Raw genomic sequence first — 57,671 nt, forward strand, 5'->3', positions numbered from 1 at the left:
CCGTTGCCGGCGCGGTGCACCTCGATCTTGCGATGCGGCTCACGCTTGAAACCCTCGACCACGACAAGATCGACAGCGGAGAGCTTGCCGAGCAGTTCCGGCAGCCGCGGCTCCGCCGCCCCGCGCAACTCGTGCATAAGGGCCCAGCGGTTCGAGGAAGCGACCAGCACTTCCGCCGCGCCGGCCTCGCGATGGCGCCAGGAATCCTTGCCGGGCACGTCGACGTCAAACTGGTGATGGGCATGCTTGATCACGGAGATGCGCAAGCCTTGCGCATTGAAATGCGGGATCAGCCGCGTCAACAACGTGGTCTTGCCCGCACCGCTCCAGCCTGCAAGGCCGATGACTTTCATGCCCTTCGATCTCCGCCAATGGCTCGTCAGCTGATGGAACCCGCCGGCCTATCCCCGTCATTGCGGGCGGAGCGAAGCAATCCGGACTGTCGCCGCGGAAAGATTCTGGATTGCTTCGCTCCGCTCGCAATGACGAGCGGAGGCATTTTGCCCATTCCAGACCATGCTTATATCGGCTTGACCCGAATGTCATGCTAACGTCACGGCCATGATGAAGATCGACAAAGCCCCGGTGCCCCTGATCGTCCCCAACCCCGACGACCCGCGCCTGACCCAGAGTGTAACCGGGACCGACCAGACCGGCGCCAAGGTCGAGATCAAGGTCCCGATGGAGCGGCCACTGACGCTCTACCTGAATGCCCAGGAGATCGTCACCATGATGACGATCGGCGACTATCCCGAATATCTGGCGCTCGGCTATCTGCTGAACCAGAACATGCTGAAATTCAACGACGTGGTCACCGAGGTCGAATACGACGACGACCTCCAGGTGGTCGTGGTGCGCACCGCACATCACACCAATTTCGAGGCCAAGCTGAAGAAGCGCACGCAGACCTCGGGCTGCGCGCAAGGAACCGCCTTCGGCGATCTGCTGGAGGCCGTCGAGAGCGTCGCGCTGCCGAAGGCCGAGCTGCGCACCTCCTGGCTCTACCAGATGACGCAGACCATCAACACCATGCCCTCGCTCTATCTCGAGGCCGGCGCGATCCACGGCTGTGTGCTGTGCAAGGCGGGAGAGCCACTCTGCTACACCGAGGACGTCGGCCGCCACAACGCCGTCGACAAGATCGCGGGCTGGATGTACCGCCACGGCGTCGAGCCTGGCGACAAGATCCTCTACACCACCGGGCGTCTCACCTCGGAGATGGTGATCAAGACCGTCCGCATGGGCATTCCGATTCTGGTGTCGCGCTCCGGCTTCACCGCCTGGGGCGTCGATCTCGCAAGGCAGGTCGGGCTGACGCTGGTAGGACGCACCCGCGGAAAGCGCTTCATCGCGCTCGCAGGCGAGGAGCGCATCGTCTACGATCAGAATCTTGCTTATGTCGAGGAGGAATCGGCCAGGCACAAGCGCAAGGGTGAAGGTGGTGACGACTAGGATTCCGGCAACGAGCGTTCCATCGACTCTCGGCGTGCTGCTCGCCGGCGGCCTCGCACGGCGCATGGGCGGCGGCGACAAGCCGATGCGCACCATTGGCGGGCGTACCATCCTGGAGCGCGTGATCGCGCGCCTTTCGCCCCAGTGCAGCGGGCTGATCCTCAACGCGAACGGCGATCCCGCCCGCTTTGCTGCGTTCGGCCTGCACGTCGTCGCCGACGACGTGCCCGGCTTTCCCGGCCCTCTCGCCGGCATCCTTGCTGCGCTCGACTGGACCGCGACGAACCGGCCGGAGATCGAATGGGTGCTCAGCGCCGCCGGCGACTGCCCGTTCCTGCCGCGCGATCTCGTCGCACGGCTGCATGACGCACGCGCGCGCGAGAACGCGCAGCTTGCGGTCGCCGCGTCAGGCCGGCAGTCGCACCCGGTGATCGGCCTGTGGCGCGTCGCCTTGCGCAACGAGCTGCGCCACGCGCTGGTCGTCGAGGACCTCCGCAAGATCGACCGCTGGACCGCGCGCTATCCGCTCGCAACAGTGACGTGGCCGGCGGAGCCGCTCGATCCGTTCTTCAATGCCAATACGGTCGAGGACATCTCCGAAGCCGAGCGCCTGGCGGCGCTGGATGAGGCATCCTAGCAACTTCAAGATTTCGGAAACTCGTTGAGCAGCTGCGACCAGATGATTACGAACGCGATCAGGCCGCAGAGGCCGACGACGATGGTGAACCGCGGCAAGCGGCCGATCGCGATCAGTAGCCAGGCCGGGACGAAGAACAGCATGAAGATCATGCCCAGCGGAAACACCGCGAGCCATTGAAAGCCGGTGCCGTCCCCGGGCGGGACATGAGCGATGAAGTAGAAGGTGTAGAGCCAGAACAGCGTGCCGGCCGCTGCGACGAGTGCAGCAATCTTGCGGAAATTTGCGGATGTTGACGCGGTCATGATCTGGCTCACGTCCCTTGGTCGCTGCGGCGGCCGTCTGAGTTCATGGCCCTTGAGCAAACCGCTCCGCTCAGGCCGCCAGCGGCACCACCAGCCCCGTCACCATAGACCCTGCTCGCGTCGGTCCTTTCCTCCAGCCAGATGTTGGCGCGCGAGGTCTCCTGCAAGGTTGCTATGCAGGCCGAAATCCGGCTCGCTCGAGTGCCGCGCGCGCCTCGTCCGAGCCGAGTGCGTCGAGAAAAACCCGCACGGCCGGCCGGTCTTTGCGCGCCGTCACCAGTGCGAAGTCATAATGCTCTTCCGCCAGCGGAATGAAGCCGAGGCCGACCGCATGGGCGACCGGCGCGATGGTCATACCCCAGTCGGCGCGGTGCTGCGCCACGGCCGCCGCCACCGCATTGTGCGAACGCGGCTGGTTCCAGTAGCCTTCCGGACGCGCGCCGCCAAGCAGCCGGTCGATCAGGATGCGCGTACCGGCGCCCTGGTTGCGGTTGACCATGATGCAGGCGAGGTCGGCGAGCGCTGCGGCAACAGCGTCCTTTGCGCTCAGACCCTCGAAACGTTCGTCGCCCTTGCGGAAGACGATGCCCTGCATCCGCCGCCAGCCGGGGACGAGCTCGAGTCCTTCGACGAGATAGGGTGTGTTGTAGGTCTCGCTCCTGTCGTCGAACAGATGGATCGGCGCGAGATCGCATTCCCCGCGCCTGGCCGCCGCAAGCCCGCCGAGGCTGCCGATCGCGATTGAGCGCACCGTCAGGCCGGCATGCGCGAGCGGTGCGGTGACGAGATCGAGGCCGGTGCAATGGCTGCCGACGATGACGAGATCGGGCACGCGCACATGCGGCGTGAACAGCGTCACGTCGGCTGCAGTCCCGGCCGGCATCTGGTCCGCCAGCGCATCGATGCGCAAGAAACCGTCCGCCTGCGCAAATGACGTGATCGCGCCGGACCCCTTGCCGGAGGGATAGGCGATCAGGCCGTCCCTGCCCTGGACCAGCGAGACCATGATGAATTCGGTGCGGCCGAGTTCGGAGGCGATGCGCACCGGCACGGTCGCATTCACCTTGGCATCGGAGCGCGGCGGCAGACCGGCCATCTTGCGCAGCACCGGCATGATCATGTCGTGGAAGGTGAACATCGCCGAGGTCGGAAAGCCCGGCAGGATCACCACCGGCTTGCCGTCGCACACCGCAAGGCACAGCGGCTTGCCGGGCTTGAGCGCAACACCATGCGCGATGATGCCGGGTGCGCCGAGCCGGCCGATGATGCGATGGGAGAGATCGCCCGCGCCTTTCGACGTACCGCCCGACAGCACCAGCATGTCTGAGTCTGCAAGCGCGCGGCGCATGGCCGCTTCGAGCCTGGCTTCATCGTCGGGAATGGCGCCGAGGAAGACGGCCTCGCCACCATTCTCGTCGACCGCGGCCGCGACGATGGCGCCGTTGGTATCGTAGATTTCGGCAGGCGCGAGCGGCTGGCCGGGCTGCACCAATTCGTCGCCGGTGGAGATCACGGCAACCCGCGGCTTGCGCACGACACTCACCTCGGCAATGCCGCAGGCCCCCAGCATGCCGATCTCGCGCGAGCCGATGAGAGTGCCGGCGCGCAGCAGCGCCTCGCCGCGCGCGATGTCGGATCCGGCGTATGAGACGAATTGCCCCGGCGAGACGGCGCGACGGACGTCGATCGCATCGAGGCCCGCCGGCTGGGTGTGCTCGACCATGACCACGGCATCGGCGCCGCGCGGCAGCGGACCGCCGGTGGCAATCGGCGTCGCGGTGCCCGCCGCCACCTGCAGCGTCGGCGCGGTGCCGCAATGAATCGCCTCGCCATTCAGCGCGAGGCGCACGGGCGCGCCCTCACCGGCCGGCGCAAGGTCCGCGGCGCGCACGGCAAAGCCGTCGACATTGGACCGGTCGAACGGCGGCACGTCGATCGGCGCGGTGACGTCTTCGGCGAGTGCCGCACCGAGCGCGGCAGCGAGCTTGCGCGACTCGCTCGGAAGCGCGCGCGGGAACAAGGCCGCCTCGAAGCGCGCTAGGGCCTCCTCGCGCGAGAGGATATCGAGGAACTGCTCCTGCTCGAGCGCGCTGCGGTCCGGTGATTTCGGGATCATCGTCATGCCAGGACCCATATCACTCCCGCAACAGATGGGCATCGAACGCCGTACCTGCCGCAAATCCCTCGTGACCGGCGGGAATGAGCAGCCACGCGTCCGCACGGGCGATGGCCTGAAGCGGCCATTCGCCCACGGCAAGCGGCATCCAGGCGCGATGTTCCCCGGCCAGCAAAGCGATCTCGGCGATGCCGACGCCGGATGCGATTTTTCGCGCGAGCGGCAAGGTCACCCGTCGGCGCGGCCGACGTGCCGACAGACGATCGACCAGCGGCAGCACGAGTGCGAGCCAGGCCGCAAGTGCATGATCGGGCGAGCCGGGCAAGGCGACAACGGGAACCTGTCCGAGCCGACCGACGGCGGCAGTGCGTCCGGGCTGGAGCGCAAGGCCGTGCGCCGTCACTTCGCCGCGCCGGGCCAGGGCCGCGATGGCGGCGTCCTGGCGGCCAACGCCGCTGCCGCCGATCATCAGCAGAAGATCGCAGGAGGACGCATCGAGCACATCGGCAATCGATTCTTCGTCGCGTGCCCGCGCTTGACGCGTCTCGACGTCGAGTCCCGCCGCCCGCGCGAGCCCGGCGACCATATGCATCGTTGCCGTAGCGCCCGGAACATTGACAATGTGCAGCCGGGGCCGCCGCACGCCGAGTGTCTCCAGACCCGCAACGCGCGCCATCAAGAGATCAGCCGCACCGACCGGATGGCCCTCGGCGCCGGCAGGCGTGCTGTCCGCGATGTCGCTGCCGGCACGCCGGACCCCCTGTCCGGGCACGCCCTCCGCCAGCACCTGCACGAGCGAGCCCGACACCTCCACGGCATCGGCATCGAGCACACAGTCGGATCCTGCCGGCATCGCGTCGCCGGCCTCGACCCACACCGGCACGCCTGTCAAACGCAGCGGCGAATAAGAGGACGCGCCGACGAGATCGTTGGCGCAAAGCGCCCAGCCGTCCGCGGCGGCAATGTCGTGGGGCGGACGAGCCGCGAGCAGCGGCGTGCCCGCCGCGATGCAGCCGGCCGCTTCCGCCAGCGGCAGCTCGACCGCTGCACGCGGCTCAAGCCCGTTCAGCAACGCGGCGAGGGCGGTGTCGAGCGGCGTCAGCGAGGGCGGCAGGCGCTGGGTCATGCGCCATGATGGACCATGCATCGCCCGCTTTGGCAACCGCCGGCGATGCGGGCTTCAACCGCCCGACCTGTCGGAGTTGGGGAAGAACAGCTGCTGCCCGTCGACCTTGTAGCCGGCGATCGCCGTCTGCCCCTCCGGCGATGTCAGCCAGTCGATGAAGGTCTGCCCGAGGTCTTTCTTCACGTTCGGAAACTTCTCTGGGTTGACCAGCATCACGCCGTACTGGTTGAGCAGGCGCCTGTCGCCTTCGACGACGATGTCGAGATCGCCGCGATCCTTGAAGGCGATCCAGCTGCCGCGGTCCGCCAGCACATATGCATTCGCGGCGCGCGCTGCGTGGAGCGCCGAGGCCATGCCCTGCCCAGCCTCGCGATACCAGGCGCCCTTGGCGGCGGCGATGTCGATGCCGGCGACGATCCAGAGCGCGAGTTCCGCGGCGTGGGTGCCTGACCGATCGCCGCGCGTCACGAACGGCGCGCCCTTGGCTTCGATCGCCTTCAGCGCCGTTGCGATGTCCTTGCCCTTTACGCCCGCGGGATCGCTCTTCGGCCCTATCAGCACATAATCGTTGTACATCACGTCGTAGCGCTTCACGCCAAATCCGTCGGCGATGAACTTCTCCTCCTGAGGCCGCGCGTGCATCAGCACGACGTCGACCTCGCCCCGTCGTGCCCCGTCGAGCACTTCGTCGGCGCGCCGCGCGATCACGGTGACCTCGATGCCGGACTTGCCGCGGAAGATCGGCAGCAGATGATCGAGCAGGCCGGACTCCTGCGTCGCCGTGGTCGTGGCGAGGACGAGGCCGCGGTCCTCCGCGGATGACGCCGCAATGCCCGCGGCAAGGCCGCAGAGAAGCGCAAATACAACGGACAGGCGGCCCATGATCGGGGTTCCCTTGGCTATGACGAGATCATGATGATGAGCGATTGCGCCGCACTCGTGACGCGTTTTCGCGCGGCCCGGCCGGGAAGTTTCGGCAATGCCGCCGAGCGCACCGCGCGAGCAATTGATTCAGGATCGTTCACCAAAGCAGAAAACGCGCGTGCGGGATGTATTGCAAAGCGGCGAGATGATCGGGCATGGTTCCCGCCGACAAAAAATCTGAAATGCAGAATTCCACCTGCGTCGGGCGTCAAAAAGAAGCAATAATTTGCATAGGAATGCAGGATGGAATTCCTGACGACCAGCGAAGCCGCCGAATATCTTCGGCTCGGCGAACGCAAGCTTTACGAACTTGTCACGACCGGCGCGATCCCCTGCACCAAAGTGACGGGGAAATGGCTCTTCCCGCGGCACGAGCTCGACCTCTGGGTCCTGTCGGGACTGGCACGTCCGGCCGGCATGTTGATCGCGGAGCCGCCGCCGGTCGTCGGCGGCAGCCAGGACGAACTGTTGGATTGGAGCCTGCGCGAATCCGGCTCTGGCCTGGGATCGATGAGCGAGGGCAGCGCGCGCGGGCTGGAGCGCCTGCAGCGCAACGAGGTGATGGCTGCGGCGGTGCACTTCCACGCCCCGACCGCCTCGGACGATCTCGCCAGCGATGCCAGTATCGAAGCCCTGCGGGCGACGCCGGACCTGCATGATGTGGTGCTGGTCGCGTTCGTGCGCCGCGAAGAGGGTCTGGTGCTGCCGCACGGCAATCCCAAGCGGCTGCACGGCCTGACCGACGTGCTCGCAACCGGCGCCCGGATGGCGATGCGGCAACAGGGCACGGGCGCGCAGATGCTGCTCGACGTGCTCCTGAAGCGCGCGGGCGCCTCGACGCGCGATCTGCGCCGCATCGAAACCGCGGCCCTGACCGGGCCGGATCTCGCCGAACTGGTCCGCGCCGGCCAGGCCGATTGCGGCATCGCGACCCGCGCCGCGGCGCGCTCGGCCGGTCTCGATTTCGTGCCGCTGGTCTGGGAGAATCTCGACCTCGCGATGCGGCAGCGCAGCTATTTCCGCCCGGCGATGCAGGCCATGCTCCGCTTCCTGAACGAGCGGCGACTGCGCCAGCGCGCCGAGGAACTGACCGGCTACGATCCCTCGCCCGCAGGACAGATCCGCTTCGCAGCCTGACGTTGACGTCTGCCCCCGAATAGTTGCAAAAGAAACCAATTCAGCCGGGCCATACCCGGATGCAACATCGGCCAACGAGCCGGCTCAGGGGAGGACAAGCGTGAATCCAACCAGATTTGGACTGCCGGTCGCGGCTGCCTTGGTGACGGCATTGCTGCCGGGCGCCGCAATGGCGCAGGTCTCCGACGGCGTCGTCAAGATCGGCGTGCTCACCGACATGAACGGTCCCGCCTCCGCGCCGACCGGCCAGGGCTCGGTGACCGCGGCGCAGATGGCGATCGACGATTTCGGCGGCACTGTGCTCGGCAAGCCGATCAGCGTCGTGATCGGCGACCACCAGCTCAAGGCCGATATCGGCGCCTCGCTCGCGCGGCGCTGGTACGACGTCGAGCAGGTCGATCTGATCGTCGACGTGCCGGTCTCCGCGGTCGGGCTCGCGGTGCAGAACATCGCCAATGAGAAGAAGCGGCTGTTCATCACCCATTCCACCGGGACCGCGGATTTCCACGGCAAGTTCTGCTCGCCTTACGCGATCCAATGGGTGTTCGACACCCGCGCGCTCGCGGTCGGCACCGCGGACGCGGTGGTCAAGCGCGGCGGCGACAGCTGGTTCTTCATCACCGACGACTACGCCTTCGGCCACTCGCTGGAGCGCGATGCGTCCGCCGTCGTCACCGCCAATGGCGGCAAGGTGCTGGGCTCGGTGCGGCCGCCGCTGGCAACGCCCGACCTCTCCTCCTTCGTGCTGCAGGCCCAGGCCTCCAAGGCCAAGATCATCGGCATTGCCGCCGGTCCCCCCAACAACATGAACGAGATCAAGACCGGCGCCGAGTTCGGCGTGTTCAAGGGCGGCCAGCAGATGGCGGCGCTGCTGGCGCTGATCACCGACATCCACGGTCTCGGCCTGCAGGCGGCGCAGGGCCTGCTCCTGACCACCTCGTTCTACTGGGACATGGACGACAAGACCCGCGAATGGTCGAAGCGCTACTTCGCCAAGATGAACAAGATGCCGTCGATGTGGCAGGCCGGCGTCTATTCCAGCGTGATGCACTATCTCAACGCCATCAAGGAGACCGGCACCGACGATCCGCTCAAGGTCGCAGCCAAGATGCGCGAGAAGCCGATCGAGGACTTCTTCGCCCGCAACGGCAAACTGCGCGAGGACAATCTGATGGTGCACGATCTCTGGCTGGTGCAGGTGAAGACGCCGGAGGAAAGCAAATATCCGTGGGACTATTACAAGATCCTCACGACCATCTCCGGCGACAAGGCGTTCGGTCCGCCGGACCCGGCCTGTGCGATGGTGAAGAAGTGACGATCGCTTAAAGCGATCGTCATCCCGGGGCGGTGCAACGGGATCGCGCGAAGCGCGACCCAGGGCACCGAACCCGGGATCTCGAGATTCCGGGTTCGGTGCTGCGCACCGCCCCGGAATGACGGCCGCTTGGGCGGCCGTCACTTCACCACGCCAATCTCACGAAAATACTGCATCACGCCGGGATGGATCAGCTCCGGCTTCGGTGCGGCCGCGACCGTGTTCGCCGCATTGGTCTCGCAGGCCTGCGCGAGCTTCTTGCAGAACGTGGCCTCGACGCCATGCAGCGTCCTGGCGAGCCGATAGGCGACATCGTCCGGCAGATCCTCGCGCGTGAGGATGAAACTCCAGGAGCCGAGCGAGGCGATCGGCTCCGTCTGCTTCGGGTAGGAGCCCGCCAGCACGGTGAGCGGCTTCAGGAACGCATGCCTGGCGCGGATGCGCGTGATCTCTTCGGCACTGGGCGCGATGAAGCGTGCGCCTGCCGCGCTCGATGCCACCGCGGCAAAGCCGGGCCAGCCGATGCCGGCGCCCCACAGCGCGGCGACGCGGCCGTCCTCGACCATCGCGGGGCCATCGCCGGCGCGGTCGAGATAGACCGCCTTGAAATCCTCGTCCTGCTTCAGGCCGAGCCCGTCCAGCACATAGCGCGCCAGGATCGGCAGGCCCGAGCCCCTGGCGCCGAACGCGACGGGCTGGCCGACGAGATCGCGGATCGTCCTGTAGGGACTGTCCGCGCGCACCACGAACAGGCCGGGGTTGGAATAGATCGCGGTGAGGATCTTCAGCCGCACCGGCGCGCGGCCGATGCCCGCGAAGGCCTCATAGGCCGGCTCGCCCGCGACCAGCGCGAGATCGAGCTCGCCCTTCTCCAAAAGCGGGATGTTCTCGTTGCTGCCCCTGGTGTTGCGCGGCGCGATGGACATCTGCGGATCGGCCGCGTTCATCACCTCGGCAAAGGCGTTGCCATAGAGCGGAAAGCCGCCGCCGGGCGTCGCGGTGCCGAGGCTGATTGTCTGGCTGATCGTCGTGGTCGGAATGGCCGTGCCTCCGGTCTGGGCGGCAGCGGGACTTGCGAGCATCGCCGCACCGAGAAGGGTCATCGCGAATCTCATGGTCGCTCCCGGCGGACCTGCGTCAACACCGACTTGCGGCGATATAGGCAGCGACCCGATTTTGTGAAAGCATGCAGCCAACGACAATAAAGCAATGGGAGACGTCATGGTGCGAATTTTGCGTCACGGTTTGTTCGGGCTTGCAGTCCTGTTAGGTCTTTTCAGCACCACCCCTCCCGCCTCCGCCGCCTACCCCGACCGTCCCGTGCACTGGCTGATCGGCTTTTCCGCCGGCGGCCCGGTCGACATCGTGGCGCGGATCATGGCGCAGTGGCTGTCGGAGCGGCTCGGCCAGCAGGTCATCGTCGAGAACCGCACCGGCTCCGGCGGCAACATCGCCGCCGCCGCCGCGATCAACGCCCCGCCGGACGGCTACACCCTGCTGTTCGTCGCGCCCAACAACGCGATCTCGACCTCGCTCTACAAGAAGCTGCCGTTCGACTTCCTGCGCGACACCGTGCCGGTGGCGAGCATCATGCAGCTCACCAACATGCTGGTCGTCTCCAACGCGTTTCCACCGAAGACGGTTCAGGAGTTCATCGACTATTGCAAGGCCAATCCCGGCAAGATCTCGTTTGCCTCGTCCGGCAACGGCACCTCGGTGCACATGTCGGCCGAGCTGTTCAAGGTGATGACGAAGTGCGACATGGTGCACGTGCCCTATCGCGGCTCGGCCATCGCCTTCCCCGACATCATCTCCAACAAGGTGCAGCTGATCTTCGACAACCTGCCCTCGGCCATGGAGCAGGTGAAGGGCGGCAACGTCCGCGCGCTGGGCGTGACCTCGCCGCAGCGCTGGCCGAGCGTACCCGACGTGCCCGCGATCGCCGAGACCGTGCCGGGCTTCGAATCGGTCGGCTTCTACGGCATCTCCGCGCCGAAGGGCACGCCGCCCGAGGTGATCGAGGTCCTCAACAAGGCCGTCGGCGAAGCGCTGAAGGACCCGAAGCTGGTGGCCAAGCTCGCCGAGACCGGCGGCATCCCCAAGCCGATGACGCCGGCCGAGTTCGGCAAGCTGGTCGCGAACGAGACCGAGAAGTGGCGCAAGGTGGTCGAGTTCGCCGGGGTCTCGGTGGACTAGGCAGCCGCCGAGCTCGGCCGCACCATGTTTGAGGGGGCCAACAGGCCCCCTCAAACAAAGTTGCGAAAACAACCCCATGCACAGTAGACGAGTCCAGTCATTTCAATAGGTTACCGCCCACCCACCAAAATCCCTCGGAAAAGCGGTTTGCTTCGTCGGGCAAAACAGGGGTATACAGGCATCATCGTCAATTTCGGTTAATCAAAAATTACCCAGGACGGTATGACGGCGTTCCCATCCGCCAGAGCCAGCATTGCACCCCCGCCTCAGGCCCTGTAAACGAACCGCGCACCGTTGCCGGCCGCCCCTGACGCGGCCGCCTCGCGGCGGGGCCTGTAGCTCAATGGTTAGAGCCGGCCGCTCATAACGGTCTGGTTGCAGGTTCGAGTCCTGCCGGGCCCACCAATGAAATCAGTGACTTATCAAGGCCGGTTTCGTTTCATCGGAAGCACCGCACCAGATATCGCACCAGATACGTGCGCTTTTCGTTCGCTGACTGGGTAGCACTTAGCGATTCTGTCGACGGCATCGGACAAATCGTCGGGATTGTGATGGCCATACGTGTTGACAGCACCTCAAGCTACATCCCGAGATACCCCGCTGCCTGCCACGAATCCGCGCCTCGCTGCATGAGCCAAGTCGCTGCGATCTGTCGCAGCGTAGCACCGATGGATGCTCGTAACTGGACGCCGCGGTAATCGCTCCCTTCTCGAGGAGCGCTCGTCCAACGACAACGCAGGCATAAGGGAGGGACTGGGTCCCCCAACATGCCAACTCGAGCACGGATACCTCGGTCCGGTAGCTTTGGCCGACGCGACCCACGTTTCTGGTTTCAGCCTCCTCAAGGTTAGGAAGTCAATGCCATCGTTTGTCGTCCATGCGCGTTCTCAATCTTAGTCTCAACGTCGTGAGGTTGTGGTCGTTCAGCAGGTCGGTCTGACACAGGCCGAGAAGGCGGCCGCTGTCGACCCCGCGGAGCCGTCGTCATAGGCGCGGAAAAACTCGCCGCGGGCATCGCGTCGTTCGACATCGAAGGAGCGCCGAAGTCAGTTACAAGTGACGAACGTCGTTTTGATGGAAAGCAGACGCTGTCGTTTGATAAGTTAATGAGGAGACTTGTTGGGAAGGCAGAGGCTCGAGGGATTGGGATCTTTGGTATTGTGACGACGTTTGACTGCGATCAAACTTTCATCCTATTCGGGATCTAAAGCTGATCAATAGAGAGCAGGTTGTTGATTGGAAGATTGAACCACGCAAGAGCTTCAAAGGCGACTCATGGCTCGGTCCAAGCGGAAGAGTTTCGACTAACTTGGAGCAATGAAGAAAAGCCCGGCCTCGTGAGAGCCAGCGGCATCGGACAGCGCCAGTGAACCAAACTGGCCCCGCAGTAGGCACGCAGGCGGCCGGATCTCGTGCGGGAGCATCCGTGCTTAGGTGAGCCGACAACGAATGGCGCACGCGAACTTTTCATTGTGAAACACAATGCCGATTAAGCTCGATGCTGCGACGGCGTTGAGCCGCACTTCCCCAACCTGCGGGCGATGTCTGGAGGTTTATTGATTGTCCCGACCGGCTCTTAGCTGGAATAAAAACGTGCGCCCAAACTCCTCCCCTCTGATGGACGATATCTGGGTAGGCGCCATCGGATCGGTCCCGGGAAGCTGTTGGCAACGCTCAAAGCGCGCTCCTCGTCCGTCTCAAGAGCTATTTTTTGGGCGAGCATGACGGCGCCCTCGACCAAGCCACCCAGCGGGACGAAACACCAGCCCCTGTCGAGCCGCCCGTACTCGTCGATCTCGTTGACGTTCCCGGATGTTCCCCGCCGGATGCGATACCGCTTCCCACTGTCGCATCCTACCACATCGAAGTACCCCCTGGTATCGAACGCTGCCCTTTGCTCGGACGAAAGCCAAGAACGCAGCAGTCGTAGCGCACGCCCCTGAATCGTCTTCTCGGCCTTAGCTGCTTGATAAAGCCTGCTAACCGCGACGCTTCGATGGGGCCAAAAGCCGATGCGACGAAGCCTTCTCGTCACCTCGTGATCACCCGCCCACGAGCCGGGGGAAGAACAACGTTTCTTCCGCGATCGGATCGAACGCGGTGATCCTGCTCACCTCACCGGGCCCTTTCCGCACCGCCGCGGTATATCCTTTGAGAGCAAATTGCAGAAAACGCTTCTCCGCCTCTGCCAATGCTTCTGAATTTGAGTTGTCGAAGAAGTGTCGGCTATCGCCGCTATGATCCATCACGATTTGAATTGCCATGCTAAGGCTCCCGATTGCACTTCAGAAGGAATGTGAAAGCCGAGCTCTCGTTCCTAAGCTCGCAATTAACAGCTGTGGGACTTTCCACATTGCAGGTAATACGTTGCACTGGGTGCCGCTCGCTGGCCGGAAAAAAGGCCCCAGCACAACCCGCCGGAGCCGTTGGAGGCCTCGACAGTAATGGGGAGCCGCCGAGGCATGCTAATGTCTAGGAAGATTCGGCAATCGGGTATGTATAACCGGTGTCTCGATCGCTCTCTCTGAGTGAGCGACAGGCTTTGCTTTTCCACACCCACAAGAGGCTGTAGCTCGCGCGGGTTCGAGGCCACCATCGATCTATATTTTGCGAGGTACTTACGATGCCGCTTGAATGGGGGCATGCCTCGCCCAGTCCGACGCCCCAAGCCCACGCATGCTGACGGTCGACAGTTCAAGACCACCTTCGGCGGAGATGCGTGAGACGGGCTTGCGCGGCGTCCTAGTCTACTGCCATTGCGGACACCACGTTGAACTGAGCGCTGATCGCTAGGCTGATGACGTCCGGCTGTCAGATCTCGAGCCGCGGTTTGTCCGTCAGGGGTGCGGCTCTCGGGGAGCCGACGTTCGGCCCCGACTTCGAGCGCGGCGATGCACGACTTGCAATCGTAGACCATCCGGGCAGTGATCAATTCAGATCGAAGTCACAGGTGCAAACCGATAATAAACCGGATGACGAAGAATGAGCCAACGGCGACAACAGCCGTCGCACTGATCGCAAACAGGACTCTCCAAGTCTCGTCCAATCGACGCCTCGTACAGAAACGGTGCCCGTGGTGGCCCCAGCATCGGGCCGGGGGGCATGATGATGCTGGGGCCCCCGGACAGGCTCTTGCCTCCTGGGACAGAGGCCGTCACCCGCGAGACACAAGCACATTTCCGATCAGCTGTTTGTGCGCTTGCCGATTATTCCCGGATGTGTATCCAAATTCCCACAGCTATGCTGACAAAAGGGAAGGGCCGCAGGCGCCGCTCCTGGTAGACTCCTGCGGCCGGCGCCGCGACGTTCCGCAGGATCGGCGCGGGACTCTTGAGGGCTCTAAGATGTCGCTCGGATCGGATCAAGCCGCCTGGCGGTCCTGCGGGCGAACATACCGTTGCCAAATCAATGTCATTCGAAGGATTGCACCTTAGGACCGAACATGGCACGGCTTATTTTCTAGCCCCAGTGCTCCCGGCTGCCGATCCAATTGCGGGTCGGAGCGTAGCGGGCGAATGGCCCGAAAAGTTCCAAATTCGGAATTGGCGAAATGATTCGCGACTGGCGGCGTACATGTGTTAGGGAGCTTGCGCATATTCTACTTGTTCTACTTAGATCCTCTTTTACCCCGCAATGTTTTGACAAGTGGCCGCAGCAGGACGACTGCTGCGGCCTTTTGCTGACAGTCGCTCCGGCCGAGCGTTTTCCGTTCAATTGACAACTTTGTGGTTCGTTGCCATTGGAGACAATACCTATGCCTGAAGAAAATTGCCTGATTGTCCGTGCTGCCGGGAGGCAACTGGACCTTTTGCGCGACGAAGCCTTCCGTATCGCGAAAGATGCAAATGTTGGCTGGTGGACAGACCGCGCGCAGGTCGGCACTAAGTTCTGCTTTGAAGACGCCAAGGCAAAAGCGTCATTTGCGGCGGCCTGCAACAATCTCGGTATTCCATACAGAGAAAACTAGTCAACGAAAAACCCGCCGGCCTCGACAGCCAGCGGGTTCTCAATGCCCATGCGTACCGCGGTACTCGTCACCAATCCGCGATGATCTATCGTAAGCCGGTATCGGTTCATGCCTGGTTACCGCTCGACGTCGGTGGGCCATGAGGCGCTGCCAGTCTCGTTTTTTGGGTCCTCCGCCGCGGCAACGCGACACTTTGCCGGTCGACCCCGCGGTGAGGGTCTCTGCCACAGTGATTCTGGAGAGACATGCATGTGCGGCGCGTGATGGCCTGAGGATTGAAGCGGTAGCTGGCGAAAGAGCAATGCGAAGCGGTAAGGTTCAAACAATGGGCAACTGCGGGAAGAATTTCCCGCTTGTTCTGCTCGCTTGCCACCGCTGCCTCTGAAAGCGCTGGAGGCGAGCGTAAACCGACTGACGCGTCCGACCTAGCCGTACTCCGATTTCGTCGGCAATGGCTCCGTCGCCAAGAAGGGAGATTAATTGCCCCTCCTCTTCCGGTGACCAAGATCGGCGCAAGTTGCGGCTTTTCGTCAACGTGGCCTCGTCCGAGCTTATGGGCGCGGAGGCGCGGGCTGACGCGATTTGTCGAGAACTCGATTGGGTTGTTCAACCCGCGTCGGGTGCGGCGATCGACTCGGCTCAGATGCGCGGTTGAACCGCACCATCCAAGCGGCTAGACGGGCATAGCTCTGTCGAAGAGCGGTGCCAAACCCTGCAGGTACATCATCGTCGTCCATGCCACAAGAATAGCTCAGGACAGTTTAGAAGACGTTGCCGAAGGTCCGACGGTAGAGACATCATGAACATGCCACATCGCTGCATTCCGGCCGACAATTTGTGCTGACCGTTCAATCCTTTTGAGATCTGAATCCTATGATCTGCGTGTTTATGCACCTCGCTTTCGAGCATGTTGCTCAAGCTGCTGTTTCAGCAATTGCTGCAGTGGGCTCCAACAGATTTCGCATAGATCGCAGACTTCGTCCGGCATGACCTGCTGATCCCGATCGGCCCAATTGACATTGATATGAGCCCAACCAACATGATTATCCGCTTTCCGTAGGCAACAATCGCAGACGAACGTCGTCTCGGTGCTCATCACCCAACCTCCGGTTCGCTTAGCCGAACAACACAGGCCGGTAGCCTAGGTTCCCGCAGAGGCAAATGGGTTAATGCTCGCATCAGCGGTGCCGCAGACCGCCATGCACATTTGGAGCGCGGGGCTTCGTGCTTCCCGACCGCCGCTTCGACCTCCCCGCCATGGCAGACGGCTATGTCGTGGAAACCAAGCGCTGGACCTAAAGCGCGATGAGATCAGGATGAATCGTCATCGCGCTTTAGGTTATTGTTTGAGCATGATCTTTTCGAAAAACCGCTGCGCACTTTTCCGGATCATCCTCTAAAACGGCGGTCAAGTGGCCGATTAGCGGATCCGGAGTGTCTCGCAGCAACTCCGATCGAAACCATCTCATGGGATCCGGCAATTCTTAAAGTCCGGGACTTCGAGATGCGCCAGTGGCCGCCAGGCCTCAGACGAGCAACATTGTTCAGCATTAAACCGCCAGACAGCCCCGGCCGGGGAGGCGTTTGCGGGTGTAGGCCGGGCCGCTGTGGGGTCCGGGTTGCGCCAAGCAGACGCGAGCCTACCCACATGGCGAAAAGCACCCCTGTTCACTTTCGCACAGTTCCGTCGCCTATTTTTGCCGCTCGTACATTCGCCGGTGTTACACTCATAATGGCGTCGCGGTAGCCGGCGACTAAGAGCGTGTTTTGAGCAGGTCAACGTAGCGCGCGTGCAATGTTACAAAGCGCTTGGCTCCGTCGAGGAGCACTTTGACCTGAGTCGCCGTTGCCCCTTGGCCAACGATAATACCGATCCGACCACTCAGGCGCGGCCCGGCCGAAGCAGCAACAACAATCCTGCGCCCAGTCATCAGCTCTTCTTTGATAACAAATAGGTCTGCGGACTTCGGCAAGTTACGGTTTGTGCTCCGGGGCATGGCTTGTTCACCACCATCTATCGACGTTGAACCCGCGATTGACGGTGCACGCCTCGGTCGCGACCGCAAAGAGGCCGACAGGAGCGATCCCCAACATTAGGCGGTCCGCTACAGTTGTCCACCGCCCTAGTCGCGGGTAATCGGCGCGTATTGAATATGGGTGTCTTGACGACCCCGGTGCTACCAAGCCGCCCTCGGCATAATCCATGTTATTGATGCCGAACTCGCGATCTGATCCCACTTAAAAGAGAGGCGAATCACATGGGCGAGCAACAAGCCCCCTTTGAGATGAGTTATTGGCTGACGTCCCAGCTGCGAAGATTCGCACCAAGAGCTGCTAGCCGTCGTGCTTGATTTCGTAGACCCAATCCGGCTCTACCGGTGCGGTCTTGGCGACCGTGGCGATGCAGGGTCCAATGAAACTGGGAGCGGGGCGTACGCTGAAACTGGATCGCCATCGGTTGAGGCAAGTTCTATTTTTCCAGTCGCGGGAGCCGACCTTCCGGGGCTCCCGCTTCCGTTGTGTCCGGGTTGGCGACGATCCGGACGGCGTTGCCTTCCGAGACAGATGCATTCTATAGTCATTCTCATTCATGGAACTAAGCCGAAGGTTGAACGTTTTGATCGTTTTTATGGCCCTCGGAGGCAAGATGATTTCCGCCGCGCATTGCTTAGAGTTTGCACGTCAGTACAGAGCCCTCTCCCAGAACCCCAACACTTCCCCAGACCGCGCCTTCCTGACGAAGAACATAGCTCGGAGCCTTACCGGGTTGGCGGGTCAATTGGATCGGCTTGATGCGCTTACAAGGGAGGAGCAGCAAAGATGCCCCGCGCCGGGGGCTCCTTAGAAGTTAAAGCTGGAACTAATGTCTTTGTGCGCTACCTACCGCACCATCACCGGCCAAGGCTCTGCCCGTAGGCGTCAGTGGCTGGATTCGGACAACATCGGCGCAGATTCGCAAGGCGCTTGATAGTTCAAAGGTCTAAGTCCGAAATAACTTATGTTCCTGCGATGATCTGCACGCGGACGTACAATCAATACCCATCAGCAGAAGGAACATGCGATGGGATTGAAGCGACGGCGATTCAAGCAGACGGATTCTCTGGAAATGCGACTCGAGCAATTTGCACAGGATATGCGTGAGCGGGCAGATGGAAAGCCTCCCGGCAACGAGCGCAATGCCTTGCTCAAGCGAGCACGCAATGCAGATCAAGCAATCGACATTGAGCGGCAACTTCGTCAGGACCACTAGGAACGCCCAAGAGAGAAGCGGTTTAGCCTGGCTCCTCCTTCGGAAAACTCTTGCCCTCCCTGCTCCCTGGCAAATCGCCGCTTGATTGCCGATCCGGCCATGTTGAGAATCCAGCCCTCCAAGCGCGCCGATGGCCGCACATCGTCACTGGTGGCCGGAAGCCGCGTTGTTTTTGCTAAGCTCAAAAAACGGGAAGTAGGCGACGATCAGGAAGAAAGCGAACGTTCGAAGCTCCTTAGCGCGCAGCTCGGGGTGCCTACAACTGCCTTTCGTCGACGCTTAACTGAGATGCTGCGCAACGCGCGTAGGCCACCGCTTATATCCATTGCCTTTATGCACCATCGCGCTCGCGGGTGAGTCCTTCCAGGCGAGTCGGCATTGGTAACCAGAGACCTGGCGCCCATCTCGAGCGTCGCAAATGATCGATCTCAGGGCCATGACGATGTGGCAAAGCACGATGACCGCGCGCGGATGGGCCTGCAATGACTTCCTCCTTTCAGAAGCAAGCGTCGGAAAGCGCACCGCTTCGGCAACCGGCGCCGCAACAGACCATGTCATTCGGAGTCGCCCAACCCCAGGCCGTCAATCAGCGCTGACGAAGGGCGCGCGCAGATTCTTCTTTAGCTAGAAATTGTGTCCCGAAGTCTGTTCAAGCTGGACGCCTGCTGAGCCCTTTTCTCACTTGCAGCGGCTGATTCGCCTACGCTCATGGAGCCTGGGGGATGCTGCGAGCCGCCCAATACTTGCGCATGTCCTCCGATAACCAGCGCTACTCAACTGCAAATCAGCGGAATGCAATTGCCGAGTACGCGAGCCAGCACGGACACAAAATTGTGGCGTCATACATCGACGCCGGAAAAAGTGGACTGTCGCTAAGAGGCCGCGACGCACTCAAGAATCTGGTTAGCGATGCACTGGCGGTTCAGCGCAAATTCGAAGCGATCCTGGTTGTTGACGTCAAAGATGGGCCCGCTTTCAGAATCCCGACCAGGCCGCCCACTATGAGTTCCTTTGCAGGCAAGCTGGGGTACGCGTGATGCTACTGCGGCGAACCGTTCGGTGACGATGTGACTTCCATCACCACCATCATCAAACATCTGAAACGGGTGATGGCTGGAGAATATAGCCGCGAACTTTCCGAGAAAATGCCCCGTAAGCGCCAGCAGGCCCAATTAGATATCGACAGGGCGGCACGTTGATCTACGGCTTCCGTCGTCTGTTGGTCGATGCTGAGCAGAGTGCTCGGCAGGTCCTGCAACGTGGAGAAAGGAAGGCGCTCACCACCGACAAGGTCATGGTCATCCCAGGACCACCGGAATAACTTGAGGTGATTAGGCGACTTTTTTTCGGATGTACGTGCGCCAGAAGCTCTCGATTGCCGTCCCGGCGCCGGAAACCATCCTCAGCTACTTCGGTTCGCTCCGAAGGGCGTATGAGGCCATTGGATAGACTCCGCCGCCGATACCTCCGTTCGGTATGAATGCGCTGCATTGGAGCAAGAAGGAGATATTGGCCGGCTTGCGGAAGCTCTATGCTGAGCACGCGCAGATCACCACCGGTCTCATTGATGGCGCGCCCGACCTGCCGTCCAATAATCTCATTCGCCGTTACTTCGGCTCAAGGACAGCAGCAATGAAACAGGCCGGCTTTCCTGTTTTATCCCGCAGCAAAATTCAGCAGCGTCTGTGGAAGGGCAGGAAAAGACGCCAAGTGCGATGAATTCCATCATGGCGTTCGTTGGACGGAGGTGAGTCTACTACAGGCCTTGCGCCAGCTTGAGGAGCAGAACGGCTACATATCGGCGACGCTGCTCGACCAGAACGGTGTTACTCCGAGCGCCTACCATTTTACGAAGCGCTTCGGTACGAATGCAAGGACCTTGGCGGACTTGCCACCCCGGACGGCCTCCGACGTCATGAAGGCCGCCTTGAAGCGGAAGGAGGAAGGCAGGGCGATCATTGGACGTTAGCCCCGACTTCAAGGGCAGCGCGCCCGTCTATGGTATCGCTCAGAAGACATCCTGGTTGGACTGAAGCGGCTAGCGGAACAAAAGGGCCGGGTTTCAGCCCGACTTATCGATGAGGACTCTGACCTGCCTTCGTGTGGCACAGTGGTTCGTCACTCCGGCTCACTCACGGCCGCCTACGAATTGATCAGCCTGGTGCGTCTTGCGGGAAAGCCAGTGCGGTTTGGCTTGCCGCCGAAGGCGAAGCAGTCGTGGCTGTGCCCTAGGCTTACACGACGAGCTGCGAAGCAGCCCTTTGCTGCGGTTAACCCAGACCTGTGGCTCAAAAAGTTGGTAACAGTGTCGCTAAAACCCCTGAACTCGCTTGAAGCGCGCAAGTTGCCCACTTCGTCGCACACCAATGATAAATTGAGAGTCTGAGGGCCCCCGGGCTCACCAAAAAAGTCCGTAACTCATTCAGGCGCCATTTCGCCGGATCGGAATCACCGCACCAGATACGTGGGCTTTTCGTTCCCCAGCCGGATTTCGACTGGTGATTTTTTCCACGGCATCGGACAAAAAATCGGGGTGGTGATGACCATAGGTGTTGAGCAACACCTCTAGCGACATTCCAAGATAGCCAGCTGCCTGCCAAGGGTCCGTACCTCTCTGCATGAGCCAAGTCGCAGCTGTGTGCCGCAAAGTGTGAGGGGAGATTCGCGGGCCGAGGCCTGCGAGCCTGACTGCACTCTTGAATGCAGTCTTGACTGACGTCACAGCCTTCCCATTGTACTCCACGAAATGCTTCGCCTCTGGACTAGCTCGGTGCCAGCGCCGCAGGTGCGCGAGCAAGCGCAAGGGGACCGGCACGGTGGGTTGCCGTTTGTTGGTTTTCGCGCTGCCCTGCTTCAGGCGGTAGTAGCGGCCGCGCTCTAAGTCGACGTAAGAGCGACCAATCGCGGGAATGGGAGATGCAGCTGCGATAGCTCCAGCACGAGTTCCGCTGTAGATCCCCAACAAAATGAACCGTGCAAGATGGCGTAGCGGACGCTTGCTTGTCGGGACCTTCAGGTCGTCGGTCGGCCGACGCGAGCCCTTCTGCATTTCACGATAGCGCCAGCACGTCCAAATCAGTTTGGCCGCATCGCTGCGCGTCAGCCACTGGTCTCGAGGCTGGCCTCTCTCTGGTAGTGAGATCTTCACGATTTCCCGGTGAAATCCTTCGGCTGCATGGTGGCCAATCGCAGCTCGTAGGTCTTCAAGGTCTCGCCGAGCGCCTCCCTTTTTGCCGCGCCACTTGGTGTAGGAGCGACATGCCTCCCCATTGACCTCGCCAAGCATTTTTGCTCCCCACCATTCGTTTAATCGTTCTATTCGTTTCTTGAACTTGCGGATATCGGGGATGGTGTCCTCATTTTCGCAATCAGCGTTGAAACGACAGCGAAGCTTGTCCAGTTGTGCATCCAAATAAATCGAGAGGACATCCGCGATTGCGATATCGTCTATGTGGCGGACACGTCGCTTGGGGGTATGTTTGGAGCTTATGTAGTCCCTTAGTTTTTCCTCCGCGGCCGCAATCTCATCTGCAGCGCAGCTTGTGCCGACATCCCGGCCGTTGTCTCTGATGATCCAGGTTGCTTGGTGGGTAATCTTTCCGCTCTTGTTTCGGCGGGCGGCCTTAATCTGAAGTCTGGCGCCCTTGCTTCTTCGCGGCATAGCTCTCGCATCCGTCCGATATGAGCCAGCGTTGTAAATTCCTTGCCGGCAATCTTCTCAATAACCAATCGGTTACGATCGCGCTCGCGACGTAAGCCCGCGACCGTCATTCCTCCCAAAGGAAACGCGATCTTCACGGCATCAGCAAGGCGAAGAGGGGTATCGGGTGTAATTTCAGGTTGCGTTCGATTTGTCATCGACGCCTTATCGAATATTGTAGAGCGGAAGCTTACTCGTGCTGCAACATTCGTCGCGGAGACCTACTCCGTGGGCAAGCTCAGCCCCACCTCTATCGCGCACTCGAGCGTAAAATCGTACAAATAAGTAAAGACGACAACAGCGGTAGGGAATCAGTAAAGCTCACACTCGGATCTCGGCATGATTCAAGAACGGGCCGTTCCGGATGAAGCGTAGGGTGCTATGGTCGAGGCAATTAGTTATAGATCCAAAGTTACTATCGAGCCGATTCCCACGCAGACCTACGTCGCAGTTTAGTGACGTTTGGACCAAGGAACTCGTTGACGATATGGACGATCAAATGATCCCGCCTCGCGGGATGTCAAAAGAGCAGCCGCGGCCTACGCCGGTTATGAAACGCTATCAGCTTTCAACGACTGGATTGGGCGGGGATCATGCCGGGACCCATTCCCGGAACACATCGGTGGGACAGGAAAGCTATAGATGCAGCATTTGACCGGCTCTCCGGGCTCAAGCCCACGGTTGAATCGCAGCGGTCGCCTTATGACGAATGGAAGGCCTTGCAAAATACGGATGCGCCTCGAGCGCATCAACACGTTAAACGAAAAGCTCGCCGATGAAACGGAAAGACGCACTGCTTCGCGCGGTTGGGAGGTCCATGGATCGGATGGCGCAGCACCCGTCCAACTGAAAGTTCTCTTCCAAGGAGCAGGTCGTAAGTGGTTGATTTGTAGGCTTGGCACATGGCGCCTCGAACCTGGGACCCGCTGATGCAGCTCCAGAAGATCGAGCGGCTTGCGCCATCGCTTAAAAATTCTCTTCTCGAAACCTGCGTCCGATTTTCTGGCGCGCGCAAGAAGCTGAGGCATCCTTCGCTTCAGATCCTTGCACATATCGCGCGCGACAGCTGGAATAAACTGCGACAGCAAGTTGGCCGAAGCCCCGGCGATATCCTGCTCAGTTAGATCAGGATGCGCTTCCAAGGCCCTGTCGATCAATTCTTCAAATATCTGTTCAAAAGTCTTCATGATTCAGGCCCCCACAGGCCGGCATCCTAACCGATTTGCAGCTGATAGTGGGATTATCGGGACCGACGACAACGGTCCTCAATTTCGGCAATTCCCCGAACAGCCGACGACAGGATCATAGAACGACTCGGCTATAAGACGTGTCGCTGATGGCGCTCAAGAGAGTGATATTGTCATGTCCGAAATCCCGTCTCTGCCCCTGCCGACCTCCCTTCCGCGGGACGAGGCTATGCGATCGTGGGGACAAGCAGCCTCATCCTATGAGCCGGATGTTTGGGAGTTCGAATACCGCGTCCATCCTATCTCGGTCGCATGCCGGAAGCCGAATTGCGAGCCCGTTACGACGGGATTGCCCGGAATCTCCAAACCATTGTCAGTGATGATCGCAACCTCATCCCAATCAATTCATTCCTGAGTTCTTGGTATTGGTATCGCAAGGAACATCAGACTCGCTAATGCAGGTGCCGAGGCACAGCACCGCCGGGCCCCGCGTCACGATGTCGGAGACTGGAAAAGGCATCACGCGCGCTGGGAATCATAGGCATTCAGCAAATCGAGCTCGAACTCATATTCAATGACGAGCTTCAAGGCATGGTCCTCGTCCCCCCTCGACCTCCATTAACCAGCGGCGTAACCGTTCGCCGTCCGGTTTTTGCGCGCTGCAATGCGCCAGGATCAAAAAGCGGAGCCAGCGCTGTTGGTCGAGCGGATGCGATGAGCCGGTGGATTTGTTCGCCAAATCCGAGAAAGCTTCGAGCGCCTTAGCCGCCTCAGGCGAGACCCACTCTTCAAGGGACTGCCGGGGAGAAGAGAGTTCTACGACGAAGCCGGTCGAAGGCTGCTGGTTTGGCGATCAGGCGTTCGAATTCTTGCAACAGGCCATTGTATTGCGCGTAAGTAAGCCGGTCGAACTCTCTTGGAACGATATTTGTAATCGTATACCCGCCTTCGCGGGACCAGAGCGTGAGCCTGGCCGCAGGCAGGCTCTTGTCGCTCTGCCGTTGAAAGACGAGGACATCGTCGCCGCGTGCCATGCGACTAAGGTCCTTCTCGGCGTCTATCCCACGCTCCCATGGCGTTGCTGCAGCGGCAATAAGCGCCTCCCGCAGCTCTGCACGCCTGGTTTCGGGACCAAGGATCGAGAGATCCTGGAAGACTTCGATCGCGTGTTTGTCGCTCATGTGTTTGGTCTCCGATCGAACTAGCTGATCAGGCTCGTTATGGCCTGCGGCGCGCCAATGAAGGCGTAAGGATTCAGGAACTGGCGGCGCCAAAACAAGTTTCGATCCACTTGTCCAAGCGCGGCTTCGTCACAAACAGCCGACCAGCGATCCTTGATGGTCTTGATTTGATGCACGACAATCGCGACGGCATCCGCCTCGTTGAGAAGAAACGATGGCGCGCCTTTCAGGCAGAGCGCAATCTGACTGTGTCGATCCTGGCCCAATATAAGCATCGCTTGCGTCGCCTCGCCGCCCGTGCGGCTTTGCGGGCAAATATCATAGGCAGGTGTGAGCGTCAGATTCGTGCCGTCCCAGAAGGCTGCGTGATTTCGGGCATGGTCATCCGTGTTGCCGCAGAGCACGTTGAAGACAATGCGCGAAAACAACTCCCGTAGCGTCTCCTTGGGTTCCGTAAAACGGTGGCGGATGGTCGTGGCCAGCTGTTCGTAGCTGGCGTAACGGGCCATCATTTCGTCCAGTTCAAGCAATGTTAGGGCGGATACCATGGCCTTGCGGTACCATCCGTCGGTAGCCTTCGCACGATCGAAGCGCTCGATGAGGAGGATGTCCTTGCCCGCCACGCGTTGAAGGTTCACAGGCGCGACGCGAAGCCCGGCCGCCGCGGCCAAGCGCATTGCGATGAATTCCGCCTTCACCACGCTATAGAGGTCGGTTTGCGAAGAAAACTTCGCGATGAATTTCTTATCGTTGGAGGTAATCGTCGCTTTCGGGCGCGCCCCGCCAATGGAGCTACCGTGGAAGAGAGCCCGGTTGAGCTCGGGCGTCAGCGGCGTTCCTTGTTCGACGAGCGCCGCCGCATTCAAGAGCTCATCGAGAGAGGCGCCCTCGCCTTCACGCGCGACATAGGCGGAGGGCGAGGCTTGAAAATCGAGCGCGCCGATGCGATCCGACCCTGACTCGAGGAGAAAGGTCAGCTCGGCAAGACTGCCCGCGTCAATCTCCTTCTCACGGGCACCGAACTTGCGATTGAGGATCACGCGCCGGCCCCAGGCGTCGGGAGCGGCGTCGCGAATACAATTCGGCATGTTCAGACCCGCAAGAAGCGGAAGGATTCCGCTCCGCAGCGGCAATTCGGGCTGGTAAAGCGCAATGGCGTCCTTGCGCTCGATATAGCTCCGTCCATAGTTGAACAGGAGCTGTTCGCCACGCGCCGACAGAAGTCCTGCAACAACCGGTTTCGTCTGGCCCGGTAGCCAAGTCCAGACATAGGCCTCAGTGAATTTGGGATCAGAAGTCATCCTTGACCTCTTCACCCCGCCGGGCACGAATGGATTTAGGCAAAAGCGTCATGACTTCGCGATTGCTTTCGATCGCCTGAGACATTGTCGCCTGCTCGACGTCGAACAGCCTGACGCCGACAATCGCGGCGACCTCAAAGACAGCGCCAATTGTGGATCGCGGGTCGCCTGCCTCTATGCGCCGCAGCAGCCCGCGCGAGATCCCTGCCCGCTCCGCGACATTGAGCGTGCTCATCTTCCGTTCGATGCGGGCCTTGCGCAGGAGCTGCCCAAGCAGCACCGCAGCATCGGCGGCATAGGCAGAAATGGGATGATGGATCTTAGCCATGGTTCATAAATAGATCGTCTCGCCGCTCGTGGATCATATATAGACCAAAACTGCAAAAGCCAATTGGGTGGTTCATAAAAAGCCCAAATGAGCCCCTTATGGTCCATTAATGGATCATCTAGGTTCCACAGAAAACGGGAAATTATCAAGGAGCTGCCGAGGACCGCCATTCAAGCACAGAGCTCGCCTCGTCCAAGCTTCCCACAGGAGATTTTTCGCATCTAAAGGCGCGACAGATTGCGGCATCGACCTCGCGAACATAGCATGAACGCAAACGATTGAAAAACGGCAGACAAATCCGGCGACTTTGAAATTGAGCCTGAGTTCGAATGGGGACCGAGCCGCATGTAGCTTGTCGAACTCGCCTTCTGGCGCCCTTCAACACTGCCCGACGATGAAATGGAATCCTGCTTTCCAGACCGAAATGGAAGATGGAGCAGCAGCCAAACCAAGGCTGCCGTTCTCAGACTCGGTGCGAAGGGTCTCGACCTCAATCAGAATTGGGCTCTTGTCGAACAGAATTGGTTCTGTCCCGTTTGCCGGCGCAGCAAAGTCGATACTCTTCCGCCTTTCCGGTCGCGGTATTCTGCTCGCCAATTTGGAAGAGCATCACGATCACCTGCGGGACTATTATGGGGCGTCGAGGTCGCACGTTGTTCGGGGACCGCTGGACCGTGGATCTTCCGTCAGGATGTGGAGAAATAGCCGACACCGTCGAACACTTGGTATCCAGCTTCCCTCGCGAGCTCGTCTGTTCGGAATGTAATGCCGCGGACGGCAAGGCAAAGCTCATGATGAAAGGCGCCATTCCGGCGTATTTCAGCTTTTCGCCGGCTGAAATTCGCACGTTTATCGAGCCGGTTGCAAACGCGGACCACCGGATCCTCGAGGGCCGCGTTGAGAAGGCCTGGCACGCCTGCGCGCCCTCGCTAAATGCTCGTATCGCTTTGATCGATCAAACGTTGAACATGATTCATTCTGGCGCGCTCTACGGGGAAAGAGGCACATCGTCCTTTCAAGCTCGCCATCAACGGTCACGATGAACTGCCGCTCCTCGTACTCCGTTCCGTTGCTGGACCAAGGCTTGACGGTGAGCTCTTCTATGATCGTCCTAGTTTCCAACCAGTCCCTTCTTCGATTTCTCGGTTCAGCGCAGCGAACACGTCTCCGCCTTCATCAACCTGACCGCCGACGAGCTCCCAGCAACCGGGAAGAGGCGACGGCTCATTGTGCGCTTCTGCACGAAAATCCGTCCCAACGAGTCCGGGATTAGCGCGCGTGCGACAATTTGCTTTTTGGACGCCATGTTTCTAATCTAACGTGTAGTAGAAAAAATGCCGGTATGACGAGTCTCAACGATATTTTAGACCGATTTCGGCCAGGCCCGCCGAGCGGGACAATTAAGCTCGGCGTACTGGGGGCACCGGGCACGGGAAAGTCGACTCGCACGGCGCGTCTGTCCGAGGCTCTTGTCGGACGGTGGCTGCCCGTTTCCTTGTAGCCGCCGACGGCATGATGTCGAGCGTGGCATCGCGGCTCCAGGTCCAATACTCAATGTTTCATCACTCGATCACTTCACGCTCTACAAGTATGTACCAAATAAGGTCCAGAGTGATTGCTACATGCTTGTGGACGAGTGGGGTACCCCGTGTTCCCACCACAGACGGAGACATGATCTACGTCATTCAGCGACCGGCGGCTCTCTTCGACAGTTTCAAGGCTGGTCCCCAACGTTTTCTGCGCGAAGCGGCAACTCGAATAGCAAACTTCGTCACGCTCCCGCTCCAGGCCACGCTCTGTGAGGGCTTCCGAAGGGCGTTGAATCAACAATCGTTCATCCGCGCCGTGTCAGACACCGGAGCGTGTCTCATTGGCGATGCTTGGTCTCACAAGGACCTCACCGCCCAGGGAATTAAGCCTTTCTTGATGCCAATTTGCTGGCAGAGCTCATTATTGCACGTCCGTACATGGACGCCCGCTTCGAGCAGGAGCTCAAGCTCCAGTGGTCTCAGCGCACCGCATTATATGCGGGAGAAGTCGAGCGAGCACATAGGCTTGCTGGATTCCTGCCTGCAACCCCACCGCAGATCGAAGAGTTGCAGACGATCGCCAGAAATCCCGAACCGAGTTCGAAATTTCTCGGGCTCGAAGCCAAGAGCTATTACGAGAAGGACTTCGTCAAAGACCTGACAGCTTGATGCCAACCGCCGCGACGAAGATGTCGCAGCACGTCGTTGAGAAGAAGCATCTTGGCGGAAGGGCCTCTTCCATCCCTGTAATTGGCGCTAGCGCGCAATACGCGGGTGCTCTCCGGGATGGTCGTCGACCCGAAGGTTCATGATAGAGGCCGATGGCGAACACGGATTGGCATCACCAAACTGCACCACGTTCTGGACTGCGACCGATAATTGGAGTGAAAAGTCGAGAGGCTTCGGCGGAGGTGCGCTGGTGATGGGATTGCAGCTTGCATCCACACCTCCAAACGGCTGATTACCCTTCAGATCTCTGAACCAAAGCATCTTCTGAGCGTCCGTCGTACAGGCGCTCGAAAATGTAATGGGGGCCGACGGCAATTGGGCGGTGCTGTGACAACTCAAGCACCCCGAAATCGGATTGTCGACCGGCCCGTTCGCGCGCCCCGCCCATCCCAAATGGGAGGCTGCGTAAGCAGGCGCCTGGTCCGAGATCGTGGTTTCGGTCAGCTTCTTGCCTGCTTGCTGGTCAGCGGGTGTGAAGCCGAAGTCATTTCCCCATGAAAGGCCTACCGGCCGGAGCCTCCGCCACGGGGAGGTATCAGTTGCATTGCTGTCAAAAGCAAAAGTCCCGAAGACCCACCCGGTTGGCGAACGACTATCCACCGCGGCGACGTCCATCTGCATGAGGCGCACGGTTTGGGGGCCGGCAGCTGTCCGGATCGTCCACTGCGGAGCACCCGACAAGACGTCAGAATCCTGAAAGTCATTCGCAGTAACGTCGCTGAACAAGATCTTGAAGGTCATTGCTCCTTGGGGGAATTGAGCTTTTGCTAGATCGGGCGAAGCGCCGCCCAAGACCTGTCCGATCGTGACGGCACCCGCTGCATTGTAGAAGCCGACCGCATAATTGTGAATGGTCACTCCTGGCTTGAGACCGAGCTCCGGTCCGGTCACAGAACGTTCTGAGGTCAAGCCGCGCATCGGCTCTCGTGCACGCGGTCCAAAATTCATCAGCGGCATGTGAAACCAGGGCCGAACGTTGTTAGCTTCCGGCTTGAAGTCGGCATCGATCATGCCATCAAATGCATAGTCTCGCAGGGCATAGAGGTAAGCATCGGCGCCCGTCACTCCGTCCTTGAAGTCGATATTCGACCACGGTGCGTCGTTCGCCGGGACAGCCGTAGGGTACGATTGGGACAGTTTGAACCACGGACCAGCGCTCGGTACCATCGCTGATGGCGTGACGAAGTCTGGAAAGGCCCCGGTGCATTGCGCAATGAAAGGTGCCGGCTCAGGAGCCGGAACGCCCTTCCCTGTCACCGAGAGGCAAGTCGATCCGGGAGCACAACCGCTAGCGGCATGTCCATGTGTTGGAGCAAGGCATGTGATCGTGGTCGCAAAAAGGACGTTGCGAAATATACGACTTCCTAAATGTTGAATAACGCGCATGAGCCTCTTTCCTCTATGACGCACCACTTCATTCCGATACAATTACAGCGCGAATTCGCCTTTGCAAGCCCGAATTGATTCCCAGTAAGTTTTCGCTCAGAGCTTGGAAGTAGGCCCTGACCTTTAAAGAGAGGATGATGATCGTGTTCTGTACGAAACGTACGGTGCTTCTCCTTTTTCTCTTTGCAGCAAGCGCGCAGGCGCAGACTGCAACGTCATCTGCTTATTTGACGGTAGATGGACAAGTGACGACTCCACTGTCCTTCTCTGAACCCGACTTTCAGGCACTTCCTCACACATCGATCACCGTCACGGATTCGGCCGGGAAAAGTACGACCTATTCAGGAGTTGACCTGGCTGTCCTTTTGAACAAAGCGGGGGTGCCGCTCAAGCAAGACCTGAAAGGTGCCGACGTCGCAAAATATCTCCACGTTCAAGGCGCTGATGGTTTCGTCGCGATTATTTCTCTGCCCGAGTTTGATAACGGCACGTTCCTGGTGGCAGATGCGCAAGATGGCTCCCCATTGCCGAGCGGGACCGGTCCTCTCCAGGTCATTTCACCTCAAGAAGGTCGTCGTAGCCGCTGGGTGAAACAACTGAACTTGCTGCAGATCACCAAATCTTCACCGCAATAGCCGCACCAGAGCGAGGACTAGTCACTGGCGTCCAATCCGAGCGGCCTCACTCTCTGCGCATGAGCCAGACGAACACGGTCGAATAAAGCGGGTCGTCCCGAATACAAACCTTGCTCAGAGACAGTACGTCTAGCCGGTGTTCGTCGGCGGCGCGCCTGATAGATGCTTCGTTGATATATGAGTTATCATGCCCTTCCGCGTCGATAAAACGCGCGCTCCTGACCCAGTCGGCACCGATCATGTAGCCGTCCTCAGCGAGTTGAGCCGCGGCGTTTCCAAGAGCCCATGCGTAGCGTTCTGGGCTTTTGCAAAGCCCAAACAGACCAATTGCCGTAATCAAGTCGTGCTGCGGGCCGGGTACGTCACAAAAGGGCGTGCTGAGCACATCATGGATGATGAACTTGTCGATCTTCTCCCGCACGCACGCCAAGTGATGGTGGTCACGCCCGAACCTTGCTAGCACTTGCTGGTAGCAGGGAGGGATGTCGTCCGATAGAATGAAATCGTGAAGCACCTTGAGTGCTTCGGCGCTTTTGTCGCAGCAATCGATGCTCGTTCGGACATTTGCGGGAATAGACCAGAACAAGGTCGTTGGACCGCAACCAAGATCAAGCCAGCACTCGACCTCTTCTACGCCCGCGATGAGCTCGAGAATTTCGTCGGTCCCCTGCCCGTCCCGGAAGGATTCATTGAAATACAGGGATCGGTACTGCGAGAAGTAATCAACATGCTCTTGATCAAGCCTGGTGTGTGACAGCGCGTCCCTCCAGGGAGCGCTGGAGGACTTCACCCGGCTTTCGTCCTCACCCAACCACCCGCCAACATATTGAGTTCGGCTTCGCATCACGTAGCTTCCGCCACGATGAGCAGGCGGGCAGAGTTTTCGCTGACGGGCACCCGCCTGTAATTGCCATATGCTTCTACCATCCGAAACCCAGCGGCTTGCAGCAGGGCGGACATCTGGCAAAGCGAGTAGATCCTTAACTCGACCGTCGAGACAAACTCTTCGGTCAACGCGCCATTTACGAGAGTGTAGAAGAACGTTAGCTCAAGCAGCTGATTTGAACGGAGGCGTTGGGATCGCGATCGCCTGAGGAGGCTACCATCGTCCAGGCCTCTTTCCCACTCTGCGATGAGTTCGTTGTCACCGAGTCCGGCCGCGAAGTATTCAGGCCCATCCTCAGTAGGTTCGCTCGACCGGGCGAACGTCGCGAGATCTAGAACCAGGCACCCTCGCTTCGACATGTGGCGCTTGAATGATGATAAGGCGTCCAGTGCCTCGGTCTCGCTGCCGAGAAGCTGAAAACACTCGCGCGGACACACGATGAGGTCGAACATGGCGGAAAGCTTGAGAAACCGCATGTCCTCAAGAACAGTCTTTACGTTCTCGATTCCGCCGCGTGCCGCCAAACGCCTTTGCAGCTGCAGAAGCATTTTCGGGTCACGGTCGACCGCAGTGATGCGCTCGACGCGGCGCGAAAGTGGGAGCGTCAATCTGCCGCAAGCGCACGGCACCTCGAGGACATTTCCCCCCCGCATTTGCCCCACAGAGGCGATGAACTCGACTTCATCCGGGAACGAGCCAAATTCACAATCATAGAATGCACTTCTCTCCCTATAGCCGATTGGAAGGGGGTGATTTCCGCCTATTGGACCCGAGCCTGCTTTACCCAAAGCACCAACGTTAGAGCTCATTGCTCGTCTCACCCAAGCGACTGACGAGATCGGCGGCCGTGATATCGGCTGAAGATAGGTTAGCGAGGTTCTGCCATTCAGCGGCGAGGTTGGCTCTATCGAACAACAGACGCTCTGAGAAGTGATTGCATTTGCAACCAGACGTGTAATTGTAGTTGGCATTGACTATCAAAGGCGAATGGATGGCACCGAACAGATTGTCACCTACACTCAATCCTTCTAGCACGCCCAGGCTTGCCAGATCGTCCAAGTCGACACCGGTGCCTGGGCTGGCAAAGAAACCGTCACCAGCTCTGAACTTCGCGATCGGCTGATGGAGGAAACGAAACGAGCACTCCTTTCTTGCAAGCAGCTTGTCCACATCGTGCGAAGCTATGGCCTCACTTTCGCAGGACCACGACTTTTGTCCGCCTATTCTTCCCCGTCTAGCCCGTCCCGTCCTTATGACAGGCTCGAAGTAGCTCCGAAGGCCTTCGTGAGCGACAAACGTGGCTAACGCAGGAACATCTCGAGCGGAAGCATCGCTGACGGGAAACTCTATACCGAAACGGCCGCGATGGTTCCCTTTGAACACCGCCATCAGGTCCAGCAGGCTCGTTGGCAGCTCCAGCGCGTGATTAGTAAGCACGACCTCACGATAGTCGTATTCTCCGGTTCTCGGATTGCGCCAGCTTGAATTATTGGGGCTCGATGTGCTCCAAATGGAATGATAGATCTGCAAGACATCCTTGTATTCCTCGATCTGCGCGATGAACGCGCGCACAGTCGGCTTGCTGTCGCCGGCAGCAGAGAAGCGCTCAATATTGCGAGCAATCTGTTCACGGATGTGAGAGCTCGAAAAACGGCCGTATGTTCGCCAATGACCGGCAGCCGCTTCCTCGCTTGAAAATATCAATCCTGCAGTGAAGATGAGCCATTGCATGCCGGATGCTGCGACGAGCTCCAGCAGATCGAAGAACCGTGGGAACACAGTTACTTCACCGTCCCCCGATGTCTGTATCACCTTGGCTCCCAGTGCGCGAGCTTGGGAGATGGTGCCGGCTGCTCCATCGAAATAGGAGGTTATCTGCTCTTCCATATACGGGTGCTTGTCGATCGGAACGGCGGACGCATAGCAGCCCGAACACGCCAAATTGCACTGCTTCGGACAAAAAAGATGCAGAGAATCTATGCAGTTCGTCAACGCGCTTCGCACGCGGCTCATCAGTTCCTCTCTGGTCGCTCGCCGGATGCTATCGAGGTGGGACGAGTAGGCCGAATCCGCCGTAAACCAGCCGGGCAAATCCAGATTCACGGACCCGCACTGACCGTCTGGCAATCGCCGCTCGCCGGCAAACCTTTCAATTGAGGTCGCATAGAACGGTATCCGATAGGCCTTGGATATCGCAAAGTCGAGCGTCATCGCATTCTTAGCCATCTCGATTGAATGCGAGGTCTTCGGAAGGTGCCCAGGCAAGACGTTCGTGCACCCGAATTCGCTCTGTTTGGAGAGGAAGTAGCGCAGGACCTCCGGATGGATCCTTGAAGGGCTCGTCTCAAATTGCGAGAACATACCGAACTCCACATCGTTTAGGCGATTGGCATTCGCGTTTCTAAGGCATCATGCCGAATGAGCTCTGGATGAACGAGCTCGCCGGCCTTGGCTATCATGCATCGTTCGATCATTCTTGACCGACCGCCGCGCAAGCAGACATCGGTCAACTTGCGAACATATCTGATCACACGCTCGGATGTCGCTTTAGATGCTGTTACCGGTACCGATGCAGGCAGATGATCGATCTTGATGTGCAAGACGCTGTTTATGAGCCGCGCTGGAGCGCGATGGCTTGTTGTGCTCTTAAAGGACGGCAAGTATCCCTTCCCGTAGCCGCAAGTGACGTCCACGATCACCGACCCAGGTTTCATGGTGGACACCATGCGTTCGTCCACCATCGCGGGCGTATCGAAGGTGGAAATCAGGATTGCGCCGATCAGTACGTCAGCCTTCTTGACTTCCTCACGCAGGACACCTCGGCGATTGAGCAGACATCTCACGCGCCTACCGAACTCCTGCTCAATTTGCGCTATCTTGGTGGCGTTGCGCACGAAGATTGTCACCTGAGCGCCCAATGCGATCGCCGTTTGCGCCGCTGCGCGCCCGACATTTCCAGCGCCAATAATGACCACCCTAGGAAAAGGCCCGTTCGGCGCCGCGCCCATCAGCAATCCTCGGCCGCCGAGATGAGACTGTAAATGGTAGGCGGCATAGATCACGGCCATTCGACCGGCAATATCGGAATCGGACACCGAAGCCGGATAGGTGCCCGCGCGTGAAATAAACTCGAAAGCGTACGCGGTGAGCTGCGAGGTCTTTAGTGCCTTCATCAGCGCAGGGTTTCCCTCTGCGTGCATGAATGCGGCCAGATGGGACCCTTTGCGGAAGAATCTATATTCTTCGGGTAGAGGGGCCTTATACTTGAGGACGAGATTAGCTTGCCATGCCTCGAGCGATGTTACGATGCGCGCCCCAGCCTCCGCGTAGGCTTCGTCGGATATTCCAAGCGATGCCGCAGCCTTGGCCTCGACCATAACATCGTATCTATCCTGGACCAAAGTTTTGATTTCGTGTGGCAGCAGGAGCACCCGCCTCTCGCTCGTTCCTCGCTCCTTCAGGAGCCCAATTGACTGCCTAGCCATCGCCGGTCTCAGCCGACGGGAGATGGGCTGCAATCCGCGCGCCGTTTGACCTATTGGCCTGCTTCAGGAAATCTGACGCACCGCACAACAATGGATCACCGGTGTAGATCTCGGACATAACCGGGCATCTGCCAGCGCAAGCGTGTTTGGCGCTCCCAATGTCGCAGCTGGCGCAACCCTTGAAGTCGTTGAAGGATACAGCCCTGATGTCCTTGAAGGATGTGTCCCAGAGTTCGGCAAAGCTCGCTTCTCGCAAGGTCCCTGCAGAGTATTTCTTGGCGGACATGCAGACCGAGCACGGGTAAACCTCGCCGTCCGATGCAATATACGCGAGCGAGATGCCACAAAACTCCCGCTGTATGGCGTGCGAAAGCCTATACGAGAAGGACAGAAACTTTTGAACGCAAAGGCCAATCCTCTGCATCTTTTCGATCCGATCGAGGTAGTTTCTAAAGTAGAGAGGCGAGGCACTTTGTGCGACATTGCCATCTGGTGTCAGATGGGGAAACCGCTTTCCTCGCCCGACAGGGCTAAAAGGCGTCACTCCGAAAAACAGATCCTGCTGCGAAGTGAACTCGAAAATCTCCTCCAGTTCAGCGAGATTGGAATTCGTCAAAGTCGTCATTACGGCTGAGCGGATCCCGTTCTTCTTGAGTAGTTTCAGCTTTTCGATCGTTTCCTCATAAGTTGACAGATGCCGCATCTTCCTGTGCGATTCGGTCCCGTCCAGGCTCACGCTGACAACGCACTCCTCACGTGGAATTTCATCAATGACCGATTGAGAGAGGTAGGTGCCGTTGGTAGCAATCGAAATGACGAAGCCGAGATCGTGAGCATATTTGACGATGGACATGAAATCGGGATGAGCAAAGGGCTCACCTCCGCAGAACACGATCGAGAAGACGCCCTTCGCCTTCAGTTGATTAAGTATCGCATAGATTTCGGAAGTGCTCAGCTCGTTTGTTCTTTTCGGACCGGCCTCGACGTAGCAGTGCAGACACGGAAGATTGCAGTACCGCGTGATTTCGAACCACACGATCAGCGGAGCTGACAGACGGAAGCTGTCGCCAATCGGGACCGTATCTAATCTAAAGGGTTCAAACTCTTGCTGCTCCGCCTCTGCGTTGATCAGAGCGGCAGCCTCGTTTGAATAGAAACCAATATCGCCAGTGTCCGCAAACGCGAGTGTGTAGCCGAATTCCTCGATGCGCGACCGCGTTCGTTTGCGCATGAATTTCACTCGCGCTTGCGGAGCTGACAGGGCTGTAAAGCCGATTTAAATGGCGTTTCCAACGAGGAACGTCGCCGGGGAGATCTTCCCGGTGTCCACGTGCGCCTCGAACTCTGCGCTAGCTGTCAGCTTCCTGCTGCCGGTCGCTTTCGCGAATTCCTCCAATTGCTTCTTTTGCTCAGGTGTGAGTTCAAGAGCCAATGTTTGCGGGGCCGGGCTTTTGGACATCGAAACTCTCCTTTTGCGCTGCGGGAATTACGTTTCACAAAACTGTCACTACTCTTGATTGTACCTTGTCCACATGATGACTTTACGAAGATCAACGCGATAGTTGTCTTTTAGGAAATTCACAGGATAAAGTTGCGACGCTGGTTATGGCTTGCAACCCCGCCACCGTTTCAGCGAGTCTGCCCTGATGATCCAAGCCCGCCGGTCCCACGGCACTCACCTGCTGATCGATCTGTGGGGAGCACGTCATTTGGAAGACGCCGATCGCATCAGAGAAACGATGATCAACGCTGCGTTGCAGGCTGGAGCAAAACTGCTGCATGTGCATCTGCACAAATTCGAGCCCCACGGGGGTGTCACTGGTGTCGCGCTGCTAGCCGAAAGCCATATCAGTATTCATACCTGGCCAGAAAGCAGTTACGCAGCGCTAGATGTGTTTATGTGCGGCAGCGCCGAGCCCGAGCGAACAATACCGATCATCAAAGCCACGTTCACTCCGCGACAAACGATTGTTCTACAGGCAATCCGAGGCACTGATGGTGGCGGCTCATCGATGATTGAGACTGCAAGCTTTGCACATTGCGACGGTCTGAGAACCGGGCCAACGACCGCGCAGGCCCGAGGTTGAGCACCGCACGGCCTCCGGGCCGGGCTGGTGGCAGTCGCGGCTTGCGCCCTTGTCGATCGACCGGATCGCCTCCTAGGGGCCAAGCAACACTTCGATCTGACCTGCCTAGAGCGCCATTTTTTCTAGCCTGCCAGGCGTGACAAACGCCGAATGGCCTGTTCGATTTCGGTGCGATCGTGTCGCCGGCGCCTGAACTCATGCCTCGCCCAGCGCTGCTCAGTCTGATAAGCGGTCATAGTTCGGCACGGATAGCGACCGCAGCACCCGCATGGCGCAGCACCTCCCAGACGGATCACGCTCACGGGGCAGCATCCAGGCGCAAGATGGCTTCGCATCTTGCTCGGACGCTTTGATGCTCGGTGTGCATGTGCATCGAGTAGATTTCCTCAAGCCCAAGGAAGACATCATCAACCGCTCCGGAGCCGCGTGCATTTTCAAGATCCTTTTCGACCCCCGCCAAAATCTTCAACTCTTTGGCGCAAGCTCTGTCTGCCTTCTGTTTTGTTACCGCTTTCACCGTCGTTTTCTCCGTCGATCTTTCTGAGATCGAGATAGTCGTCCGGAGCCAGAAATAAGCAACGACAGGCGCTCCCTCGCACCTTTAGGCTTGCGCCACTGGACATACGCGCGAGGACTCCGGACTTTGGGGAAAAACGATTACGCCTGCCGTACGAGGTTTTCTGGACCTCATCCGACAATAGGAAATGCGATTCGGCCATGTCAACGTTTAAGTTGTATTGTTTTGTATAACACGTATTGAGTCAGTAATTATATCGACAGACAAAGGTGCACCGTGCTTGAATCGCGCAATGAAGCGCAGAATCAAACCGAACTCGCAGATGTTGACGGAAAGCGAACTGCTCAACTGCTGCGTTGCTCGACGAGCCACGTGAGACATCTGCGGCTCACTCGTCAGCTCGGGTGTTATCCAGGCCTCGGCCTCTCACAAGCCGATCTGGAAATATACGTCGCGGCAGAAGATCATCAGAGTTCGAATGCCCGGAACAGCCAACGGGTGCGCCGACGTACCCGCTGACACGCGGCCGCGCGTGCTGCAGACGCGGGGCGCACTGCAGCCATTGTCCGAGCCAAGCCGCCTACCCCTAGCTCAAAAGGCAGGCAGCAGGAGCGGTTCGAGCGGATAACGGACGTTCGACGACCTTTTTGCGCACGACACAGCCTCGATGTGCCGAAATCCCGCGATGCCGGTCAGATAGTCTGCTGAGTACCACGGGGCTCACCAACCAATCGAGGTCGCACTAACGCGCAATGACAAAGTTGCGCCTGCCTAGATTAGCATTTCGCATCGGCTGCGCTGGGCTGGCGTTGCTCGCCGGTACTGCCGTGACAGACGCCTCTAGCTGCAATCGGCGGGATGCGCTCGGCACGGCGCGGGTGCTCGCTGTCGATGCCGCACTCTTCCCGCGGGTGGGGCTGAAGAACTTTCCCGAGACGCTTCCTCTGGCGGACCATGAAGTCGTCCTCACCTTCGATGACGGACCGCGGACGCCCAACACGGACAAGGTGCTGGCTGCGCTCGCACAGGAATGCGCGCGAGCCACGTTCTTTCTGGTCGGCCGATCCTCGGCGGAATTTCCCGAGCTCGTGCGGCGTATGGCCGCCCAGGGCCACACCGTAGCGCACCACAGCTGGTCGCATCCGATGATGTCGAAAATCTCGTTCGAGCAGGCGAAAGAGGACATCGAGCGCGGTATCACCGCCGTCGAAATGGCGCTCAACGGTGTGTCCACCAAAATGCCCTCGACACCGTTCTTCCGGTTCCCCTACTTCGACGCGACACCTGCGATGCTCGATCTCTTGCTGGCGCGCGGAATTGTCGTGTTCGGCGCTGACCTTTGGGCGAGCGATTGGGAGAACATAACTCCAGAGCAGGAGCTCACAATCCTGATCGAGCGGCTCGAGGCCGCTCGTAAGGGCATCATTCTGCTGCATGATGCGCAGACGCGGACGGCGGCCATGCTGCCTGGGTTCCTGCGCTACCTGCATCAGAACGGGTATCGGATCGTGCATCTGGTGCCGGCTGCCGCCAAGAGCGCTGAAGCCCCATTGACGTCTTGGCACCACGCCTTCCCGCAGTGAAGGCGCGCGAGAAGTGTCGGAGATCACCTCCTGGGTTCAGAGACGGCTACGGGCGACCTCGTGGCCTGATCTCGTTCGATTTGCGAAGCCTCAACGTGACGAAGCTGTTCCTGCGGCATGGCGATCACGCCGCCCTGGACGCCCTTGCGCCAAAGCGAAACAAGAGCTGCTCCACTTCGGCGGCCGGCCTGGCACCGCTGAACAAGAATCCTTGCACCTCGTTGCAACCTTCGGCCCGAAGCCAATCGAGCTGCTCCGTGGTCTCCACCCCTTCCGCTGTCGTCGTGATGTTGAGGCTCCGGCCGAGGCCCGAGATCGCCCGCACGATGGCCCCGCAATCGGAGCGTTTCGCCAGATCCTTGACAAAAGAGCGATCAATCTTGATCTTGTCGAAGGGAAAGCTGCGCAAGTAGCTGAGGCTCGAATAGCCCGTTCCAAAGTCATCCAGCGATATTGAGACGCCGAGCTCGCGGAGCTGGTGCAGGATCGCAAGGTTTGCCTCCGTCTCCGCCAAAAATACCGATTCGGTGATTTCAAGCTCGAGCCGCTTCGGGGCCAAGCCGGAATTCGCCAGCGCTGAAATCACCACCTGAACCAGATTGCGGCTACGGAATTGCACCGGCGACAGGTTGACCGCGACCTTGATCTCTAAAGGCCACTTTACCGCCTCTTTACAGGCTTCGCGCAGCACCCATTCTCCGAGGGGCCCGATCAGCCCCATTTCTTCCGCAAGGGGAATGAATTCGGCCGGCGAGATCATGCCCTTCCCTGGGTGCGGCCAGCGCAGAAGCGCTTCAAAACCTGAGATCTTGTCGCTCGCGATCTCGACCAGGGGCTGATAGTATAGCTCGAACTCGCTGCTGGCAAAGGCGCGGCGCAAATCAAGCTCCATCTCGCGCCGTCGCTGCACCTGCTGATCCATCTCCCGCTCGAAAAAGCGATGCGTTCCGCGGCCATCCTCTTTGGCGCGATAGAGCGCGATATCGGCGTTACGCATCAACTCGGCGCTGCTCGCGCCGTCGCCTGGTGACAGCGCGATTCCGACCGAGGCACCGATAATGACCTCGTTATCGTCAATCTCGTATGGCGCACTCAATGTTCTGATCAGGTCGCCCGCGAATTGGCTCACATGCGTCGGCGAGGTATCATCCGTGAGAATGATCGAAAATTCGTCGCCGCCGAGCCGTGCCGCCAGATTGTTGCCGGCCACCCTGGACCGCAACCGGTCGGCCACTTGCTCGAGCAGGCGATCGCCGATGAGGTGGCCGAACGAATCGTTGACGTTCTTGAAGAGGTCGAGGTCGATACACAGCGCCGCGACGCGGTTGCCGACTGCATTAGCGCTTTCGAGTGCCTCTGCGAGCCACCTCTGGTGGAGTGCGCGGTTGGCCAGGTTGGTCAACCCGTCGTGAAGTGCCATATGGGCGATGCGGGCCTCGGCCTTGCGCCGTTCGGTGATGTCGACCACCACAACCAGATAGCCCTCGCGTCCCTCGATCATAAGGCGCCGCCCAAAGGTCAGCGCAGAAATCTCAGTGCCATCAGCCCTGACATGGCGCCAGGGATGTTCAGACTGAGAGATGTCGCCCGCTTCTCGCAGCGCTCGCGTATAGCTGACCCGCTCGTCGTCTGGCCAAATCTCCTGAACTTTCATTCGCAGGAAGGTCTCGCGAGCATAGCCATAGTGCTGCACTGCCGCGTCATTGACCCTCACGAAGTCCATTGTCTCGGCATCTAACGCCCACATCGGCATCGGATTACTGTCGAACAGCAACCTGAACGAGGCATCCCGGCGCTTGAACGACGTAACGTCGGAAATGACCACGGACACGATGTCTCCGAAGGCACTGAGGCGCAAGCGCAGGCTCTGATCACCGTATTCGAGCTCGAACTCGTCACCGAATTCATTCGCGACCGCGGCGCCCAACCGCTCCATCACCTCTTCCGAACAAAGCAGATGGTCTGAATTGCCGAGGCGCTGCCACAACAGGTTGCCCTCTTCCACATCGAGGAGCCTTGCGGCTGCCTGATTGTGGTGCACAACTTGAAAATCAAATGGCCTGCCTGCGGGATCGCGAACGGTTGAGAGCGAGATAACGCCATCGTCGGTCTTGCAAAAGATTGCATCGATCAAATTGTATTCTGTAGCGCGCTCGTTGACATAGACGCCGACCAGCGTACCGGCCCAACGCGATAAGGTCGGCAGCGCCAGCACGTCGTAGGTCCGTACCATGCCGGCTTGCACGCAATGAGCGGTTGCGAGATAGGGATGGTTGTTTGCAATCGAATTCGAGGCCGCCCCGGTGAGGGCTGTCGCGCAGTCTGGACGCAACGCATCAAGCGGAATGTCCCAGCGGGCATCGCCCAACCAGTTCTGCACATAACGGCCAGTGCGCGAAACAGTAAACGCGCCATTGTCACACCTGAGCAGCACAAGATGATCGGCAAGCCGCCCGAGGCTCCCCAGCAGCACATTTTCATAGCGGGGAAGCGCTTCACCGGGCTCGAGCGCAGCTTGCCACTTGCGCCGCAGGATTGGCATGTCATTGAGCAGCCTGGTATCTGATTCCACGGATTGCCTGTTAGCAGCACTCATCACACGCCCCACTGACTTAAGCTTCCTGCCCGGGGTTCATAAAATCCAGCTTGGCTTAATTCGCTCTTAAAAGACGAGACGGTCGCGCTCTAGCCCTGCTGATCGATGGCGTTGCCTGGAACATCAGGCCCGATCGCTTTCGCGCCTCACAGCGCAGAAACTCTGCGGCGATAAGGCAAAATTCGACGAAAAGCGTTTGCCCGCGCCACGGTGACGACGAGAACCTTCGTAGCTAACGATTTGAGCCTCACGCATTCTACGAAGGAGCGCCGTCAGTTTCGCCCGAAATTTTTTTGTCGGATTGTCCGATTTGTGCGACCACTAATTATGGACGGTCGCAGGCTCAGCAGGTCCACAATGTTGATTGTGCTTGAAAGGCCGTCCCAGGGAGATGCACGATAACTAAGCGCATGTTAAAGAAATGTGACGGTTGCCAGCGCGAGGAGGCCACGGATGAAAAAGAGCGATGTGACGTGCTCGGAATGCGGTGCTGGCTTTCGCCGTCTTGAGCTTACGTCTGAACGCGGCATCCAAGGAAACTACCACTGCCCTGCTTGCGGCACACTGATCGAGGAGCTCGGAGCGGCTCACCTCGTGATTTATCGCTTGACTGTACAGCCTTCCACCAAAGCGATCCGCAATCAATAACGTGTCTGAGTTGCCCTGGCCTGGTTAAGGAGCCTGAGTTGGTTTCGCTCACTGTTGGTGTCTGACAGTGCGCATCAAATATCAAGCCGCTGCTGGCGACGGATGCGACGGCTGGTTCGGAGCCCGCGCGGGCCGAGGCGAAGAGTTCGGCCTTTTTCTGATTGAACGCGTCTTCGGTCCCGCGGATGCCCTGGAGGCTCGTGATGACGGTACCGAAGACGGCGAGGCCTCCAAGCGTCTGCAAGACAGCGGAGCGGACCTTCGAACGCATCTCGATGATCTTGCCCAGGTCCTCCGCCGGAATGGGAATAAGCCTGCCGTCTTCACCTACCGCGCGATGGAGGGGTACCGCATAGACCGGAACGAAAATAATCAGAGTGATCGAGACGACCACATAGAGCGCAATCGAGGTGAGGAGGACATCCACCGGGATGTACAGGCCCCATAACGTCAGCCCTGCGTCCATCGCTCACCATGCCTGTTTGCGAGCTCATCCGCCGGCATCAATCTGCAAGAACACTATCGAGCAGATGTGCAAGGCGTATGCCCGCCTTGTGCAAGCGCTCCCGGATGATGACGTCGCTCTTCGCCAGATACGCCCCATCGATCGTCACGCTGCCCCCGTCTGGTGGATCGCAGGATTTCCCATGGAAGGTGCAATAGCCGGTTTCGGCTGCCTCGCTGATGGCGAATGATTCATTCGCCCAGGCGTGAGGATCGGACGCATTCCTCTCGGCGATTTGCTCGTCCGTGATGGCGTCGAGCAGCTTGTCGGCCGCAAGCTTCACATCCGACCCAACCGCGTGCACTACGAGGCAATTATCCCAGGTGGAATGAAGATTTCGGCGCGTGGCCGATTGCGCGATCTTGCCAACGAGCGGCGGGGTTTCGGCTATCGCCGCCTGTTCGTGCTGCTGCGGCGGGAGGGCGAGCCATCGGGGATCAACCGGATCTACCGGCTTTATTGCGAGGAAGGGCTCACCGTCCGCAAGCGGCGGGCTCGCCGCAAGGCCGTCGGGACCCGAGCCCCGATCCTAGTCGAGGCCAAGCCCAATGCCCGCTGGTCGCTGGACTTCGTCCACGACCAGTTCGCCAATGGTCGACGCTTCCGCATCCTCAACATCGTCGACGACGTCACCAAGGAATGCCTGGGCGCCATTCCGGATACGTCGATCTCGGGGCGGCGCGTGGCCCGCGAACTCGCGGCAATCGGCGAGCGACGCCGCAAGCCAGTGACCTGCCACTGAATTTTCATCCAGCGGCAGTTAGAGTCTCGGGGTTTTTTTGCAGCGAGGCCGAACTTTGGACCATTCAGAACTAGAGTTTTTCGCCGTGATCACGTTGGCGAGCTGGATGCGCCGACGTGGTTTTGCAGCAAAATCGGCGGTCGATTGCCGATCGCGCCATGGGGCCGCTCTTCATTGTAGTATCTGCGCCAAGTCTCCACCTTTTGCTGGGCGTCCGCAAGGGACAGGAACCAGTGGGCGTTGAGGCATTCGGCCCTGAAGCGGCCGTTGAAGGCCTCAATGAACGCGTTGTCGGTTGGCTTACCGGGCCGCGAGAAGTCCAGGGTGACACCGCGCTGGTAGGCCCAGAGGTCAAGATCGCGGGACACGAACTCGCTGCCTTGATCGACGCGGATCGTTGCCGGGAATCCCACTTCCTTGCAGGCCCTTTCCAGCACCTCCACAACATCGGTGCCGCGGAAGGTGAACCGTGGCGCCAGCGCTGGCGAGAAGCGGGAGAAGGTATCGACAATCGTGAGCACGCGCAGCTTGTGTCCGGTCGCCAACTGGTCATGGACGAAGTCCATCGCCCAGGTCTCGTTCGATCGCGTCGCCGGCCTGCGATCATCGCGCAGCTTGGCCTTGACCCGGCGCTTGGGCGTTTTGCTGCGTAATTGCAGGCCCAATTCGCGATAGATGCGCCGCGTCTTGTTCTGGCCATGGCGCCAGCCTTCACGACGCAGCAGGACGTGAACACGACGATAACCGTAGCGAATACGAACATGGCAGATCTCCTTGATCTTCTGTTCGAGGGCAGCCTGGCCAGGGCGACGGGACTTGTAGTGGTAGGTCGAGCGGTCAAATTCGAGAGCGTCACAGGCCCGGCGGATCGAGACCTGCCATTCGCTGCGGACCGCGTCGACCAGCATGCGCTTCCGACCAGGCTTCATAGCTTTCGGCGGATCACGTCCTGCAGCATCTCCTTGTCGAGCGACAGGTCCGCGACCAGCTTCTTCAGCTTGCCGTTCTCCTCCTCGAGCTGCTTCAGCCGACGCATCTCGGTCGGCAACAGCCCGTCATACTTCTTCTTCCAATTGAAGTAGGTCGCCTGGCTGATCCCGGCCTTACGGCAGATCTCCGCCACCGCGACCCCGTCGTTGCCCTGTTTCAGGATGAACGCCTTCTGGGCGTCTGAAAACTTCGAGGCCTTCATGGTCCATCGCTCCTCCCAGCCGAAGGGTTCGGCAGCGAGAACTCTAGCCAAAAATGGTCCAGTTTGCCGGCCTCAGATCATTTTTGTAGATCAAGAGAGTACGGCTTGCCCATCGATACCGGCCTCCGTCCAGCCAGTACGGTGAATCAGAAACCGACTGATTTGGGAATCTCAAATCGATTCAGACTAAACCCATCCCGCTTTAAAGAGCCCCGGGCGCGGGGCATCTTTGCTGCTTCTCCCTTGTCAGCGCATCAAGCCGATCCAATTGACCCGCCAACCCGGTAAGGCTCCGAGCTATGTTCTTCATCAGGAAGGCGCGGTCTGAGGAGGTGTTGGAGTTCTGGGAGAGGGCTCTGTACTGGCGTGCAAACTCTAAGCATTGCGCGGCGGAAATCATCTTGCCTCCGAGGGCCACAAAAAAGATAAAACTTTAACCTCCGGCTTAGTTCCATGAACGCGAATGACTATAGAATGCATCTGCCTCGGAGGCAACGTTCCCCGTCCGGATCGCCGCGACCCCGGACACAACGGAAGCGGGAGCCCCACTAACGTGCGGAAGGTAGGGCTCCCGCGAGTGGAAAAATAGAACTTGCCTCAACCGATGGCGATCCAGTTTCAGCGGACGCCCCGCCCTCAGCTTCATTGGACACTGCATCCCCACGGTCGCCAAGACCGCACCGGTAGAGCCGGATTGGGTCTACGAAATCAATCACGGCAGCTACCGGCTCATGGTGCGAAAGCACGATGACCGCGTGCGGATAGGCCTGCCATGACTTCCTCCTTTCAGAAGCAAGCGTCGGAAAAGCGCACCGCTTCGGCAACGGGCGCCGCAACAGACCATGTCATTCGTTGCCCGCAGTCAAATTCAGCAGCGTCTGTGGAAGCGCAGGAAGACGCCGGGTGCGATGAATTCTATCATGGCGTTCGTTGGACGGAGGTGAGTCTACTACAGGCCTTGCGCCAGCTTGAGGAGCAGAACGGCGACATATCGGCGACTCTGTTCGACCAGAACGGTGTTACTCCGAGCGCCTACTATTTTACGAAGCGCTTCGGTTCGCTGACCAATGCAAAGGACCCTGGCTAACTCTCCGCTGGGGGACGATCTCGCGTATAGCCGATCGGATAAGCCTTGAACTTCTTCTTCGAGGGCTTGCGCCTTCGACCTCCGGCAACCGCCTGATACCGTGGCGCTGGAGGCAACGATGCAGAGATGACCGCGTAGATGCGTGATGGTCGGCTGCAGCGTATAGAGGCAATCGTCGAGTGGCAGCAGCGTGTGCCGCCGGAAAGCGACGATAATCGCCTCCTCCTCGATGGAAGGACAGTCGACTTAGTTTCCTTGGGGCCTGTCGGCAGATCGGTGACAGTCCCGCGCTGCTTCCACTTCAAAACGTCTTCTGGTTGATTCCGTAGCGCTTCGCGAGGGCTCTCAGGCTCTCCTGACTATTTTGTATTGCTCGACGGACTGCCTCCGTCCTGGTGGCGCAGCCGTATCTGGGACAAAACACCTAGCAGGCTGTTGAAGAAGTCTTACGGCGCGCGATGAATGGGATGTTGTCACCGTTGAGGAGGCAGATCTCCCCTTCGAGTGAGCCGTCATCCTGCAGTTCGGCCCAGCCGTCCCCCTCGGCTGGCTCCATTTCGTCGTTTCCCTGCCAGCCGAACTCGACGGTATCGCCGTGGCAGGCTCCATGAATGGAGCCAGTGAGGCAATCGAAGGCGAATTCGCCGCCGGCCTCATCGAACAGGATGTAGGCGCCCGCCAAGGCCATATCGTAGCCGGGCGTCTCGACGACCTGCCATCTGCCTCAAATGCTCATGCCGGTGCCGCCAGAAGCTTGGGAAGCCGGATCAGATTGTAGGCTGCAAGCGCCAGGACGAAGACGGCATCCACGCGGTCGCGGCCTCGCAGCTTGACCTTGGCCAAACCAGCGGAACTCTTGATCCGGCCGAAGACTTCTTCGATGCGTTTGCGGCAGCGTTGGCTGACGTCGTAGCCGCTGTGACGGGTGGTACGCGCGTCAATCGCTGTCTTGCGCCGCTTGCCGGTCTTACTCAGATGTCCATCAATCGCGATATGCGGGGTAACCGATCTATCTCTCAGGTCGTGCACGAACTGCGTGACATCATAGGCCTTTCCGCCCCCAGAGTGATCCGCTTCGCGCACCTCCGACTGTCGATCGTGGCAAGCGCAATCTCCCGTTCGGCGGTGCACGTCGCTTGGCTCACCCCACCCAAAACCGCTAAACCATTGCGGTTCTCCATCAGAGCATGGCCCATATAGCTCAGCTTGGCTGGCTGGTCGTCACCCTTCTTGTAGAGCCGCGCCTCAGGATCGGTCGTGCTCGCATGGGTCTCGTTGGATCGCTTCTCCTTGTGGAAGCTGCGCTCGGCGTTTGCGCCCCGGACCATCCTCGTCCTTATCGCTGCCATCCTTCTTCCGGAAGCTCTTGATCGAGGCCCAGGCTTCAATGAGCGTACCATCCACCGAGAAGTGATCGCTCGATAGCAGACGCTTGACCTTTGGCTGCGCCAAAAGCGCGTTCAGGAACTTGGCCGCAATCTCGCCTTCGAGCAGCCGGTCGCGGTTCTTCGAGAAGGTCGAATGGTCCCAAACCGCATCGTCCACCCCAGGCGTGGCTCAGGTAGAAGGCGACGGTCCGGTTGCTATCGCTGAGAACCTCGGCAACCAGCGCGCCGGCGTAGACCAGCACATAGACCAGCGCGAACAGGCAGCGGAACAGAAGATCGAACTCTATCCGTTCCATCAGATGCCGTTCCGAGCGCCCCCCATAAAACGCCTGGAGGAGCATCGCCCGAAGCAACTTCTCCGGTGCGATCGAGGGGCGACCGAAGTCCGTGTAGAGTTTGCCGAACTCCCCGGAAAGGTCGCCCAGCGCCGCATTCGCCAACCCTCGGATCACCCGTAGCGGACGGTCGACGCGAACTCGAACCTCCAGGTCCACATAACTGAAAAGCGAGCCAGACCCTTCGTCACTCCCCCGCATCGCGTCCCCCAGTTAAATCCTGGTCCCAGAGAATCACGATACGAAGTGCTTCGCTACCCACTTCTTCAACAGCCTGCTAGAGCTCGTTCGTCGCGCGCCGAAAGATGCATACGATGATCGCTGAGAACTGGCAGGCGATAGATCGAGGACGCGATTGACGCACGTGAGGTGCTGCCAGGCAAATGCGAAATCACACTTCAACCACGCCGAAAAGACTACCCCGGCTCCGACCCCAAAAACGTCTTGCTGTACCCTTCCCGGCCACCGCGACGACGCGCTCCGCGATTGCTGTGGGCTGAACCGTGCGCATCGGCAACGGTTCTGCCGGGACGCACTGCAGCTGAAAACCTGAGCCTACCTCGTATTGCTACTCGATTTGCTACGCGCTCTCAGCGCGCGCGATGATTCGCTGCGTTTGTATTCCCACATCCGCCGATTACTCGCATAGTGCGTGTGGTACGCTAATTCTGAGCGCGTCACGTGAGCTATGGAAATCAGTAATGGCTGTGTACTTGGTCACTTGGGATCTAAACAAACATAGGGGCGAACTATGCGCAGGCGCGACAGAACCTGATCGATCACATTTCACGCTAGGGTCACACTAAGGACGATGGGCCTCGATTCCGTGTGGTTCATCCAAGCACCATCGACAGCTGAGGCACTATATGCCGACATCCGAAAATACATGGACAACGCAGACAGGCATATGGTCACGACCTGGTGAGTGGTCAGTATCGGGGTCGATTGTCCCAATCGGTCTGAGACTGGATCTACGCGCACATCTAACTGAAGGCCTTTACGCCTCAGGCCCAAATCCGAGTTTAGAACGCAAAGCATGAAAATGAGTTCATGGGACGGACTAAGCCCCGGCCAGTTTTTGGCGCGAGTAGGGTTTTCAATCGCTATCACAGCTGCAGTTGCCGTCGGCACATTCGTCGCAATCCGCTACATTGTCGGCTTCTATCGATGATCGCAGCTCGCAGTGCTCAAGCACTACGGCCCGCGAGTGCCATGCTCGCTTGGCTCTGCAATCGTCCGTGGCTAGGGCTTTGCTCTCATTTCAGGCGGGGAGCTCAGTCGAGGACCAAAATCAGTGGCGATCAACCCATTGCGGTCACCGAGACCGCGGACGGCACGCAGATCGAATCCGAAGGCACGGTTACGGTCGCAGTGGATCGCATCCAGAAGATAACCCTCGCCAATATTTTGCGCGTACAATCTTTCGACGGAGGGTGAGTTCGTCTCCCATAGGATCGAGTTCATCCACGGCGGCAACGCCATTATTGGCTATTCAAAGACCGGGAAGCTGATGGTGGTTTGAAACAAATAGTCTGACAAACAGTGTGGACGGTAACCACATCATTCTCGATGACGTCGACTGAATGGCGCGCGCGGCTACCGGGCAATCATTGCGCGATCAAGATCGCGAATCAGAAAAATTCGAACAAATCCCGCGCAAACGCCGAAGATCTGCAGCTATTCATCCTGACTCGTCATTTAGACTGCGGTTTTCACAGGACGCGCGACTATGCAATATCTCGATTTGCTATTTCTGGTCCTGGGTGGTCTCACAGTCGGAGGCCTCATCGGCGCGCTGATCAAACCTCTCTTCGGCCGTCGCGAGCGCGGCGTGGCCCGCACCGGCGAACCTCGAAAAAAGCGCGGCCCCTACAAAAAGCGGACACCTGCAACGGCTATCTAACGCCATGAAAGGCACGCCGTATCTAAGTTATTCTAGCACGCAGAATCGATATGTTGATCATGTGGCGCACGTACCCGCCCACGTTGCGTACTCATTTTTGTGTCGCACGAGCCACGAGAGTATTCGCGATATCGATCTCTCGTGTACCGCCTGCACGGGTGGTCCCTTGCTACGCGCGGCGCTCCGGCTGTGGGGCGAGCATTTCCAGGCATGGCCATATGGGCCCGTGCTTGGTCGCTGTATCGCGAATTCAAGGCGAACCGATCCGAGTGCAGTCCGAATGGACTCGCTCAAAAGTTATCCACCAACAATTTAGTTGTGTATCCAGCTCAACACAACTATGATCTCCAACATAAACTTTTTCCTGCGCCACCTTTCGAGCTGCTCGCACGAGCTGCTTTCACAATGCATTTCATAGTTTCTGCGGTTGTTTGTGGATTGGGGGAAATCAATGGAGAATGGCCCAACGCGGCGCTTCGTCGTAACGGCGAGTAAACCCAAGGGTAAGCTGCTTTCTGGGGTCAAGGCAGCTCTTGAGCGTCTCGGACCGCTCGGATGGGAGGCGCTGCTAGAGCACCACGGGCTCGATCTCTCCGCAGATGATCTCGCACACGAGCTATCGCGACCATTGACCCGCATAGACCGGTCCTTCCCAGGCTTCGAAGATTTCGCCCAAGAAGGCAATCGCGGCGTCGAGCCGGGCGCGCCCGCCAGAAGTCTCCTATTTCACGCCTTTGCATCCCCTCGGATCACGAGCTTTCGACATCGCGGACGCCTCACGAAGCTGAAGGGATTCCCCACCCTCACGGAGATCGAAGCGATCGAGAATTACGTATTCGGCCATCAGCCGCCTTCGATCGAGGATCTGCGCGCTCGAGCCCAAGGGGCCCGCCTGGCCATCGTAGTCTTCGCAACCGAATACAGGGCGGCGCTGGGGACGGTCCATGGTCGGCATGCCGACATGGTCTTTGCGCGAACCGGAATCGCTCGGATTGGTACGGAGCCGCCGCTGTACGACGGAGCAGCACGCGGGTTTCTCCCCTTCGTAAAAGACAAGGACACCGGTATCCGCGTACTTCCTTGTCGATACGCCGCATACGTCGCCTGTCTGGTGCCAGGAAAGAAGGGCGCTCACGGCCCTCTCCGCTTTATCGACGGAGACGTTCAGGAGAGCGGAACGTCGGGAAGAAGCGCGCTGCGGGCCGGCTTACAAGATGCACCCGAAGCGCTACGCGTGGATGAGCCCGGCGACCACAATCGACGTTTCTGGGTGCCGCTTCACAAGCTATTCTCGGGAGGTGAATGCCTTCTCGACCGTGACATCGAAGTGCGGCTGTCCGCTTCCCATGTGAACGAGAAGATCAGGCGAGCTCACCTGAAGTTTCTCTCCAATGGACACTTCGGCGGGTGGTCTGAGCCCGCTTTGAGCGATGCCCCGTTCATTTTCCATGATGGGATCGCGGACTTTTCGGCCGAACCCGACGACGGCGGTTGGCTGCTACGACCCTTCTCTCACCCGCGACTGACCGAGCCCGCCTCCTACAAGGGCGAGCCACTGACCTTTTGCGTACCGAAGACTCCCGATAGCAGCGGATCTTGGCGTGCTTATCAGTCCAGCTTGAACCTACTTCCGCAACCGAGCGGAGCCCGCTCGGCACCGGAATATCTCCACGCACGACACGCGATAGCCGATGATGGATCGGAGCGAGACCTCAACGACGAGCCCGACATCATTAAGCTCGTCGAGGGTGGAGGGTACCGGGCCCGCCACTACGTCGACTTTACCGGCGACGGTTGGATCGACGTCGAGTGCCCCGAAATCGCGCTAGATCTTCCTCGCAGAATCCCGGCCTATTCGATAGTCGCATCGCCCGACTTCTTCCCCCTGGTCGATCAGACATCGCTTATGCAGTGGGCTGATCAATCCGTATTGCCCTCGTTGATGCACTCGCTTTGGGACGCGCCTGGATCCAGCCTTCCCCAAGCTCTCTCCGACCAGCGATACGCCGCCAATCTGCAGATCAGTGGCGCGAACTTCGATCCGGACGACGATACGATGACCGCCATCGTTGGTCCCTTCGGCTCCGGCGCCGGCGCGCTCTGCCAGCTAAAGTCCGTAAACAACCACCGCGCTTCGATGCTTCCCGATGGAGCCGCTGGCGTTTTCGCACCGGGGTGGGATGTTTCTTACGACAGAACGTCTGAGACGGATCCCGAAGACACCGGCAAAAAGCTGGCTCCGGGGGTAACGTTCCTTACCAATTACGGGCTCGGCTCTCCCTTCATGGAGGATAGCAAACTGTGCGCGGCTCGCAGCTCGTTCTGGCCTGCGGCCGCACCGGACATCACTCGTACTTTTGCCCCAAGCAAGAACTATGCAACGGCGACGCCGCTGACCGACGAAGTCATCGGACTGGGATCGAAGCCGCCATGGGACGGGGTCCGGGGGCCGACCCTCAGGCAGAAGGAAGGAAAGGTCGAATACGCCTCCCTCGCCTACGCGGATTATGTCGAAAAGGCGCTCAGCGGAGGGTTCGATATAAGCGAGATAGGAAAGACGACCGTCGAGGAGTACGTCGCCAGAACCCTGACCATGGGACTTGTCTACCGAGCGCTCGGCGTAGAGACGCACGACGACAAACTCAAATGGTCCGTTCTCAGCTTCCGCATGGCCGATCCGTCGGACGCCGACTTGCTGGCTGCCCAAAAGGCAACGGGACGTCGTCTAAACAAGCATTTCACATACCGCTACCTCGTATTTGACCATGCCGATCGCGGAGCCGCCGACCCGACCGATTTCAAGAAGGTGTTGGTCAACTTTGGATCGCTCAAGCTTCTCTTCGCCGATCCGACGCTCGTATTGACCAAAGATTCAGCGGGCGATTGGAGCGCCAATGAAGTCCGACGCTGACATTATAGTGGTCGGCGGGGGGCCGGCCGGATCGGCGGCGGCGATACATGCGCGCCAATCGGGGCTGACCGTCATCGTCATTGAGGCCGACGGTCAGCCGCGGCGTAGACCCGGTGAAACGTTGCATAGCGGCGCCGCTTCAATACTGGAGCAGCTCGGCGTCAGAGAGGCGTTCGAACACGCTATCGGCGGTCGCTACGGATCCATTCAAGTCGAGTGGAGCACCGCCCGATCGAGCGATCGAGGGTCGATACCATTGGCAGCGGCCAGCGGGTTTCACATCTTCAGAGACAAATTGGATGCTGTCCTCATAGAGCGGGCGGAAACGTTGAGCGCGGATGTGCGGCGCCCCTGTCGTGCACTTCGTCCCATTGTGCGCGACCAGGAGGTGGTCGGAGTAGAGACCGACTCCGGCCCTCTCGAGGCGCCCTTTGTGATCGACGCCTCCGGGAACGGCAATTGGTTTCGAAAGAGCTACCCCTCGCGAGTAGACGTCCTATCGCCGCGCCTGTTAGCTCGTTACGGATATTGTCGAGTTGACGATCTAAGAGACTTCGGCTCCCCCTCGATCAAGGGCGACCAGAGCGGCTGGCAATGGATCGCCCGCGTATCGGACGATACCCTTGCCTGGGTCAGCTTGGCTCTCCCCGGTGCTTCCGCTCGCCCGGTTAAGCCGACTGCGCTCGCTGCGCTCACGGACGTGAGCCCGACGCGCGGAGCCGACGTTACTTGGAAGCGAGCCGATGCATACTCGGGCCCCGGCTTCTTCCTTGTCGGGGACGCAGCTTTTCAATTGGATCCAGCCGCAGGCCACGGAATTTTGCGGGCCATGATGAGCGGCATCATGGCGACGTACCAGGCGGCTGCAGCGATCAAAGGCAGGGTCGGTCCAGATGAGGCTGCGCAGCTCTACCGCGGTTGGATGGCAGAATGGTGGAGGCGCGATACCTCCGCACTAACCGAGATGTACCTCAGATTGGACGCAACGTGGGATCGATCAAGCAGTACCCGTGAACATCACCAGTCGGAGGCAGGGGCATAGCTATGACAAAGACCAAAATCGTCGATATTCGGAATCATGTTTTCGCTCCGGCGGCGATCGAAGCGGACGATTTCGTCGTCTGGAGAAATCTCGACGCTGTACCACACACCGTCGAGACCGCTCCCGACGCCAGTTTCTACTTCAATGTCGGTCCTCTTGCGACAGGCGAGGTGTCCAGTCCGGTCTGGTTTGGAAAACCAGGGAAATTTCCCTACCTATGCCGATATCACGCGGACATGACCGGCGAAATCGAGGTTGTCGCTCGCGGAGCAAAATTGCCGCAGCCCGCGCAAATGGATGGCGGACATCACGACATGCCCGGGCACGATATGCCCGGACATGGAGGGCACGATCTCTTCCATTTTCATGGCTTTGTGACCGGAGGCCGATCGGGGACAAAACTGTACATGTCCCATACGCCCGTGATCGCCGACGATCGTCACCGCTTTCAAGTCATTCTGCGCAGCAGCTTCGTCGAGCAGAAGCACCGTGACATCTACGACAAGCTCAGGGCCTCGTCATTCGGTGCCGGCAAAGTCCAAATATTTCACGATCATCTCTCACTAGTCGATATCGGCGACGGGACGATAAAGGATCTGCCGCAAGCATCGGTCGAATATTATCCTCCCGAAAGCCCTGACGGGATCGCCGTCCCTGGCCTGGAGGAGAACATTCCGGTCCGGATCGACCGGGTCCTGCATTTCCATCAGTTCGACCCGGACGCCAGCTATCCTCTCGGCCTGAGATATCTCGTCTATGGCGATGCCGACGACGTATTCATGGACCATCACATCATAGGTGCGCCAAGCTTCCATTCAGTCGCAAAATTGAAGGATGCGCCCGCGTTCTGGGAACCGACCAGGTTCGACGGCACGGCTGGAATTCTAATTCCAGAAAAGCGCATCGTAGACGTCTCTCCAAAGGTCCTGCGCAAAGTCGCTTTCGTCGACAATGCCTATCACCTCGCCTACCTGCCGCCATCGGGCGCATACAGGCAACCGCCACCAGACCCCTTGATCCGTCGTGACGGAACGCCTCCGATTTATGACGTGACCGTGGACGGCGCCGGCAGTGATCGCGTCACAATAGACAAATTCATTCATTTTGATGTCGCGCTGCTAAACAACCGGGTCGTCATCGCCTAGGAGTACATCGCTTTGAGCATATCGCGCAGAGACTTGATGAAGGTAGCAGGAGCGTTCGCGGCTGGGGGAGGCTCTGTACGATCCGTCGCTGCGGCTTGCACAGCAGGAATTACGCCGAATCCGAGCTCGGTCATGCCGCGCATGCCCCTCGAAGAATTCGTCGAGACCGCGAGCCTGCTCGACTCCTTGAGACGCGGCGTCAGGGAGATGAAGAAAAGGAAACCGTCCGATCCATTGAGTTGGTTCTTTCAAGCCGCGATCCACGGCGTCCAGCTGGATCCTACGGACCTAGGTTACAAATACTACAAGGCGGCCTTGGACCAGGATCCTGGAGTGGCGCAGGTCGATCAGAAGTACTGGAAGCAATGTCCTCACTTCGGGCAGCATTCCGCCGACTTCCTACCGTGGCACCGGGCCTACACGTTCCACTTCGAACAAATTCTGCGGGAGCATACCGGCGACAGCAACTTTTCGCTTCCCTATTGGAATTATGGCCCGAGAACGAACCGGAAATTTCCGAAGGCGTTTGGAGTACAGCATCTGGACGGCAATCCCGGCAACGACGCCGATGAGAACATAAACCCGCTAATCATGAAGGAACGCGACTTCTACCTGACCTACTACGAACATCCCCTAATACCGAACATGCCGCTGCTGGAGCTGTCCGACGCTGTCGTCGACAACACTTCTGCTCTGGCCACGGACATCTTCTTCGGTACCACAGAGGATACCGGTATCGGAGGGGGAATAGCGGACAACAACCCTGGAACGCGGGGACTGCTCGAGAGCCGGCCTCACGACAACATTCATCGTGTTGTCGGGGGAATCATTCCCGGAGCTGCGGTTGGCCACGACCAGAATGGCCATGAGATAGAGGTCGATGCGCTTGGCGCCATGGCGCAACCGCCGACCGCGGGCTTCGATCCGATCTTTCCGGTGCATCATACCAATATCGATTGGATATGGTCTCAATGGAGCGTCATGCCAGGCAAGAAGTGGGGTACCCTTCCGGACGCCTCTTGGTTCATGGAGAGGCCATGGTTCTTCTTCGATGCGAAGGGAAACTGCATCAACGAACCGCGGAAATCATACTTCGATCACCGAGCGCTCGGAGTGAAATTCAAGTACGAAGACCTGTCCAGCATGCCCCTTCCCTTACCCTCCTTTCCCGCGGCGCTAGTGGTGGCAGACAGCGGAACGGCGTCGAGAATAAAGTCTACTCAGGCGGTCGCGACTCTCGATTCGAGAATCGAGGCGGGATCGGCTCAGAACACAACGATCGTATTTCCTTCTCGAACGCTTGATGCGTTACGATCGGCCTCCTTTGACCGTTCTCAGAAACGATTATTGCTCCGAATTTCGATAACGGGCTTGAATAGACTGCCGATCGTCGGCTTCGATGTTCACCTGACCCGCGCGGCTCCAAGCGGGGAGTTGAAACGCACTGATCCGAGTTTTCTTGGCTCCGTACATTTATTCGTCCATGCACACCATGACGACGAGGTCTTTCAAGATTTCACGATTCAGGACCCGACAGTTGTCGATTCCGCGTCTCCGGCCGTCACCTTCGTGCCCGTCGCGCTCACACAAAGCATAGGTACGGGCCGGCCGAATCTCCAAGGAAGCCCGTTAAGGATCACGAGCATCTCCGTTCTCGCGCAGGACCGGTAAGTGACGATAAAGTCCGAAACATTCTTCCAAACATGTCGCGGATGGAGCAGGTGATCCTAATTGCCGGGGCGTTGCGAGAACCTAGCATCAAGATGGTGCTGAAGAAGTACGACGAACAAGCCGCTACCCGCGCAAACGCAAGCTTGGTCATATCGGGCCGAAAGGGGCGCCCCCTAAACCCTGATGACGCCGGTTCGATTGCGCGCATGGTGCAGTAGTTCATTTAACCGCTTCGGCTGAATCCGTTGTCCAAAATGCGTGGTGTCGTTCTCATGGAATGCAATGAAGTGCGCGGAGAAGATCTGCTCCCCAGCTCTCAAATCCTCTGATCCGGCGTCCAATATGTTCGTTATGATCCCTTTGACAGGGTTTTTTGCAGGCATTTCCTCGTAATGGAAAATCATAGAACGGAGGCCGCTTTCGACCGGCTCAACTACGTGAACCCGCTTCCTGATCAAAAAGGCGAAGCCCGAATGCCCGAACTGAATCTTGCTTTTTCCGATGGTACGATCCGATACGGTGTAAGTGTCGTCGGCGTATGAGATCTCCATCGGAAACTTGTCGAACTTGTCGTTGCTCGCGGGCCAATAAGCCTCGTATTTTCCGATCATGTTGTCGAGAAGCTTCTGCGACGTCGGCTCGGCCACGACCGCCTCGAGCAATGCCGAATGCAGCTTCGATTTCGTCGTGACGTAAAAGGCGTTACAGACGGCTTGCACGTAGGCTTGATTGAGTCTTCTGCCGGCAATTCGGTTCTCAAAATTCTCGAGATCGTCCTTGAGAGTCCTAGCGTTATTTTCATTCAGTATCGCCAGGACGCGATTGAGTTCTTCCGTCGATTTTCGCATTCGTTCGATCGCAGTATGCAAACGCTCACGTGTGTAGAGCTCGATATCCATGCCGAATTCCGGAAGAAAAAAATGCAGAAATGATGCGGGAGCGCAAATTGGGTACAAATTTACGGGAATGTCAAATTACTCGAAATTTTCGTACGGCACAACTTTGGGTACGAAACGAAGCAACCCAACTAATTGACCCCTCTAATCGAAATTGACCCGCGCGCGGACCACTTGGCATTCTTGCGACCAGCGGGAGGAGCCACGACCAATGCACGGGGAGCGCCGTAGATGGGGACAAAGATCAAGTAGCTGCTGCAGGCGGATTGGAGAGCGGATCTGCTCTCCATGTGATCCGCAGGAGAGAGCCGACCTGAAGCGCCTGGGCGGCGGGGCCGGATTCGCACCAGGCTTCAATGTCGAACGTTCAGGAGGCATTTCGGTGAAGCAGTTAGCGAAATACGGCCGCTCGGCGGCCTTTTGAAAGGGCGCCTCTCTTCGTTTGAAGGTTTTGATCGTCCTTTCGGTCGAACCATTAGCCCGGCGCCCGTTCCGGCACTATTGGCCGCTTAAGTAAGTTGCGTAACAAGAGCTCGTGTAGCGCAGCTCGGCTCTCATTTTGGTCTCGCGGTTCGACGAAGGAGTGACTTGAGATGAAAAAGGCCAGGGAAAACGCCATCGGCAAGGTGACGCTTTCGATGACCTACGAGG

General features: G+C 59.1%; 50 protein-coding genes, 1 tRNA gene and 5 pseudogenes (2 of these 56 cut by a window edge). 26 read left to right on the forward strand and 30 right to left on the reverse strand.

Annotated elements, in window-relative coordinates:
* Positions 1-353 carry the 5' portion of a molybdopterin-guanine dinucleotide biosynthesis protein B gene (mobB, locus tag XH96_RS31400; protein ID WP_194389405.1) on the reverse strand. 175 nt of this gene lie to the left of the window's left edge, so only the first 353 of its 528 coding nucleotides appear in the window; its start codon is at positions 351-353; its stop codon lies beyond the left edge, outside the window.
* A 208-nt stretch (positions 354-561) separates the two neighbouring features.
* On the opposite strand from mobB, the gene XH96_RS31405 reads away from it, so the two are divergent.
* Both XH96_RS31405 and mobA read left to right on the forward strand, forming a co-directional pair.
* Entirely contained in the window at positions 562-1,452 is an 891-nt protein-coding gene (locus XH96_RS31405) for a formate dehydrogenase accessory sulfurtransferase FdhD (protein WP_194389406.1), read from the forward strand.
* Entirely contained in the window at positions 1,397-2,089 is a 693-nt protein-coding gene (mobA, locus tag XH96_RS31410; protein ID WP_246789806.1) for a molybdenum cofactor guanylyltransferase MobA, read from the forward strand. Before XH96_RS31405 ends, mobA begins: the two co-directional genes overlap by 56 nt.
* A 5-nt stretch (positions 2,090-2,094) precedes the next feature.
* On the opposite strand, the gene XH96_RS31415 is transcribed toward mobA, so the two are convergent.
* The 4 genes from XH96_RS31415 to XH96_RS31430 form a co-directional block, all read right to left on the reverse strand.
* Positions 2,095-2,394 (reverse strand): hypothetical protein, encoded by a 300-nt coding sequence (locus XH96_RS31415; RefSeq protein ID WP_194389407.1) that lies wholly within the window; start codon positions 2,392-2,394, stop codon positions 2,095-2,097.
* Positions 2,395-2,566: 172 nt separating this feature from the next.
* Positions 2,567-4,516, reverse strand: a complete 1,950-nt coding sequence (locus XH96_RS31420; RefSeq protein WP_194389408.1) for a molybdopterin biosynthesis protein — start codon at positions 4,514-4,516, stop codon at positions 2,567-2,569.
* A 13-nt stretch (positions 4,517-4,529) separates the two neighbouring features.
* Entirely contained in the window at positions 4,530-5,636 is a 1,107-nt protein-coding gene (locus XH96_RS31425; RefSeq protein ID WP_194389409.1) for a molybdopterin-binding protein, read from the reverse strand.
* Positions 5,637-5,690: 54 nt separating this feature from the next.
* Positions 5,691-6,518 (reverse strand): substrate-binding domain-containing protein, encoded by an 828-nt coding sequence (locus XH96_RS31430; protein ID WP_194389410.1) that lies wholly within the window; start codon positions 6,516-6,518, stop codon positions 5,691-5,693.
* 30 nt (positions 6,519-6,548) lie between these two features.
* Between XH96_RS31430 and XH96_RS31435 the strand changes: the two genes are divergently transcribed.
* The 3 genes from XH96_RS31435 (at position 6,549) to XH96_RS31445 (ending at position 9,012) form a co-directional block, all read left to right on the forward strand.
* Complete coding sequence (locus XH96_RS31435; RefSeq protein ID WP_194389411.1) at positions 6,549-6,785, forward strand: hypothetical protein; 237 nt, start codon at positions 6,549-6,551, stop codon at positions 6,783-6,785.
* An 18-nt stretch (positions 6,786-6,803) separates the two neighbouring features.
* Positions 6,804-7,697, forward strand: a complete 894-nt coding sequence (locus tag XH96_RS31440) for a helix-turn-helix transcriptional regulator (RefSeq protein ID WP_194389412.1) — start codon at positions 6,804-6,806, stop codon at positions 7,695-7,697.
* 100 nt (positions 7,698-7,797) lie between these two features.
* Positions 7,798-9,012 carry an ABC transporter substrate-binding protein gene (locus XH96_RS31445; RefSeq protein ID WP_194389413.1) on the forward strand — a complete coding sequence of 405 codons (1,215 nt, stop codon included), beginning with the start codon at positions 7,798-7,800 and terminating at the stop codon, positions 9,010-9,012.
* Positions 9,013-9,152: 140 nt separating this feature from the next.
* Here the strand turns inward: XH96_RS31445 and XH96_RS31450 are convergent, their stop codons facing one another.
* The gene (locus tag XH96_RS31450; RefSeq protein ID WP_194389414.1) at positions 9,153-10,127 is read right to left on the reverse strand and encodes a TAXI family TRAP transporter solute-binding subunit; all 975 of its coding nucleotides are present in this window, start codon (positions 10,125-10,127) and stop codon (positions 9,153-9,155) included.
* A 106-nt stretch (positions 10,128-10,233) separates the two neighbouring features.
* Between XH96_RS31450 and XH96_RS31455 the strand changes: the two genes are divergently transcribed.
* Both XH96_RS31455 and XH96_RS31460 read left to right on the forward strand, forming a co-directional pair.
* The gene (locus XH96_RS31455) at positions 10,234-11,208 is read left to right on the forward strand and encodes a tripartite tricarboxylate transporter substrate binding protein (RefSeq protein WP_194389415.1); all 975 of its coding nucleotides are present in this window, start codon (positions 10,234-10,236) and stop codon (positions 11,206-11,208) included.
* A gap of 329 nt (positions 11,209-11,537) precedes the next feature.
* Positions 11,538-11,613: transfer RNA gene (locus tag XH96_RS31460), tRNA-Ile, on the forward strand.
* A gap of 1,171 nt (positions 11,614-12,784) precedes the next feature.
* Here XH96_RS31460 and XH96_RS39300 read toward each other — a convergent pair.
* The gene (locus tag XH96_RS39300; protein WP_371739900.1) at positions 12,785-13,243 is read right to left on the reverse strand and encodes a hypothetical protein; all 459 of its coding nucleotides are present in this window, start codon (positions 13,241-13,243) and stop codon (positions 12,785-12,787) included.
* Between the two features lie 7 nt (positions 13,244-13,250).
* Positions 13,251-13,472 (reverse strand): hypothetical protein, encoded by a 222-nt coding sequence (locus XH96_RS31465; RefSeq protein ID WP_092217518.1) that lies wholly within the window; start codon positions 13,470-13,472, stop codon positions 13,251-13,253.
* 1,490 nt (positions 13,473-14,962) lie between these two features.
* On the opposite strand from XH96_RS31465, the gene XH96_RS31470 reads away from it, so the two are divergent.
* From XH96_RS31470 to XH96_RS31485, 5 genes are all read left to right on the forward strand, one after another.
* The gene (locus XH96_RS31470; RefSeq protein ID WP_194389416.1) at positions 14,963-15,175 is read left to right on the forward strand and encodes a hypothetical protein; all 213 of its coding nucleotides are present in this window, start codon (positions 14,963-14,965) and stop codon (positions 15,173-15,175) included.
* A gap of 3,061 nt (positions 15,176-18,236) precedes the next feature.
* Positions 18,237-18,425 (forward strand): hypothetical protein, encoded by a 189-nt coding sequence (locus XH96_RS31475; RefSeq protein ID WP_194389417.1) that lies wholly within the window; start codon positions 18,237-18,239, stop codon positions 18,423-18,425.
* A 722-nt stretch (positions 18,426-19,147) separates the two neighbouring features.
* Positions 19,148-19,462, forward strand: coding sequence for a recombinase family protein (locus XH96_RS31480; RefSeq protein WP_092217515.1), 315 nt, complete (start codon positions 19,148-19,150; stop codon positions 19,460-19,462).
* Positions 19,463-19,492: 30 nt separating this feature from the next.
* Positions 19,493-19,624 carry a hypothetical protein gene (locus tag XH96_RS39690; protein ID WP_256439320.1) on the forward strand — a complete coding sequence of 44 codons (132 nt, stop codon included), beginning with the start codon at positions 19,493-19,495 and terminating at the stop codon, positions 19,622-19,624.
* 277 nt (positions 19,625-19,901) lie between these two features.
* Entirely contained in the window at positions 19,902-20,144 is a 243-nt protein-coding gene (locus tag XH96_RS31485) for a hypothetical protein (protein ID WP_194389418.1), read from the forward strand.
* A gap of 703 nt (positions 20,145-20,847) precedes the next feature.
* Here XH96_RS31485 and XH96_RS31490 read toward each other — a convergent pair.
* From XH96_RS31490 to XH96_RS31510, 5 genes are all read right to left on the reverse strand, one after another.
* Positions 20,848-22,086, reverse strand: a complete 1,239-nt coding sequence (locus XH96_RS31490; RefSeq protein ID WP_194389419.1) for a tyrosine-type recombinase/integrase — start codon at positions 22,084-22,086, stop codon at positions 20,848-20,850.
* Between the two features lie 587 nt (positions 22,087-22,673).
* Positions 22,674-23,312, reverse strand: a complete 639-nt coding sequence (locus XH96_RS31495) for a hypothetical protein (RefSeq protein WP_194389420.1) — start codon at positions 23,310-23,312, stop codon at positions 22,674-22,676.
* A gap of 788 nt (positions 23,313-24,100) precedes the next feature.
* Positions 24,101-24,493, reverse strand: a complete 393-nt coding sequence (locus XH96_RS31500; protein ID WP_194389421.1) for a hypothetical protein — start codon at positions 24,491-24,493, stop codon at positions 24,101-24,103.
* Between the two features lie 20 nt (positions 24,494-24,513).
* Positions 24,514-25,794 (reverse strand): type II toxin-antitoxin system HipA family toxin, encoded by a 1,281-nt coding sequence (locus XH96_RS31505; RefSeq protein WP_092217510.1) that lies wholly within the window; start codon positions 25,792-25,794, stop codon positions 24,514-24,516.
* The gene (locus XH96_RS31510) at positions 25,784-26,122 is read right to left on the reverse strand and encodes a helix-turn-helix transcriptional regulator (protein WP_027562245.1); all 339 of its coding nucleotides are present in this window, start codon (positions 26,120-26,122) and stop codon (positions 25,784-25,786) included. The genes XH96_RS31505 and XH96_RS31510 overlap by 11 nt, the downstream gene beginning before the upstream one ends.
* Before the next feature lie 674 nt (positions 26,123-26,796).
* On the opposite strand from XH96_RS31510, the gene XH96_RS31515 reads away from it, so the two are divergent.
* Positions 26,797-27,165, forward strand: a complete 369-nt coding sequence (locus XH96_RS31515) for a hypothetical protein (RefSeq protein WP_143130671.1) — start codon at positions 26,797-26,799, stop codon at positions 27,163-27,165.
* A 57-nt stretch (positions 27,166-27,222) separates the two neighbouring features.
* Here the strand turns inward: XH96_RS31515 and XH96_RS39895 are convergent.
* Positions 27,223-27,294, reverse strand: a pseudogene (locus XH96_RS39895) (hypothetical protein); the annotation flags it as partial.
* A 343-nt stretch (positions 27,295-27,637) separates the two neighbouring features.
* On the opposite strand from XH96_RS39895, the pseudogene XH96_RS39900 reads away from it, so the two are divergent.
* Together XH96_RS39900 and XH96_RS39305 are read left to right on the forward strand one after the other, a co-directional pair.
* Positions 27,638-27,943 (forward strand): annotated as a pseudogene (locus XH96_RS39900) (hypothetical protein); the annotation flags it as partial.
* A 113-nt stretch (positions 27,944-28,056) separates the two neighbouring features.
* Positions 28,057-28,320 (forward strand): hypothetical protein, encoded by a 264-nt coding sequence (locus tag XH96_RS39305; RefSeq protein WP_244553831.1) that lies wholly within the window; start codon positions 28,057-28,059, stop codon positions 28,318-28,320.
* 87 nt (positions 28,321-28,407) lie between these two features.
* Here the strand turns inward: XH96_RS39305 and XH96_RS31530 are convergent, their stop codons facing one another.
* Positions 28,408-29,445, reverse strand: coding sequence for a hypothetical protein (locus XH96_RS31530; RefSeq protein WP_143130669.1), 1,038 nt, complete (start codon positions 29,443-29,445; stop codon positions 28,408-28,410).
* A 455-nt stretch (positions 29,446-29,900) separates the two neighbouring features.
* On the opposite strand from XH96_RS31530, the gene XH96_RS31535 reads away from it, so the two are divergent.
* On the forward strand, positions 29,901-30,401 hold the full coding sequence (locus tag XH96_RS31535; protein WP_194389422.1) for a molybdopterin-dependent oxidoreductase: 501 nt from the start codon (positions 29,901-29,903) through the stop codon (positions 30,399-30,401).
* A 46-nt stretch (positions 30,402-30,447) separates the two neighbouring features.
* On the opposite strand, the gene XH96_RS31540 is transcribed toward XH96_RS31535, so the two are convergent.
* From XH96_RS31540 to XH96_RS31565, 6 genes are read right to left on the reverse strand one after another with little or no spacing between them, the layout of a single operon-like run.
* A complete protein-coding gene (locus XH96_RS31540) occupies positions 30,448-31,212 on the reverse strand; it encodes a class I SAM-dependent methyltransferase (RefSeq protein WP_194389423.1) in 765 nt (254 codons plus the stop codon).
* A gap of 32 nt (positions 31,213-31,244) precedes the next feature.
* Complete coding sequence (locus XH96_RS31545) at positions 31,245-32,096, reverse strand: class I SAM-dependent methyltransferase (RefSeq protein WP_194389424.1); 852 nt, start codon at positions 32,094-32,096, stop codon at positions 31,245-31,247.
* Positions 32,086-33,648: a radical SAM protein gene (locus XH96_RS31550; protein ID WP_194389425.1), complete on the reverse strand. Its 1,563-nt coding sequence runs from the start codon at positions 33,646-33,648 to the stop codon at positions 32,086-32,088. The genes XH96_RS31545 and XH96_RS31550 overlap by 11 nt, the downstream gene beginning before the upstream one ends.
* 17 nt (positions 33,649-33,665) lie before the next feature.
* On the reverse strand, positions 33,666-34,772 hold the full coding sequence (locus tag XH96_RS31555) for an NAD(P)-dependent oxidoreductase (protein WP_246789807.1): 1,107 nt from the start codon (positions 34,770-34,772) through the stop codon (positions 33,666-33,668).
* Positions 34,765-36,003, reverse strand: a complete 1,239-nt coding sequence (locus tag XH96_RS31560; protein WP_194389427.1) for a radical SAM/SPASM domain-containing protein — start codon at positions 36,001-36,003, stop codon at positions 34,765-34,767. Before XH96_RS31560 ends, XH96_RS31555 begins: the two co-directional genes overlap by 8 nt.
* Positions 36,004-36,048: 45 nt before the next feature.
* On the reverse strand, positions 36,049-36,231 hold the full coding sequence (locus XH96_RS31565; RefSeq protein WP_092217502.1) for a hypothetical protein: 183 nt from the start codon (positions 36,229-36,231) through the stop codon (positions 36,049-36,051).
* Positions 36,232-36,418: 187 nt separating this feature from the next.
* Between XH96_RS31565 and speD the strand changes: the two genes are divergently transcribed.
* Positions 36,419-36,859, forward strand: a complete 441-nt coding sequence (gene speD / locus XH96_RS31570) for an adenosylmethionine decarboxylase (protein ID WP_194389428.1) — start codon at positions 36,419-36,421, stop codon at positions 36,857-36,859.
* 298 nt (positions 36,860-37,157) lie between these two features.
* Here the strand turns inward: speD and XH96_RS31575 are convergent, their stop codons facing one another.
* Positions 37,158-37,376, reverse strand: a complete 219-nt coding sequence (locus XH96_RS31575) for a hypothetical protein (protein ID WP_194389429.1) — start codon at positions 37,374-37,376, stop codon at positions 37,158-37,160.
* A 752-nt stretch (positions 37,377-38,128) separates the two neighbouring features.
* On the opposite strand from XH96_RS31575, the gene XH96_RS31580 reads away from it, so the two are divergent.
* The gene (locus XH96_RS31580; RefSeq protein WP_194389430.1) at positions 38,129-38,959 is read left to right on the forward strand and encodes a polysaccharide deacetylase family protein; all 831 of its coding nucleotides are present in this window, start codon (positions 38,129-38,131) and stop codon (positions 38,957-38,959) included.
* Between the two features lie 124 nt (positions 38,960-39,083).
* On the opposite strand, the gene XH96_RS31585 is transcribed toward XH96_RS31580, so the two are convergent.
* From XH96_RS31585 to XH96_RS31595, 3 genes are all read right to left on the reverse strand, one after another.
* Entirely contained in the window at positions 39,084-41,555 is a 2,472-nt protein-coding gene (locus XH96_RS31585) for a bifunctional diguanylate cyclase/phosphodiesterase (protein WP_194389431.1), read from the reverse strand.
* A 511-nt stretch (positions 41,556-42,066) separates the two neighbouring features.
* Positions 42,067-42,669 carry a hypothetical protein gene (locus XH96_RS31590; protein ID WP_194389432.1) on the reverse strand — a complete coding sequence of 201 codons (603 nt, stop codon included), beginning with the start codon at positions 42,667-42,669 and terminating at the stop codon, positions 42,067-42,069.
* A gap of 37 nt (positions 42,670-42,706) precedes the next feature.
* Complete coding sequence (locus XH96_RS31595; protein WP_246789808.1) at positions 42,707-43,012, reverse strand: S1/P1 nuclease; 306 nt, start codon at positions 43,010-43,012, stop codon at positions 42,707-42,709.
* Positions 43,013-43,051: 39 nt separating this feature from the next.
* Between XH96_RS31595 and XH96_RS31600 the strand changes: the two are divergent.
* Positions 43,052-43,435, forward strand: a pseudogene (locus XH96_RS31600) (IS3 family transposase); the annotation flags it as partial.
* 104 nt (positions 43,436-43,539) lie between these two features.
* Here XH96_RS31600 and XH96_RS31605 read toward each other — a convergent pair.
* A protein-coding gene (locus XH96_RS31605) for an IS3 family transposase (RefSeq protein WP_194389433.1) occupies positions 43,540-44,642 on the reverse strand; the annotation gives its coding sequence in 2 pieces (ribosomal slippage) (positions 43,540-44,381 and positions 44,381-44,642; 1,104 coding nt in all).
* Between the two features lie 772 nt (positions 44,643-45,414).
* Between XH96_RS31605 and XH96_RS31610 the strand changes: the two genes are divergently transcribed.
* On the forward strand, positions 45,415-45,729 hold the full coding sequence (locus XH96_RS31610; RefSeq protein WP_194389434.1) for a hypothetical protein: 315 nt from the start codon (positions 45,415-45,417) through the stop codon (positions 45,727-45,729).
* Between the two features lie 26 nt (positions 45,730-45,755).
* Here the strand turns inward: XH96_RS31610 and XH96_RS31615 are convergent.
* The 3 genes and pseudogenes from XH96_RS31615 to XH96_RS31625 all read right to left on the reverse strand — a co-directional run.
* Positions 45,756-46,078 (reverse strand): annotated as a pseudogene (locus XH96_RS31615) (IS481 family transposase); the annotation flags it as partial.
* A gap of 75 nt (positions 46,079-46,153) precedes the next feature.
* Positions 46,154-46,417 (reverse strand): hypothetical protein, encoded by a 264-nt coding sequence (locus XH96_RS31620; RefSeq protein ID WP_371739901.1) that lies wholly within the window; start codon positions 46,415-46,417, stop codon positions 46,154-46,156.
* Positions 46,418-46,461: 44 nt separating this feature from the next.
* Positions 46,462-47,653 (reverse strand): annotated as a pseudogene (locus XH96_RS31625) (IS5 family transposase).
* A 1,528-nt stretch (positions 47,654-49,181) separates the two neighbouring features.
* On the opposite strand from XH96_RS31625, the gene XH96_RS31630 reads away from it, so the two are divergent.
* The 5 genes from XH96_RS31630 to XH96_RS31650 all read left to right on the forward strand — a co-directional run bounded on the left by XH96_RS31630 (position 49,182) and on the right by XH96_RS31650 (position 56,124).
* Positions 49,182-49,355: a hypothetical protein gene (locus XH96_RS31630; protein WP_194389435.1), complete on the forward strand. Its 174-nt coding sequence runs from the start codon at positions 49,182-49,184 to the stop codon at positions 49,353-49,355.
* A 451-nt stretch (positions 49,356-49,806) separates the two neighbouring features.
* A complete protein-coding gene (locus XH96_RS31635) occupies positions 49,807-52,266 on the forward strand; it encodes a hypothetical protein (protein ID WP_194389436.1) in 2,460 nt (819 codons plus the stop codon).
* Positions 52,250-53,308, forward strand: coding sequence for an NAD(P)/FAD-dependent oxidoreductase (locus tag XH96_RS31640; protein ID WP_194389437.1), 1,059 nt, complete (start codon positions 52,250-52,252; stop codon positions 53,306-53,308). Before XH96_RS31635 ends, XH96_RS31640 begins: the two co-directional genes overlap by 17 nt.
* A 2-nt stretch (positions 53,309-53,310) precedes the next feature.
* On the forward strand, positions 53,311-54,453 hold the full coding sequence (locus tag XH96_RS31645; protein WP_194389438.1) for a hypothetical protein: 1,143 nt from the start codon (positions 53,311-53,313) through the stop codon (positions 54,451-54,453).
* 132 nt (positions 54,454-54,585) lie between these two features.
* Positions 54,586-56,124 (forward strand): tyrosinase family protein, encoded by a 1,539-nt coding sequence (locus XH96_RS31650; protein WP_194389439.1) that lies wholly within the window; start codon positions 54,586-54,588, stop codon positions 56,122-56,124.
* Positions 56,125-56,297: 173 nt separating this feature from the next.
* Here the strand turns inward: XH96_RS31650 and XH96_RS31655 are convergent, their stop codons facing one another.
* Positions 56,298-57,023 carry a hypothetical protein gene (locus tag XH96_RS31655; protein WP_027562269.1) on the reverse strand — a complete coding sequence of 242 codons (726 nt, stop codon included), beginning with the start codon at positions 57,021-57,023 and terminating at the stop codon, positions 56,298-56,300.
* Between the two features lie 590 nt (positions 57,024-57,613).
* Between XH96_RS31655 and XH96_RS31660 the strand changes: the two genes are divergently transcribed.
* Positions 57,614-57,671, forward strand: the start of a protein-coding gene (locus tag XH96_RS31660) for a hypothetical protein (protein ID WP_194389440.1). Its footprint extends 1,400 nt past the window's final position; the window shows 58 of its 1,458 coding nt (coding positions 1-58); it begins with the start codon at positions 57,614-57,616; its stop codon lies beyond the right edge, outside the window.

Source organism: Bradyrhizobium sp. CCBAU 51765 (assembly GCF_015291725.1).
Classification (GTDB): Bacteria; Pseudomonadota; Alphaproteobacteria; order Rhizobiales; family Xanthobacteraceae; genus Bradyrhizobium; species Bradyrhizobium liaoningense.

Excerpts from the sequence above, each read along its gene's own strand:
- XH96_RS31545 (WP_194389424.1), bottom strand. The coding sequence starts at position 32,096 with ATGAGCTCTAACGTTGGTGCTTTGGGTAAAGCAGGCTCGGGTCCAATA.
- XH96_RS31560 (WP_194389427.1), bottom strand. The coding sequence starts at position 36,003 with ATGCGCAAACGAACGCGGTCGCGCATCGAGGAATTCGGCTACACACTC.
- XH96_RS31500 (WP_194389421.1), bottom strand. The coding sequence starts at position 24,493 with ATGAGCGACAAACACGCGATCGAAGTCTTCCAGGATCTCTCGATCCTT.
- XH96_RS31655 (WP_027562269.1), bottom strand. The coding sequence starts at position 57,023 with ATGGATATCGAGCTCTACACACGTGAGCGTTTGCATACTGCGATCGAA.
- XH96_RS31425 (WP_194389409.1), bottom strand. The coding sequence starts at position 5,636 with ATGACCCAGCGCCTGCCGCCCTCGCTGACGCCGCTCGACACCGCCCTC.
- XH96_RS31450 (WP_194389414.1), bottom strand. The coding sequence starts at position 10,127 with ATGAGATTCGCGATGACCCTTCTCGGTGCGGCGATGCTCGCAAGTCCC.
- XH96_RS31580 (WP_194389430.1), top strand. The coding sequence starts at position 38,129 with ATGACAAAGTTGCGCCTGCCTAGATTAGCATTTCGCATCGGCTGCGCT.
- XH96_RS31550 (WP_194389425.1), bottom strand. The coding sequence starts at position 33,648 with ATGTTCTCGCAATTTGAGACGAGCCCTTCAAGGATCCATCCGGAGGTC.
- XH96_RS31490 (WP_194389419.1), bottom strand. The coding sequence starts at position 22,086 with ATGCCGCGAAGAAGCAAGGGCGCCAGACTTCAGATTAAGGCCGCCCGC.
- speD (WP_194389428.1), top strand. The coding sequence starts at position 36,419 with ATGATCCAAGCCCGCCGGTCCCACGGCACTCACCTGCTGATCGATCTG.
- mobA (WP_246789806.1), top strand. The coding sequence starts at position 1,397 with ATGTCGAGGAGGAATCGGCCAGGCACAAGCGCAAGGGTGAAGGTGGTG.
- XH96_RS31565 (WP_092217502.1), bottom strand. The coding sequence starts at position 36,231 with ATGTCCAAAAGCCCGGCCCCGCAAACATTGGCTCTTGAACTCACACCT.
- XH96_RS31635 (WP_194389436.1), top strand. The coding sequence starts at position 49,807 with ATGGAGAATGGCCCAACGCGGCGCTTCGTCGTAACGGCGAGTAAACCC.
- XH96_RS31495 (WP_194389420.1), bottom strand. The coding sequence starts at position 23,312 with ATGAAGACTTTTGAACAGATATTTGAAGAATTGATCGACAGGGCCTTG.
- XH96_RS31510 (WP_027562245.1), bottom strand. The coding sequence starts at position 26,122 with ATGGCTAAGATCCATCATCCCATTTCTGCCTATGCCGCCGATGCTGCG.
- XH96_RS31485 (WP_194389418.1), top strand. The coding sequence starts at position 19,902 with ATGAATGCGCTGCATTGGAGCAAGAAGGAGATATTGGCCGGCTTGCGG.
- XH96_RS31630 (WP_194389435.1), top strand. The coding sequence starts at position 49,182 with ATGCAATATCTCGATTTGCTATTTCTGGTCCTGGGTGGTCTCACAGTC.
- XH96_RS31620 (WP_371739901.1), bottom strand. The coding sequence starts at position 46,417 with ATGGCCTTGGCGGGCGCCTACATCCTGTTCGATGAGGCCGGCGGCGAA.
- XH96_RS31440 (WP_194389412.1), top strand. The coding sequence starts at position 6,804 with ATGGAATTCCTGACGACCAGCGAAGCCGCCGAATATCTTCGGCTCGGC.
- XH96_RS31505 (WP_092217510.1), bottom strand. The coding sequence starts at position 25,794 with ATGACTTCTGATCCCAAATTCACTGAGGCCTATGTCTGGACTTGGCTA.
- XH96_RS31610 (WP_194389434.1), top strand. The coding sequence starts at position 45,415 with ATGACTTCCTCCTTTCAGAAGCAAGCGTCGGAAAAGCGCACCGCTTCG.
- XH96_RS31555 (WP_246789807.1), bottom strand. The coding sequence starts at position 34,772 with ATGGCTAGGCAGTCAATTGGGCTCCTGAAGGAGCGAGGAACGAGCGAG.
- XH96_RS31585 (WP_194389431.1), bottom strand. The coding sequence starts at position 41,555 with ATGAGTGCTGCTAACAGGCAATCCGTGGAATCAGATACCAGGCTGCTC.
- XH96_RS31475 (WP_194389417.1), top strand. The coding sequence starts at position 18,237 with ATGGGATTGAAGCGACGGCGATTCAAGCAGACGGATTCTCTGGAAATG.
- XH96_RS31650 (WP_194389439.1), top strand. The coding sequence starts at position 54,586 with ATGCCGCGCATGCCCCTCGAAGAATTCGTCGAGACCGCGAGCCTGCTC.
- XH96_RS31455 (WP_194389415.1), top strand. The coding sequence starts at position 10,234 with ATGGTGCGAATTTTGCGTCACGGTTTGTTCGGGCTTGCAGTCCTGTTA.
- XH96_RS31405 (WP_194389406.1), top strand. The coding sequence starts at position 562 with ATGATGAAGATCGACAAAGCCCCGGTGCCCCTGATCGTCCCCAACCCC.
- XH96_RS31480 (WP_092217515.1), top strand. The coding sequence starts at position 19,148 with ATGCTGCGAGCCGCCCAATACTTGCGCATGTCCTCCGATAACCAGCGC.
- XH96_RS31590 (WP_194389432.1), bottom strand. The coding sequence starts at position 42,669 with ATGGACGCAGGGCTGACGTTATGGGGCCTGTACATCCCGGTGGATGTC.
- XH96_RS31535 (WP_194389422.1), top strand. The coding sequence starts at position 29,901 with ATGATGATCGTGTTCTGTACGAAACGTACGGTGCTTCTCCTTTTTCTC.
- XH96_RS31640 (WP_194389437.1), top strand. The coding sequence starts at position 52,250 with ATGAAGTCCGACGCTGACATTATAGTGGTCGGCGGGGGGCCGGCCGGA.
- XH96_RS31430 (WP_194389410.1), bottom strand. The coding sequence starts at position 6,518 with ATGGGCCGCCTGTCCGTTGTATTTGCGCTTCTCTGCGGCCTTGCCGCG.
- XH96_RS31645 (WP_194389438.1), top strand. The coding sequence starts at position 53,311 with ATGACAAAGACCAAAATCGTCGATATTCGGAATCATGTTTTCGCTCCG.
- XH96_RS31435 (WP_194389411.1), top strand. The coding sequence starts at position 6,549 with ATGATGATGAGCGATTGCGCCGCACTCGTGACGCGTTTTCGCGCGGCC.
- XH96_RS31465 (WP_092217518.1), bottom strand. The coding sequence starts at position 13,472 with ATGGCAATTCAAATCGTGATGGATCATAGCGGCGATAGCCGACACTTC.
- XH96_RS31420 (WP_194389408.1), bottom strand. The coding sequence starts at position 4,516 with ATGACGATGATCCCGAAATCACCGGACCGCAGCGCGCTCGAGCAGGAG.
- XH96_RS31470 (WP_194389416.1), top strand. The coding sequence starts at position 14,963 with ATGCCTGAAGAAAATTGCCTGATTGTCCGTGCTGCCGGGAGGCAACTG.
- XH96_RS31415 (WP_194389407.1), bottom strand. The coding sequence starts at position 2,394 with ATGACCGCGTCAACATCCGCAAATTTCCGCAAGATTGCTGCACTCGTC.